Here is a 57,671-nt window from a genome sequence, read left to right as displayed (position 1 = left end):
TAATCAAAGGTGTATAAGAGGGAATCACTATCATAATACTAAGGCTGAAAAAATATGTGTTGTAAAGGGAAGAGCATTGATAAAATTAAAAAATATAGATACAGACGAAGTGGTAGAGTATTATTTATCTGGTCAACAATTTGAGGTAGTAGACATACCTGTAGGGTACATTCACAGTATAGAAAATTTATTATATGATGAGTTAATACTGCTTATTTGGGATAGTCAAATATATGATGATAAAAAACCAGATACTTATTATTGTGAGGTATAAAAATGAGCGAAGAAGGTGGTTTTAATGCCACCTTCTTTGTGTTTTATAGAGTGTAATTAGATGAAGTGTAAATATTATAACTCCAGATAAAGTGAATCCATATATAAATCCATATATGTTTATAGAACTAACAGGTAGTAAGAAGTATATGCAAAGTAGTTGAACTGATAATCCGATTATATTATTGATTGTGGCATTGTATTCTTTTTCAATAGAATGTAGTATTCCTGATAGAGTGTGATTTAGTACCATAAAGAAAGTGCTTATAGAAATCGCTTTTAAGTATATTCCAGCAAGTTCGCTATTGAATACTAACATACATATTTTTTCACCAAAGAAAAAATATATTAGACTTGAAGAAAATCCTATGCATGAAGTTAAGAATATAGCAAAAAATATTTTTTTATTTATTATGCTGTAGTTTTTATGTGGCATTTCTTGAGAAATACTTGGAATCAAGTTTACAACCAATGCCGATGTTAAAGTAAACGGTAAAAATAAAAACGGAAATACCATACCGGTAATAGTACCATAAAGTGATAGAGATTGCATATGAGATAGACCACTTAGTTCTAGTCTGCTAGGTATTAATATAGAACTAATAGATTGAATCGCTACTGTAAAAACTCTATTAAATGTTATAGGAACAGCCATTTTAGTTATTTTGTTAATGCTATTTTTAAAGTCACTGAGTGTTATAGAGTAACTATTGGATAAAGTAGGCTCAAAAAACAAGTTTATAATTATAAATAATATATTTACTATTTCTCCAACTGATATACCGATCAATGCTATTATAGGATATATAGATTTATTTTTTATAAATGAAAATAGTATAACTACAAATAGTATTCTTCCTAGTTGTTCCAATATTTGACCTATTGCTGGAATTTGAACTTTTTTTATACCGTAATAATAGTTTCTTAGTATATTTGATACTGTAATTAATGATATTGCTGGTATTATACAGATTATCAACATTTGAGAATCTGCAGAATGTAATAATTTAAATCCGATAAATTTTGAATTAAAAAATACTATCAATGTTATTAATATAGAGATAAAAAAAGATATATACAGTGTAGAAATAAAAAGTGAATTCATATTGTGGTTATTATTCATTTTCTTTTCTTTTGAAATAAGACTATTTAGTGCAACTGGTATACCTGTTGTTGTTAAGCATACACAAAGCATTAAAAAATGAAAAATCATATGAAAAATACCCAAACCATTTGCACCTATTTGTTTTGATAAAAAGATTTTATATAAAAAGCCTATTATTCTAACGATAAAGTTTGATATAAAAAGTATAGTTGTTGAATATATGAGATTCGGAACTTTCAATTTATCACCTCCTCTTCAAATATATTCTTGATATTAAAGTTTTATAACCATTTTATTTTAGAATAGATCAGTTTTATTTGATATTAGTTGCTACATAGTGAATAGAATCTAATTGAAAATTAGATATTAGGATAAAAATGAAAGTACTATTTTAGAATAATTCTTAAATTCATAAAAAACATAAAAAATAGAATGGAAAATGAAATATAAAAATTGCAAGATTCAATTGACAAACAATTAAAAAAATGATAAGATATAATTGCAAAGATATAGAAGGGGGTATTTTGAATGGAGAATATGAATATGGTTGAATCTAAAATAAATGAAATAGATAATAAATATGAAATTAATATGAAAAAGTGTAGAGTAATAACATGCATTCACTGTGTAGGAGATGTGTGCGCAAATGAAACTTGTGAAATTTATGAAAGATCATTTATTCAAGAGGGATAATAAAAAAAGCTATGTTTTTTATAGAAGTAACTTCTTATAAAAAACATAGCTTTTTGTGTTTAAGGAAGGTTATATATAGAAACAATATGATAAAACCGCTCAAATTATTGAGCGGTTTTATCATATTTAACACTTAAATTATTTTTCATCGTGTATTTTGTAATTAAATGCTCCTTTAAATGGAATACCCCTTGGAGGTGGAACTGTAGTAGTTGTTATTGGATTACAACTTGGTCCTGTTATTGTTATTGGTGGATCTTCTGATGGTGGGAAACAATCATTTCCTCCTTTAACATAAACATTTTTTTCTGTTTTATCAAAACACCCTTTTACTATAAAAGAAAATTTTCCTCCACTTGAAAAATAAGATTGAATTTCATCATCAGTAAGGTTATCCCATTTCACTCTGAGTATACCATCTGGAACGCAATTATTATTTCCAGGACCAAATTCAAATGAACCGCCTGGTTGAATATCTCCATCCATTAGATCTGATATATTGAATTCTGGGCAGAGTTCTAATTCCCAATGACTTATATTATAAGGTAGTATAGAGTTAGGATCTTCTTGAACAGTATATACCCATTCTTGAATTAATTCACCACTTTCAAGTCTACAATCATTACTTATAAAAGTTATAATGTATGCACCTACAGTAGCTTGGTCAGGCATCTTATATCCTCCTTACTAAATGTATTTAAATTACAACACTATATTATATTCCTAAAATGTACAGATGTTACAAAATAATTATTGAATAATATTATTAAATAATATATTAATAAAAACATTAATTTTAACATATAAATTAGTATGAAAATTTAGGAGGAATAAAATAAATGAAAGTAGCAATTTTTACTATGTTCAATGGATTAGATAGAACATATTCTCTTGTGAATGTAGTGGGTGAGCATTTACAAATGTTGCTTGATGCTAATATTAAGACTAAATTATTAGTTAGCGAACATTGTCTTGATAGTGATAGAACGGGAATATACTTGGATAAGAGGATAGAGTGGGCTAAAGTTGTAAATACAGTTGATGGGAAAAATATAACGTGGTATGATTACAGTCAACCTAAAGGTGAGGTTCATGAAACTTTTTATAAAGAAGTAGATTTAATAGCTAAAGATTTAGTAAAAAAGTTATTAGATATAGATGTATGTATAATGCATGATATTCATTTTTTAGGTTGGCACTTAGTACATAATCTAGCTATTAGAAAAGCTCAACAAGAATTGCAGAATGTAAAGTTTATTGCATTCACACACTCAGTTCCATTTAGTCCTGAGCCAAATTCAAAATGGCCTTTTTCTGCTCGTTATACTCCTATGCCTAAGACTACGTATGTTTATCCATCTCAATGTGGGATATCTGCTCTTGCAAAACAGTATAATGTATCAGAAAATAATTGTAGTGTAATTAATAATACATTAAACTTATTAGAAGATATGAGTGATGAGGTTAAAGATATATCTAAAAAATTTGACTTATTATCACCAGATATCCTTATTATTTATCCAGCAAGGCTTACACCAGGGAAAAAACAGGAAAAAGTGGTTGCATTAGCTGGCTCTATTAAAAAAGCAACAGAAAAAAGTGTTAAAGTAATTTTTTGTGATTTCCCATCTATGGATATTAAATCTGAATCTTATAAAAATATAATTAGAGAATTAGCATATAGTTTCGGACTAAACACTGAGGATATTGCATTTACAACAGATTTAGGATATCCAAATGGTTTTCCTAGAAAAGGAGTGTTAGAACTCTTTACATTATCAAACCTATTTATTTGTCCTTCTTACTCAGAATCTTTTGGATTAATAGTACTTGAAGCAGCAAGTAGAGGAAACTTCTTAGTACTAAATCAAGCTGTTCCTGCATTAAAAGAAATAGGAGAGGATTTAAATGCTTACTTTATGAGATGGGATGCGAGAAATTTTGGTTTTAATACAAGGGAAACTTATCATTCATCTGAACAGGAATATTATGAAGACCATGGACAAAAAATAGTGAATTTAATTAATAAGAATCCTGTAATAAATTCAAAAACTATAATAAGACAACGCTATAATCCTAAATGGGTTTTTAAAAATCAATTGAAACCATTATTAAAGTAAAAAGTAAAGTTAAAAATAGGGTTTAGTATTGGATTGATTAAATATTACATTTTCACATAAAAAATGGACTCAAATTTGAGTCCATTTTCTATTTTTATATATTTATTCAATACAGTTACAACTACAATTAGAATCATAATCACAATCTGTATGGAATTGTTTTATTACTTCTTTAGGAAATAGTTTAGGAAAATCATCACAATCACATATTAATTGATTTTCTGTTTGAGGATAACATAATCCTGTGGTTAATACACAAAGCTGAATAGGAACTTTGATTTTCTTTTCGCAAATAAAACAGAATGTGAGTGTTCCATCTACTATTAAATTACAGCACTTATCAACTACTAATTTGCATGCTTCAAATTTACACGATGCATTGCAAAGTTCAGATAAAAATGGTTTAGCAGCTGAATCTGATGAAGGCACAAATAAATTTACTACTACTGGAAACTTAATTGAACCCTTTATTGTAGCTTTTGCTTTAAAGTGGCTATCTGTACTTAAATCTTTGCCTTTAAGAAATACTTTAGCTTCAAAATCTGCTTTTATTTTTTCTGTTATATTGCACTCAGTACCTTTTTTATTGCAATCATCATTATATAAATCTAAATCTGATAAATCAAAATCTATTACTCCACCTGGACCTATGATAGGAGGGTAGCATAACTCTTTTCCATTTATAGAAGTATTGATTTTTGTAATTTTGAATTTTTCTAACTTACATTTTTCTTTATAAACTTTTAAACAATCTCCTGGATTAATACATCCGTCTACTTTTATATCAAATTTTTCATCGCATACCTTAAAATCTCTTTGAGTCTTAAAAATTGCAGCATCAAATACTTTATCAACAGATATACATTCGGTCTTTATTTTATCTATACAGTCTGATGTATCACAATCACATTTTTTGTTACAAGGGTCTTTGTGTGAATCACACTTACATTTTTCATGACAAGAGTCTTTAGATTTATCACACTTACATTTTTCGTGAGAAGAATCTTTAGATGAACTACACTTATACTTTTTATCAGATCCCATACTAATATTTCCTCCTTTCGAAATGAGATTTACTCAAAAAAAATCGAATCTCTATTGTAATATATGAAAAATAACTATTAATTGTTACGAACAAGATTATTTTGTAAATCATATATTTTATTAAGAATATTTTTTTAAAGGAGCTAATATTATGAATACAAATGCTCAAAAAGATTGGACTGTTTTAATTTATATAAATGGAAATAATGATATTGAACCTGAGATACGACAAGCTATGCTAGCAATAAAAAACGTTGATATAAACGAAAATGTAAATGTATTAGTTCAAATTGGTAGAGAAGAGTGGGCTTTAGTTAAGATTATAAGACCATTAGATACTTTACCTGAGTCAGATGATAAATGGGTTGGAGTAAGGCGTTATTACTTTGAAAAAACAAAATGTACTTTAATTGAAGATTTAAAAAAAACCAATATGGCAGATCCTATGTGCTTATATGAGTTTATAAAATGGGGGATTAAGAATTATCCATCTGAAAAATATATGCTAATAATAGGAGGACATGGATGTGTATTAAAGGGTGCTCTGGCGGATTATAGTCAAGATAATCCTTATATGATGGGTATACCTGAGATAAATACTGCAATTGATAAAGCGTGTAAAGAAGTAAATAATAAAATAGATATTTTAGTTATAGATATGTGTTATTTTAATTTACTTGAAATAATATATGAGTTTGGGAAAGATAAAGATTATTCTGTACAAAGCATATTAACGTATATAGGAGAAGGACCTATTCAAGGATTACCTTATGATAAAATGATAAATTTATTAGAAGAAAATAATACAGAGTATATAATAAAAAAAATTATTGACAATTTAAATTATAATTTAGTAGCTTTTGAAGTCGATAATAATAAATTTGAAAAAATAAAGAGTCTGTTTAATGAATTAGCTAACTGTTATTTAGATAATAAAAAAGAAGAATTAAAGGCCTATGAATTACTTTCTTATGCAGGTGCTAAACATCCTTGGGGTTCTATTATAAAAAATATAAAAGAAGATATGAACTCTATTGTTATTTATTCTAAAAAAAATAATAATAACTTAGGGTTAATAAATATTATGACTTACTTAACATCTGATTCAAATCAACTATACTCTTATTACAAATTAAGCTTCACTTCAGATAATAAGTGGGCATATTTAGTCAGTGATAAAAGAACTATTGATAATATAAATTTAGAATTAAAGCCTATAAAAATATCACATCAAGCTGTATATGAACTTATTTCAATAATGAATCCATCACTAAATGAATATGATAAAAAAGTAATATTGGATAATTTGATTAAGTATAAAGAGTGGAAATGAGAATAAAAATAGTGCATTTGCTATATGGGAAATGCACTATTTTTATATATTGAAAGGTATAGATTTACAAACTAAGAAAATCTGAGTGGTTTAGGAGAATTCCTCTAGCAGGAGGTCTTATTAATTGAATTGCATCTAATCCTAAATAACTGTCAAGTATTGAATCCAATGCATTAGTAATATTTCCTTCTAAAGTGAAGGTACCAGTAGAAGTAAACACATACTCCCAAAATGTCCATGGAGTTTGACCATAGTCTCCAACAGTGCTAACACTTGCACTAAAAACAGTCGATATTACAGTTGTTCCGGATTTAATAACTACTTTTGATTTATCATCATATGGAAGATAATCGTTTGCTTTAAAAAATGCCCAACCTGAAATTTTATCTCCTTTTTTTGCATAAAATGACTGAGAAACTGTAGTATATGAACCTGGACCATCAGTTTTTAGTAAAGCAAAGAAATTTCCATTTATCGGAGTATAAGTTAAAAAGCTAGAAGGGGTAGTAGCAGTTGCACCCGGTGGAACGACTAGAGTCCAACCTGTAAAACCTTGATCGAAACTACGATTTATAATTTGTGACATAATTTATTCACCTTCTTTTACACCTGATACGGTAGTTGTTGTAAGACATGCACTCATATTATACCTCTTTTCTATTTATTAGATTTAGATGAAGTAACAATAGCTGAATTTGCTTTTACTGCTTTTGACTCATTAATACAATTAGTTTTTAAAACAAACCTTTTCTTATTAGGTGAATTTACAGTTGAATTTTCTGATTGATTTTGTTGTATATCTAATGAGCTAGAAGTAATGATATTTTCTTGTGTAGCACTTTGTGTATTTTGAGTAGTTGTACAAGTATTTTCTGTATCTAGTGAAGATTTATCGCTTTGTTTTATTTCTTCTGTATCTTGAATATTGTCCTTATTTTTAAATAGATTTGTTACGAAAGAGAGAACAGGATGTTTTTCATTATTTTTTAATTCCTCTTGATTCATAGGAATCTCTCCTTTGATATTAATTTGAAATATAGTTTTAAGGCACTACCATAAAGGTAGTGCCATGGATTACTGTTAGGTTGTGTAGGTTATTAACCCTCAGAAGGAGTAGGACAAATAGGACAAGGGTTCGTGGAATCTAAAGTAACATCTGTAACTATAAGACTATCACCTGTTTGTTCTGGTGGGCATAAAGTAACAAACATTTGTACACATTTCTCTATCTTCATTTTTACTTTAATTATAATACATTGATCGAGAGTACAGTCATCATTTAAATCTATATAGGTAGTTGCTTCAATATCTAGAATCTGACATTCAAGATCGTCTAAGTCATCGAAACATCCACCAGCAGGTGTACATTTTTGGAATATAAATGGTACTTCTTCACAAAAACCGTATTCAAGATTAATTATCTGTGGGCTTCCGCCTTGATTACGTATAACTATTTCTTCTTGAGCAAATATGTCGATATAGGCTATGAATTTACCGCTTACAACTTCTACTCTACAGCATTTAGCTGTAACATTAACTGTACTACTGTTTCTATCAATTCTAGCGCTGTCACTTAAAATATAACCAATATCAACACCCTGCTTTGTAATTCTACCGAAAACAGTTTCGTCACATATTACTTTTCTTGTTTTTATTAATTCACAACATGAATTACAACCCATAATAAAAATCCTCCTTTTTATAATAAATATAAATAATATATTTTAAAAAATTAACTTTGTAATTTATCTTTTGTCAATAATATTATATGAATATTATAAAATTTGGGTACATGAAAGGTAAAAAAAACCCCATCTTAACAATCAGATGGGAATCTTGGACATGATAAATCGAAAATTAATTTCTTTTCTTTAATTACCTTAATCTCAAGACATGCTTTAATCTTTTGAGTAAGTGTATTTTTATCTGAATTTAATTTTATATCATTCTCACCTAATATACATACAACTTCACATTTTAAATTAGAAGTATCATTGATTTTACAATCTTTGAATTTAAATCTTTCTACTATTCTAAAGACATATTCAAGAGGTATATCGGGTTCTCCTAATTCACTTATAGTTAGATTTTCTTTTACTATGAATTCAACATCGACTTGAAGGTTCTTACCTTCAGGACAATCTAAAATACAACATTTTAATGGTACAATCTTAGCGTTACCATCAACAATAGCAAAACGTCCAAAAGGAGTACCTATTTTGACATCTTTACTTTCATGTTCAAATTTAAAAGTCTCTTGGCATATTAAATTCTTACTTTTTACTATGTCACATGAACTCACATAAATTTCCTCCTTTCTTTTCTAGCATCATGCTATTATATACACTAATAATATATGATAGCTTTTAAAATTTGCCACACACAATTATAGTATTCAGATATAATAAATTTTGTTATAATAAGATTGGTGATATATATGAAAAAATACGAATTCGACATAATTGCAGATAATATTCCTAAGTATGTTCAGATATATAAGAATATTAAAAATATGATAGAGAGTGAAAAGATTACAAAGAATGAAAAGCTGCCACCTATAAGAAAAATATCAAATTTATTGGGTGTTAATACATCTACTATAGTAAAGGCATATGAACTATTAGAAAATGAAGGATATATATATAAGATAGTAGGAAGTGGAAGCTATGCATCAGAGATTAAGAATTATAAGCAAGTATCTTCAATTATAGATGATAAAATTATAGGATTTGATTCTGGGAATCCATCTACAGATATATTTCCTATTGAGAATTTTAAGAAAGCTATAAATATGGCTCTTCAAAATGAAGGTGCTTCTTTATTTGAATATGACGAAGGTCTTGGATATCCATCTCTTAGGAATTCAATATGTGATTATTTAAAAAGTTTAAATATATATACAGATCCATCTACAATACAAATAATATCTGGTGCACAGCAAGGAATAGATATTATTTGTAAAACACTTATTAACTATGGGGATGTTATATTTTGTGAAGAGCCTACGTATAGTGGAGCTTTAGAAATATTTAAAAACAAGGGTGCGAAAGTAATGCAGGTTCCATTATTAAGTGATGGAATGGATATTGGTATTTTAAAGCTAAAATTAGAAAAAATAAGGCCTAAGCTTTTATATGTTATGCCAAATTATCAAAATCCAACGGGAATATCATATTCTAAACAGAAAAAGAAAAAACTCATAGAACTTGCAAATGAATATGATTTTTATATATTAGAGGATGATTTTTTAAGTGATTTTAAATTTTATTCAGAAGATAATAATACATTAAAATCATATGATGATTCTAATAGAGTTATATATATTAAGAGTTTTTCAAAAATATTAATGCCTGGTCTTAGAGTGGGATTTATGGATATACCTATAGGAATTTTAAATAAGGTAATATGGGCTAAATATTCAAGTGATATAGTTACATCAAGTTTAGTTCAAAAATCACTGTATTATTATATGAAATATTACGATTTTAAAAATCATTTGAAAAATGTAGAACAAACGTATAAAATAAGATTTGATAGTATAACTGACTTAATAGAAACGAGGTTATCTTCTAGAATAGAATTTAATAAGCCAACAGGGGGGATAAACTTCTTTATGTCTCTTCCAAAAGGATACTCTTCAATTGATTTTAGAAATTATTTGATACAATATGGTGTTTCTATTATGCCTGGGAACTATTTTTTTGATAATCCTATAGAAGATAGTTTTTTTAGGATAAATATAGCATCTACAAATTGTGAACAAATACAAAAGGGAATAAGTATAATAGATAAAAATTTAGATGATTTTTTATTAAAGTATAAAAACAATGTTGATTTTAAAAATAGTAGGATGTTTTTTTAGCCTCTAAGGAAATAATATAATTTTTAATTTATTCACAACATTGATAAAAAAACTGAAGTAGCAACTATTTTTGAGCAACGGAGCCCGTTAGGACTCGTTGGCGACATGAGCCATGCGATAGCATGAAGCGAATTTTTTTAATTAAGAAAGAGGTGTTAAAATGTTATCTAAGGAAAAAATAGATAGAATAAATTATTTAGCAAAAAAAGCTAAAGCAGAAGGTTTAAATGACGAAGAAAAAAGAGAACAACAAGATTTAAGAAAAGAATATATAGAAAATTTCAGAAAAGATTTCAGAGAAAAATTAGAGTGTATAGAAGTTGTAGATTAATATACTAGAGGGGGATATTTATGGCTGAAAAAAAATATGTTATTTTCAAACTTAACGATGAAGAGTATGGAGTAGACATAATGAAGGTTAAGGAAGTCAGTGAAGTTAAGGAGATTGTTAAAGTTCCAAATACTCCTAATTTTGTAGATGGAATTATAAACATAAGGGGAGATGTAACTCCTATAATAAATTTAAAAAAGAGATTCCATTTACGTGAAGATATAGAATCTTATGAGGTATCTAGAATTATTGTAGCTAATATAGCGGGTAAAATGATAGGATTTTTAGTAGATGATGCTTCTCATGTAATATCTATGGAGGATACTGATATAGAACCAGCTCCAGAAATAATAGCAGGATCTGAGAAAGAGTATATTGAAGGTATTGGAAAAATTGGTTCTAGAATGATAATAATATTAAATCTTGAAGAAGTTTTAGATGAAAATGAAAAAAATAGTATAAACAGTATTGAGCTTTAGTTCAGAAATGAAAGGTTGCCATATGGCGATCTTTTATTTTTTGTAAATATTATGAGAACGGGTGTCATATTTTTTAAAAATATAGTATAATGGAATGGAATGTCGAAATATGAAAAAAGAGGTAATTTATTGTGAATGGAGAAGAGGTAGTCGTAAATTTTAATGAAATATTCAATAAGGTGATAGACACCATAAAGAATAGCCAAGATGAAGTTATGTCTATGTATGAAAGTGTACATAATGAGTGTGAAAAAATGAGAATAGACTTAGAAAACTTCAGGGCACGAGTTAAGTTTTTGATAGATGAGGTTGAATACTTAGAAAAAGAGGAAAAAAAGAGTAAACAAAGATTAGCATCTATAAGTAAGAATTTCCATAATCAAACAGAAGAGCAAATAAGACAGGCATACGAAGATGCTAAATGTATACAGGTAAAGCTTACATTGAAAAGAGAAGAAGAAAAAAATATAATAAGAAGTAGAAATGATCTTGAAATAAGACTTAAGAAAATGAATGATATACTAGAAAAAGGCGAACTATATATGTCTAAGATGAAATCTGTTGTTGATTTTCTGATGGGAGATTTAGAAAATGTATCTCAGAAGATGACCTCGTTAGAGGGTAAAGCCCAGATTGGAATGGAGATAATAAAATCACAAGAGGAAGAAAGAAGAAGAATAGTTAGAGACATTCACGATGGACCAGCACAGAGCATGGCTTCTTTAGTAATAAAGTCTGAAATAATGAATAGACTTTTAGATAAAGATATAGAATTATCTAGAGATGAACTTAAAAATATAAAGAAAATTCTTAGGACTACACTTAGAGATTTAAGAAGAATTATGTATGATTTAAGTCCAACATCATTAGATGATTTAGGGTTGATACCTACAATAGAAAGAGCTATATCAGATATAGAGTATGAGAATGATGTGAATATAGGTTTGATTGTACTTAACGATACAAAAATAATGCATCCTTTGGTTAGGATAACTACATTTAGAGTTATACAGGAATCTTTAAATAATGTATGTAAGCATTCTAAAGCATCTAATGTTAAAATTAAACTCGATATAAATAATAAAAGAGTAGCCGGTATTGTTGAGGATGATGGTATCGGATTTAATATGGATTGTGATCGTTTAGAAGGATCATTAGGAGTAGGCTTTATGAGGGAAAGAGCATCTTTACTAGATGGCCAATTAAAAATAGATAGTAAAATAGGGGAAGGAACTAAGGTTATATTTGCTTTTCCTAATAAGGAGGTAAATGATGAGAGATAATATAAAAGTTATGATAGTGGATGATCATTCTCTTATGAGAGAAGGTCTTGCAAAAATATTGGAGCTTGAGGATGAGATAACTATTGAAGCTAAGGCTTGTGATGGATATGAAGCTATAGAATACTATAGAAAAAAAGATATAGATGTAGTTTTATTAGACATTAATATGCCTAATATGAATGGTATAGAAACTTTAAGAAAATTAAAGGATATGGATTCATCTAGCAGGGTAATAATGTTGACTATATATGATGAAAGAGAATATCTTATAGAAACTTTGAATCTAGGAGCTAATGGATATATGCTTAAAGATTCAGAATCGTCAAGTTTGGTTTCTGCAATAATAAACGTATATAATGGCGGAAGTTATGTTCATCCAAATCTTGCAGGGGAATTATTAAGAGAAATAAACAAAAGAAAAGATAGAAATGCAGCTAAAGAGGGCTTAGATAGTTTAACTAAGAGAGAATATGAAGTATTATCTCTTATCGCTGATGGTCTTAGCAATAAAGAAATTTCAGAAAAACTTTACATAAGTGAGAAAACTGTAAAAAATCATGTTTCTAGTATATTAAGAAAGCTTGATGTATCAGATAGAACTCAGGCAGCTATATATGCATATAAAAACAATATAAAGAAATTATAAAATCGTATCAATAGATACGATTTTTTATCTACTAATAGGAAATACTAAAAATACATAGAATAATGAATAAAAATACCAAAAATTTGATAAATTGACATTTTTAAAAATTAACTTCTGAAATGTGATATAATAAAAATAATATGTTAAAATAATGCTATACGGAAGGTGGTAAATATGAAATTAACTCATGAATTTAAAAATGCATGGAAAAATTTAAAAGATGGGGATATGGATGCCGTAATGTCTTATTCTAAAGAATATATGGACTTTTTAGATAATGGAAAGACTGAAAGAAGATGTGTAGATGAGATAATTAAGATGGCAAAAGAGCAAGGATATATTTCGTTAGAAGAAGCTTTAGAAGCCAAAAATGTTAAAACAGGCTCTAAGATATATGCAGATAACAAGGGTAAAGGTGTAGCGTTATTTGTAATAGGACAAAAGGAAATAGAAAATGGTATGAAAATAGTTGGATCTCATATAGATTCACCAAGATTAGATTTAAAACCATTTCCACTGTATGAAGATGGTAATTTAGCTCTTTTAAAGACTCATTACTATGGGGGAATTAAAAAGTATCAATGGACATCTATTCCTTTAAGTATGCATGGTGTTGTTTATACTAAGGATGGAAATAAGGTTGATGTTAACATTGGTGACGATGCAAATGATCCTGTAGTATACATAAGTGATCTTTTAATACATTTAGCTAAGGACCAAATGGGTAAAAAACTTTCTGAAGGTATTACAGGTGAAGGGCTTAATGTCTTAATAGGACATATACCTTTAAAGGATGAAGAAAAGGATTCTGTTAAGAAGAGTGTATTAAAATTATTAAATGAAAAATACAATATGACAGAAGAAGATTTCTTAACTGCTGAAATTGAAATAGTTCCTGCTGGAAAGGCAAGAGATGTAGGTCTTGATAGATCTATGATTGCAGCTTATGGACACGATGATAGAGTTTGTACATTTGCAGGACTTAAAGGTATTTTTGAAGTTGAAAATCCTGAGTATACAGCTGTTGGATTATTTGTAGATAAAGAAGAAGTTGGTTCTATGGGTAATACAGGAATGCAATCTAGATTCTTTGAAAATGTAGTTGGAGAAATTATAAATGCTCAAGGCGATTATAATGATTTAAAATTAAGAAGAGCATTATCTAATTCAAAGGTGTTATCTGCAGATGTTACTTGTGGTTTTGATCCAAATTTCCCTGATGTTGTTGATAAGAGAAATGCAGCATTTATAGGCCATGGGGTAGTTGTAGCTAAGTACACAGGAGCTAGAGGAAAATCTGGTTGTAATGATGCAAATGCAGAATTCTTATCTGAAATAAGAAAGACTTTTGATGGAAATGATGTTACATGGCAAGTAGGAGAACTTGGAAAGGTAGACCAAGGTGGAGGCGGAACTATAGCCTACATATTAGCAAATTATGGAGCAGAGGTTGTAGACTGTGGAGTTGCTCTTTTAAGTATGCATGCACCTATGGAACTTGCAAGTAAAGTAGATTGCTATGAAACTTTCAAGGCTTATAGAGGATTTTTAAAGTAGTTTTTAAATAAAATGGCACTCATTTAAATGAGTGCCATTTTCATTATTCAAAAAAATTCTTTATATGATCTATGAATTTTTCTTCTAAAGGTGTGTTTATTCTTTTTTTAGAATATATAAAGTAGAATTTTCTTTGAAGATCTAATTCTTTTATTTTATAAATTTTTAATGATTTAGAGCTAACATCATCTATTATAGACTTATTAGATACAATAGAAAGTCCCATTCCTTTTTTAACCATTTCTTTAGTTGCCTCGTTACTTTCTACATGAGCTATTACATTAAAATAGTCTAGTGGAAGATTATTTTTTTTAAGTTCATTTATTATAACTCTTCTAGTTCCCGAACCTTCTTTTCTCATTATAAAATTTTCTTTTTTAAGTGAAGAAATACTCACATATGAATCAGCAGATGTAATATTATAATCATAAGGGGCTATTAAAACCAGCTCATCCTTTATTAAGTCTATATACTGTATTTGTGAGTTTGGAATTTTTGAACCTACAAATCCAAAGTTTACTTTTTCGTTTAATATTTCATCTATTGCATCGTGTGAATCATGATGAGTTATAGTGAATTTTACATCTGGAAAATCATTTATAAATGATTTTAAAATGTCTGGCAATATATATGTTTCAGGAATAGAACTTGAGGTTATATCTATAATACCTTCTATTTTTCCCTCATACTCCTTCAAATTGAACAATGCTTTTTTTCTCGAATTTAGTATTTCAAGAGCATGAGAATAAAGAATTTCTCCAGGTTCAGTTAAAGATATATTCTTGTTATTTCTATTTATTAAGATTGTACCTAGTTCTTTTTCGAGATTTTGAATATGGGTAGTTATAGTGGGTTGTGTTAAAAACAGTTCTTTTGCAGCTTTTGAGAAGCTTTTGTGTTTTGCTATTTCTATAAATGTTTCGAGTTGTTTAAAATCCATATTATCTTCTCCCTTGTGTTGAATTATAACTAAATTATAACATATAGTTATAATTTAATGTTATATAACATATACATTTTCAAGCCTTAAAAGATTAATATAATCTATAGATTAGCATAAAGTGAATTTTTGGAATATGAGAGGTGATTAGATGGATAAAAATAAGATATCTAACCTTTTAAAAAAGCCTGAGGGTGCAAAGCTTGATTATAAATTGAAGATAAACTTGAATACTCAAGCAGAAAAAAAGGAATTGGCTAAAGATATACTAGCGATTGCTAATACATATGGAGGAAGAGGGCATATAATATTTGGAATTGAGGATAAGACTAAAAAGATAGTAGGTGTTCAAAGGGATTCTTATGCAGAGGAAAAAATACAGCAGATACTATCAAATAGAATAGATCCTCCAGTTAGTATAAAAATGGAATATGAAGAGTATGAGGGAAAATTATTAGGAATACTTACAATATTTAAGAGTAGTCAAAAACCTCATCAATTAAGGCAGAATGGAAGCTTTTATATAAGAAGGGGATCTACTACTGATATAGCGAGAAGACATGAGATTGCAAGTATGTTTGAAGAAAGTGGTATTATAAACACTGAAATGATGCCTGTTACTGCAAGTAATATAAGTGAAATAGATGAAAAAATAGTTCGTATATACTGTAAAAAGATAAATATTAATGAAGATATATCTATAGAACTGCTAGAAAATTTGGGTATATGCATAAAGATAGAAGATGGTAATTATGTACCTACGTTAGGAGGGTTATTGGTATTTGGAAATCATCCTCAAAAATATATAACAAGTTCATCTATAAGAATTATAGAAAATTTAGATGAAGAAAGTAACACAAAAATATTTCATGGAAATATAATGTATATGTTGGATGAGGTTGAACATTATCTTAAAAATATCTTAAAAAATTATAACTATTCTATAGAAGGGCTTTATGAATGTATTAGAAATAGCTTAGTTCATAGAGATTATTATGATTTAACAAGGGAGATAGTTATATATTTAGGAAAAGACAAAGTTGAAGTAAATAATCCAGGTGTACTTATCAGAGGAGATAATATAAGCACTGTAGTAAAAGAAAAAAATCCATCGAGAAGAAATGATTGGATATATCAAAGGTTATTAATATTAGATGATAAGATGAGATTTTTGGGGAGTGGAATGGGTTTTAATAGGATAAAAAATTCTTTTGAAAGAAAAGGTAGCGTTAAATTTATAAATATAACTAAAAGAAATTTATTTAGAGCTATTCTTCCAGGGGTAAAGTAAACCTAAATGGGTATAATCATATCAAAGGAGTTGGTAATATGATAAAAAAAGCTACTTTTGGTATGGGGTGATTCTGGGGACCTGATGCCCAGTTTGGGTTAGTTAATGGAGTTATAAGAACTAGGGTTGGATATAGTGGAGGAAAAAGTGAAAATCCAACTTATAATAATATGATGGATCATACTGAGGTTACTCAAATAGATTATGATGACGAGATTATAACTTATGATGAACTTTTGGATATATTTTGGAAAAATAACATATGCAAGGTGAAATCTTTAAAAGTACAGTATAGATCATTGATACTATATCATGATGAAGAGCAAAGGATAAAGGCTTTGAAGAGTAAAGACGAAAAAGAAAAAAATGAAAATAGTTATGTATACACTGATATAGAGGCTATGAATAAGTTTTATATTGCCGAGAACTATCATCAAAAATACTATCTTCAAAGTGTAAGAGCGATAGCTGATGAAATCAAAAAGTCGTTTGAAAGCTTTAATGCATTCGTAGATTCTAAATTTGCAGCCAGATTAAATGGATATATAAAAGGATATGGTGATATTGATATGTTAAGAAATGACTTAAAAACAGACCTATTATCAGATAAATCAAAGAAGAGACTTATTTCGATAGTAGATGGATATGGTAAATAATAAAAATAAAAAAAGATAGGTATATACCTATCTTTTTTAACTGGTGCCCGAGGCGAGATTCGAACTCGCAAAACCACGATTTTGAGTCGCGTACGTATGCCAATTCCATCACTCGGGCAAAAAATCTTACAAACAAATATTAACATATATTAAAAAAAAATTCAATATATTTTTTAAATCAACGTTATCTACAAGTTAAAATTTATATAATTTCCTTGTGATTAAAATATATAATAATGATATAATAAGGTGAAACTTAATTCAGGTGGAGTTTAACTTCGTCTGAATTATTTATGTTATTTTGAATATGGAGTGTGATAAATTTGAATAAAAGACTTGTTATAATAGATGGAAACTCTTTGATGAATAGAGCATTTTATGCTCTACCAGATCTTATGAATAAAGAAGGATTACATACTAATGCAATATATGGATTTACTACTATGTTGTTTAAGATAATAGACGAATATGAACCAACTCATATGAGTGTTGCATTTGACCTTAAAGCACCTACGTTTAGACATAAGCAGTATGAAAATTATAAGGCTGGAAGAAAAAAGATGCCTGATGAATTAAGAGTTCAGGTTGAGCCGTTAAAAGAACTTTTAGATGCATTTAAGATACATAGGCTTGAAATGGAAGGCTTTGAAGCTGATGATATAATTGGAACAGTATCTAAAATTGCTGAAGAAGATGGTTTTGAGGTGATTGTAGTTACTGGAGATAAGGATGCTATACAACTTGCATCTAATAAGACTAAGATACTTATAACTAAAAAAGGGATAACAGAACTTGAAATCTATGACTATGATGAAGTTCTAAAAAGATATGAGCTAACTCCAAATCAGTTTATAGACCTTAAAGGACTTATGGGAGATAAGTCTGATAATATACCAGGAGTACCTGGAATAGGAGAAAAAACTGGTATTAAGCTTTTAAAAGAGTTTGAAACTATTGAAAATTTAGTTCAAAATACAGACAAGCTAAAGGGAAGCGTAAAAAAGAAAATGGAGGAAAATATAGACACAGCCCTTATGAGTAAACGCCTTGCTACAATAGTAAGAGATATGCCTATTGATATGAATGTGGATGAATTAAAGCTTGAAAATTATGATGAACAAAAGATAATAAAGCTTTTTAACTTATACGGATTTAACAGTTTAATTAAAAAAATAAGTATGGACAAAGAGGTTCAGGATGATACCAATATAGAGTCTATATTAGTAAGTGACGAAAATATAGATACTATTATAGATGAAATAAATGATAAAAAACACATGTTTTTGAAATCGGTTACAAAACAAGGAAATATACTAGATAAAAACATTATATATATGTTCATAAGTTTTGATGGAAGTAAAATATATTATATAAACGAGGAAAAATTCATATTAAGATTAAAAGGTGTATTAGAATCAGAAGATATACAAAAATACGGTTATAAATTGAAAGAAGAGTATATAGCTTTAAGAAGTTACGATATAGATATTAAAAATATGAATTTTGATATTGTAATAGGAGAATACTTAATAGATGCTACAAGTTCTAATTACTTACATGACAACTTGGCAGCAAAGTATATGGGTAAGAAGGTAAAAAGTGAAGAAGAGCTCTTAGGCAAGGGTAAGAAAGCAAAGAAATTTGAAGAATTAGAAGAAGAAGTTTTAATTGGATACTTTAATAGTTTAATTGAGGTTGTTGTAGGGATAAAAAATGAAATGGAGAAAACTATAGATGAGTATGAAATGCATGAACTTTTTTATGATATAGAAATGCCACTTGTTGAAGTTTTAGGATATATGGAGCATGAAGGATTCAAGGTTGATATTGAAAAATTAGAACAGCTTAAGGAAGAATACGGGGGTATTATTCAAAACTTAGAGAAAACTATATACGATATGGCCGGAGAAGAATTTAATATAAATTCACCTAAGCAGTTAGGGGTTATACTATTTGAAAAATTAGAACTTCCTATAATCAAAAAGACTAAAACTGGATATTCAACTAACGCTGAGGTCCTGGAAAAATTAAGATCTGAACATGAAATAATAGATAAGATATCTGAATATAGACAGATTGTTAAGTTACAATCTACTTATGTAGATGGTCTTTTAAATATAATAAATCAAAAGAGTAAGAGGATTCATTCATCTTTTAATCAAACTATAACTACTACAGGAAGAATATCATCTACTGAGCCTAATCTTCAAAATATTCCTGTAAGACTTGAAATGGGAAGAAATTTAAGAAAGGTATTCATACCAACTGAAGGGTATAGTCTTGTTGATGCAGATTACTCTCAAATAGAGCTTAGAGTTCTTGCGCACATAAGTGATGATGAGAACTTGATACATGCATTTGAAAGTGGAGAAGATATTCATACAAGCACTGCGGCAAAGGTATTTGGTGTTGATATAAAAGATGTTGATAGTGAAATGAGAAGTGCTGCAAAGGCTGTTAACTTCGGTATAGTATATGGAATTAGTGATTTTGGATTATCTAAAAATTTAAATATACCTGCTAAAAAAGCTAAAGAGTATATAGATAATTATTTTGATAAATATCCTAATATAAAAAAATATATGGATGATATAGTAGAAAAGGCTAAAGTTGATGGATATGTAAGTACTATTCTTAACAGAAGAAGATATATTCCAGAGATAAATTCTAAGAATTTTATAGTTAGAAACTTAGGAAAAAGATTAGCTATGAATACACCTATACAAGGAAGTGCTGCTGATGTTATAAAGATTGCCATGGTGAATGTATATAAAAAGCTTAAAGAAGAAAATTTAAAGTCAAAGCTTATTTTACAAGTTCACGATGAACTTATAATAGAGGCATATGAAGAGGAAATAGATAAAGTTGAGAAGATTTTGAAAAATGAAATGGAAAATGCTGTGAATATGAAGGTTAGACTTAATGTAGACCTTAATACAGGGAAATCATGGTATGAAACAAAGTAGGTGAGAATATGATAGTAATAGGTCTTACAGGATCAATAGGAAGTGGGAAAAGCACAGTTTCTAATATTTTAAAGAAAAAAAATATAAACATAATAGATGCAGATAAAATTTCAAGAAAAATATTTGATGATAAGAAAGCTCTTGATGAGGTTGTCAAATGTTTTGGAAGTGAAATACTTAATTCTGATAAGATTTTAGATAGAAAAAAATTAGGAAGTATTGTTTTCTCCGATGAAGTTAAGCTTAAAAAACTAAATTCTATAACACATCCTATAATTACAAATAAGATAAAAGTCAGTATAGATAAATTTAAGGAACAAGGCAAAAAGATTGTAGTATTAGATGCACCTCTTTTAATAGAGGCTAATTTATTAGATCTAGTCGATATGGTACTTCTTGTTATTTGTAATGAAAATATACAGATTGAAAGAATCGTAAAAAGAGACAATATAAATAAAGAAGATGCGATATTAAGAATTAGATCTCAGATGAGGGTAGAAGATAAGAAGAAGTATGCTGATTATATAATAGATAATTCTTATAATCAGGATAAGCTTGAGTTAGATGTAGAAAAATTTTGTGACTATGTGGAGGAAACGTGTTTTGATTAAAAAGAAGTATTTTATTATCTGCGCTATTATACTTATTGCGGGTTTAATATTTGGAGTAGATAAGTATTTAAAAATAGTATATCCTAAACATTATGAAGAGTATGTAATGAAATATTCTAAAGAATACGATATAGACCCATATTTGGTATTTTCTATAATGAAAGCCGAAAGCAAATTTTTTCCTTACGCTGAGTCTAACAGGGAGGCTAAAGGCCTTATGCAAATATCAAATATTACTCAGCAGTGGGCTCAAGATGAACTTCAAATGGGTGATATAAATATATTTAATCCAGAGACAAATATTCAAATGGGATGTTGGTATATAAGCAAGCTCTTTAATCAGTTTGATGATAAGGACTTAGTAATAGCCGCATATAATGGTGGATCTGGCAATGTAGAAAAATGGCTAAAAGATCAAAGGTATAGTAATAATGGAATAAACTTACAAAATATACCTTTTAAAGAAACTAGAGATTATGTTGATAAGGTAAATAAATATTATGAAAGATACAAAGCTATTTACGAGAAATGAGGAGAAAGCAAATGAAAAAAATTAAAATTATTTTTCTTTTAGTTATGGCTGTATTTCTCTTTGGATGTAGCAAAAGTGATACTAAGATAAATGAAGATTTGAAAAAAGCTATATTACAAGAGGAAGACTTAACTCCTAAGGAAGGTGGATCAATAAATATTTCTGTTGTTGAATTTAAAACATTAAATCCACTTTTAAATAATGAAAAATCATTAGATCAAGCCCTTAAATTGGTTTATGATAGTCTATTTATAGTAGATGAAAATTATAATATAAAGCCAAAGCTTGTAAAAGATTATACTGTTTCTCAGGATGGAATGAGCTTAAATATAAGTTTAAAGGATAATATACGTTGGCATGATGGAGTTAGCCTAACAAGTCAAGATGTTCAGTTTACAATAAATTTACTAAAAACATTAGATAAAAGCACTTATAAACCTTTGGTTAAGAACGTATCTAGGGTTGATGTTTTATCTGATACTAGTTTTAACATAGTATTTAACAGTGCATATTCTTTTTCTTTAGAAAATTTTATATTTCCAATACTTCCAAAGCATAGACTTTCTGGTTTGAGTATAGATGGCATGAATCTTTATTCGAATAATTTGATAGGATCTGGAATGTATAAAATAGATAAATACGAAAAAAGAAAGTATATAGATTTAGTAAAAAATGAAGAGTACTACGACAAAAAACCTTATATAGATAAGGTAAGGCTAGTTATAGTACCGGATAAAGAAGCACAAGAGAGTATGCTTATATCTCTTGAAACAGATATTTGTAAAATAGATAAGATAATAAGCGGACAGTTTCCTGTTAAAAGATTTGATATTAGAGAATATACAGGAAATGAGTACGAATTCATAGCTTTAAATTTTGATAATCAGTATATACAAGATATAAACTTTAGAAAAGCTTTATTGCATAGTATAGATAGAGAAAAAATACTAAAGGATGTTTATTTGGATAATGGAGATATAGTGGAATTTCCATTGAATAAAAAATCAAAATACTATAATAAAGAATTAGAAGTTATAAAATTCGATATAGATAAGGCAAAAAAACATCTGAGTAATATAAATTTAGAGGGAGTCCAGTTTAAAGCTGTTGTAAATAAACAAAATTTTGAAAGACTAAAAGAAGCTTATTTAATAAAAAATTATCTTGCAGATGTAGGGATTGATATAAAAATAGTAGAGCTTTCTGAAGAAGAACTTACAAATGCTATTAATAACAAGGATTATGATCTAGCTCTTTTAGGATGGACACTTCCTATTGTCCCAGACCCTATGTTTAATTTCTATAATAGTTTTACAAACTACAATGATGATAATGTAAATATATTGATTCAAAAGCTTATAAGCTCTAATAGTGAATCTGAAAAGATACAAAATTATAATGAACTAGAGAAATATGTTAGTAATAACATTCCGTTTATAAGTCTTTTGATTAAGGATAAGAACTTAGTTTTAAATAATAAAATTAAAGGAAAATTAGATTCAAGTGAATTCAATATATATAATGGCTTTGAAAAAATATATATAAGCGAATAAAAGATTTGCTTTAAAAATTATATGATTCCATTAGATATAAAAAGCCGTTAAGAGTAATTAACTTTTAACGGCTTTTAAAAATATATTGACTTATGTATATATAACAATTAAAATATTATTAAAGATTAAATATGCGGATGTGGTGGAATCGGCAGACACGCTATCTTGAGGGGGTAGTGAGCTACGCTCGTATGGGTTCAAGTCCCGTCATCCGCACCAATTATATAAAGACCTGAGGGTCTTTTTTTATTTTATAGAAAATTATAAGATTTTATTTCTGCAGATAATGCTGTTGAAAGAATTAAACTAGCAACTATTTTAAGCAACAGAGCCCGTAGGACCCGTTGGCGACATGAGCTATGCGGTAGCATAAAGCGAATTTTTTATTTTGAAGAGAGATTATTAAATATGATTATTAGGTTAAACTATAATTGAACTGAATTGGATTATTTTGAAAAATAAACTGAACACTAATCAGCTATGAGATTGGAGAACTATATAATGAATAAAGAAGTTATCTCTGATAAACAAGGGATATATTTTATAATTCTATCTATAATAGGAACATCAACAATAATAGTAATGGGATTAGATGCTAAGCAGGATGTATGGATAGCTAATATTTTATCTATATTTATGGCATTTCCGGTAATTATTATATATGCCCGCTTACACTATATTTTCCCACAAAGCGATTTGTTTGACATACTTGATATTTGCTTTGGGAAGTTTATTGGTAAGGTAGTAAGCATATTATATATTTGGTTTGCATTTCATATAGGAGCCCTAATAGCAAGTGATTTTGGTTATTTTATTACTATAGTTTCTATGCGTGAAACTCCTAGAATTATTCCGATACTAGGTATTATAATTCTTGGAATTTGGGGAGTAAAAGAAGGAATTGAAGCATTAGGGAGATGGGTTGAATTTTTTACACCTGTTATTATAGTTTCTATATTTGCAATTATAGTATTATCAATCCCTAATATGAATATCGATAATATCCGTCCTGTTTTATATAATGGAGTAAAACCCATTCTAAAAGGAACATTTTATTCATTTGCATTTCCTTTTGTTGAAACTGTAATATTTACTATGTTTTTCGCTGATTTTGAGACAAAGAAATCTCCTTATAAAGTTTATATGAATGGATTAATGATAGGAGGGATTATTTTAGTTGTATTTAATTTAATGAATATTCTTGTTTTAGATGTAAATATAGCATCAGATTTATACTATCCTTCTTATGTCGTTGCATCAAGAATAGATATTGGAAACTTAGTTCAGAGAGGGGAAATTATAGCAGCGGTTATATTTTTATTAGGAGGATATATAAAAATGAGTATATGCTTATTGGCAGTATGTAAAGGAATTAGTAAAATATCTGGTTATACTGATTATCGTTTCATAGTGACTCCGGTTGCTTTACTAATGGGAATGCTATCCTTTTCTATATATGATAGCGTAATGGATGTTATAAAATTTGCTTCTACGGTATCACCTTATTATAAATTTCCATTTCAAGTAGTTGCTCCTATTATTATATGGATTGCTGCGGAAATAAAAAAGAAAAAACTCCACCTTTAAAGGCGGAGTTTTTTTAGTATTCGTCTTTTTCAAAACTTCCACAGTCTGTACATTCTGGAGAGGTAGCTTGAGACTTATGTTTAACAACTTCTATATGAGTGAGAGTACAGTTGTTTACAGTCTTAGCATGATGTCTACACTCGCTAACAGTACATCCTATATTAAGGTTTCCTTGATCCATTTTAACACCTCCTAAAAGTCTAATAATAGTATTAGCTTTTTTAAGAGATTAATAACAAGAATTATTTACATAAAAAAATATATTTTCCTGGGAAATACAAAAAATTACACAGTTCATGCTCACCTAAGGAAATACAACATATAAGTTGTATTTTTTATCGGATTAATGATTTACAAAGCTCAATAAAGTTTCTTTCAAACAAGTCGTTGTCTGATTTAGTTCTTTTTTTGGCACTTTTAATCCTTTTTTTAGCTTTTCTAGCTTTTTGAGATAAATGTCTTTGAAGAAGTAGCATATCTATGTTGTCATCATTATAAATAAGTCCGTTTTGATTTATAACATGAGCTTTTTTTGCAAGAACCATGGCAGCTAGACCATAGTCTTGAGTAATAATTATATCTCCTTCTTCAACTGAATTTATCAAAGCCATATCAACAGAGTCTTTTCCCTGACCAACCATAATAACTGTTGAATAATCATCATTTAGGACATGACTAGTGTCTATAAACATCATAACTGCTATATTAAGCTGCTTGGCAACTTTAATTATTATATCCTTAACAGGACAAGCATCTGCATCAACAAGAATTCTCATAAATTACTCCTTTGTATATTGTTATAATACATATTATATCGTTTATATAGAGTGATTTATATACTAAATGAAAAATTAAGTAAAATACTCTATAGTACTGTTTTCAAAATTGTCGTATATGAGTTTTGATATATACTCTTTTATTTCGCTGCTTTTTTCTTTAGGGTATACATACTTGAATTTACCATAAGGTCCCCATTTTAGCTGTCTGTTTTCTTCATCTAGGTCAAGTTTGGTATTTGGGAAGCGAGTAAGTATTAATTCTTTGGCAGTGCTTGTAAACCTATGCTGTATAAGTTCAAAAGTTATAGGATTGTTGTAGTCTTTTAGCTCTTCTTTAAGTTTTAATATTAACTCTTTGTATTCATCCTTCCAATTATCATAAATCATAATTGGAGCTATTATAAATCCTAGAGGATAATTACTTGAAGCTATTTTTTTAGATGCGTTTATTCTTTCGTCAAAGCTTGATGTATTATGCTCAAAGTTATCTATAACATATCTTGTATTTATACTGAATCTAAATTTAGTATGATTGCTATGATTTATATTTAAAAAAGAATCTATATTGTCGTATTTAGTTATAACTCTAAGTCTTCCATTTTCCGATTTTGAAAAAAATTCTATGCATTTTTTGAGATTTCCAGTCAAGTGTTCAAGTGCAACAGGGTCTGTTATACTTCCGCATTCAAATGTTGTAATATTTGAATTTTTATCTATATGATCATTAATTACATCTAATATCTCGTCTATATTTACAAATAGCTTCATAAATGGTTTTTCGCCTTGAGTAGTTTGAAGATAACAGTACTCGCAGTGGCCCGGGCATGAGCTTGATAGAGAAAACTGATAGTCTGCAGACGGTTTACAAGGTCTCAGTTTTTTTTGTTTATTAACTGTTATATATATAGTTTTTTTTGATTTTGAGTAGTTTTCTGACGCATTTTTTCCGTCTATTAAAACTTTTCTAGATTGTTCTATAGGAATATTTAATTCTTTTAGATGATTAATAGCAATTTGACCTACATCGTATTTTAGAGCTCTAGGATCTACATATGCTTTATCTGGTATAAAATTTTTCATGTTTTTCACCTCTTCATTAGTGTTTCAAAGTAATATTGAATTTATTCAAATTGAATTGTATATTAAATCAACTCATAAAATATATTTAATAATTTAAAAAAATAAAATTTTAACTAAAATTCAAATTATAAAAATGTTATAATAATATAAAGTGAATTTGTTAATACATACTACTAGAAGAAGGTGATTTTAATGAAGGATTTATATTGTGCAGTTGATTTAGGTGGAACTAAGATTAACATAGGTATTATGACTAAAGAAGGAGAAGTACTTGATAATATTAAGATACCTACAGAGGTTGAAAAAGGACCTGATAATAGTATAAATAATATAAAAAAGACTATATATGAATTGTTAGAAAGATTAAATTTAGCTAAGAATGACTTAAAGGGAATAGGAATAGGTTCTCCTGGACCAATAGATAGTGAAAAAGGAATAATAGTTGAAAGTGGAAATTTAAAAGGTTGGAAAAATGTAAAGCTAGTAGAAAAGCTATCTGATGAATTTGAAGGTATTAATATAAAGCTGCAAAATGATGGTAATGCAGCAGCTCTTGGAGAGTATTTATTTGGATTTGGGAAAGGATGCAAAAACTTTATATATATAACTGTTAGCACAGGAGTTGGCGGTGGAGCTATAATAGATTCTAAGCTTCAAGTAGGAGCTAACTCAAATGGATTCGAAGCTGGTCATATGATAATTAATCTAAATGGTAGAAAATGCAATTGTGGAAATGATGGGTGCTTTGAGGCTTATGCATCTGGAACGGCTATAGAAAAAATTGCCTCTGAGAGAATTACAAACGAAGAAAGTATTATATCAGAACTTTCAAAAGGTGGTAAAGTAAAGGCTGAACATGTATTTGAAGCAGCTAAAAAAGGAGATAAGTTTGCTTTAGAAATAGTAGAAAATGAGGGGTACTACTTAGGCGTTGGTATTTTTAATATTATTGCTATGTACAATCCGGAAAAAATAAGTATAGGAGGAGGAGTATCTAATTGTTTAGATATGTTCTACGACAAGATGATGAATACTATAAACAGCATGTCTTTAAAGCCTAGTACTCAAATTTGCAAAATAGAAAAAGCTAAAAGAGACGATTGTGGACTTATTGGAGCTGGAGCTTTAGCTTTTTATAATGAATAGGAAATTATTATATACTTAAATATGATTTTAAATACAAAAGAACTGACAACCGTTAGGTGTCAGTTCTTTTGTATTTTTAAGCAACGGAGTCCGTTAGGACTCGTTGGCGGCATGAACCATGCGATATAATGAAGCGAATTTTGTGTTGATAAATATATGTTAAGATGGTATAGTGTACATACAGGTGTATATACACCTGTATGTACTGAAAGAAGGTTTAAAATTTATATAGAGGTGAATAAAATGAATTCTATAGTTGAAAAAATAAAAAAATTAAAAATAGAAAAAAATGCTATTATTTTGGCTCATTATTATCAGAACTCTGAAATTCAAGATATAGCAGATTATGTTGGTGATTCTTATTATTTGAGTAAAGTAGGCTTTGATAGTAATGCTGATGTAATAGTTTTCTGTGGTGTTAAATTTATGGCTGAGAGTGCAAAAATATTATCTCCTAGCAAGACAGTGTTACTACCTAATGAAGAAGCACTATGTGGTATGGCAGTTATGGCTAGAGCTGATGAGATTGAAAAAATGAAGAAAGAGTACCCAAATGCTAAGGTGTTGTGTTATGTAAATTCAAGCACAGAAGTAAAGGCTATTTCTGATGTATGTTGTACTTCATCAAGTGCTATGAAAATATGTAAAAATATTGATAGCGATGAAATAATATTTGTTCCAGATAAAAATTTAGGATCATATATTCAAGAAAAAGTGCCAGAAAAAAGAATAATACTTTGGGATGGATTCTGTTGTATTCATAATAATATAAGATCTGAAGATGTTATAGAAGCGAAAGAAAAGTATGGTGAAGATGTAGAAGTTTTAATTCATCCAGAATGTACGAAAGAAGTTAGAAAACTTGGTGATTTTGTAGGAAGTACAGGACAGATAATAGAGTATGCGTCTAATAGTAATAAGCAAGAATTTATAGTTGTCACTGATGTGGGGATATTACATGAACTTAGAAAAAGAAATCCTAATAAGAGATTTTACCCATTAAATATGGTCTGTAAGAACATGAAAATTACAACTATAAAAGATGTGTATAATTGTCTTGAAGATTTATCAAATGAAATTCATGTTGACGAAGAGGTGAGGGTTAAGGCTGAAAATGCTTTAAGAAAAATGCATGAATTAGGATAATTAAATTTGGAGGCGTATAAAATGAAAGTTTATGCAGATGTACTTATTGTGGGTACTGGTATTGCAGGCTTATACAGTGCACTTCACTTAAAGAATAATATTAAGGTGGTAATGGTTACTAAGGAAAAGGTAGATGATTGCAACTCATATTTAGCTCAGGGTGGTATAGCTACAGCACGAGATAAGTATGATATTGAAAGTTATGTACAGGATACTTTAAAAGCAGGTCAATATAAAAATAATGAAGAAGCAGTTAGAATTTTAGCAGAAGAATCTATTGATAATATTAATAGCCTTATTAAATTAGGAGTTAAGTTTGATAGTGCAGATGGAAATCTTAAATATACCAGAGAAGCTGCTCATTGCAAAAAAAGAATAGTTCATTGTAAGGACAGAACGGGTAAAGAAGTATTTGATGTATTATTAAAAAGAGTTAAAGAAAAAAATAATATAGAAATAATAGAAGAGAGCTGCTTAATTGATATTATTGAGAAAAATAATACATGCTTTGGGGGAATAGCTGTAAAGGGTAATAAAGTAATAAACATTCATTCTAAGATAACCATATTAGCTTGTGGTGGTATTGGAGGATTATTTAAAAATTCAACTAATGTAAAAACACTTACTGGTGACGGTATTTCTATAGCCTGTAAGCATAAAATCAATCTTAAGGATATAAATTATATACAATTCCATCCAACTTCTTTATATGAAAAAGGAGATAATAGAAGGTTCCTTATTTCAGAAGCAGTAAGAGGAGAAGGCGCATATCTATTAAACAGCAGAGGTATGAGATTTATTGATGAACTATTGCCAAGAGATGTGGTTTCAAAAGCTATCTTCACTGAAGAATTACAATCAAATTCAGAATATGTTTTTTTAGATATAACTCATAAAAATAGTCAGTATATAGTAGACAGATTCCCAAATATATATGAAGCTTGTATAAATAAGGGAATAGATATGACGAAGGATAGAATACCTGTTACTCCTGCTCAGCATTATTTTATGGGTGGGATTACTGTGGACACATATTCAAGAACATCAATGAACAGATTATTTGCCTGTGGAGAAGTTAGTTGTACAGGTGTCCATGGAGTAAATAGATTGGCAAGTAATTCACTTCAGGAAGCGTTAGTATTTTCTAGAAGAGCATCCATAATTATAAATGATTATATAGACGATATAGAACTTAATAAGCTAACATTTAATGAAAGATATAATTGTATAAATGCATCAAATGTAAAACAAGAGAACGTGAGAATAGCATTAAACGAGCTTGTTAAAGTGAGGGGAGATCTAAAAAATGAATTGGTTAATTATTGATGAGATTATCAAGAACGCATTAATAGAAGACAGCGTTTATGGAGATATTTCAACAAATTCAATATTAAGTGAACATAGTCTATGCTCAGTACAACTCATAGTAAAGGAAAATGGAGTTATTGCAGGTTTGCATGTTTTTAAAAGGGTATTTGATTTAATAGGCAATGTTCAAGTTGAATTTAAGGTTAGAGATGGTGAAAAAGTTGAGAATAAGCAGATTATAGGAATTATAAAAGGGAATACAAGAAATGTGCTTACAGGAGAAAGAATAGCTCTAAATCTTTTACAAAGAATGAGTGGTATAGCAACAATAACGAATAAAATGGTGCAAAAAATAGATGGAAGCAAAGCAAAACTTTTAGATACAAGGAAGACAACTCCGAATTTAAGGATTCTTGAAAAGTATTCAGTCAAAGTCGGAGGAGGGTGCAATCATAGATTTAGTTTATCTGATGGTGTTATGCTTAAAGATAATCATATACAAGCAGCTGGAGGTATAACAAATGCTGTAAGGCTTGCAAAAGAAAATACATCATTTGTTAGAAAGGTTGAAGTTGAAGTTGAGAGTATAGAAGAAGTTAAAGAAGCTCTAGAAGCAGGGGCAGACATAATAATGTTGGATAATATGAGTATAGAAAATATGAAAGAGGCTGTTAAAATAATTGATAAAAAAGCTATAACAGAGGCTTCAGGTAATGTTTCAATAGATAAAATTAGAAGTATAGCAGAAACTGGTGTAGACTATATATCATGTGGTGCTCTTACGCATTCAGTGAAGGCATTGGATATAAGTATGAAAAATTTAATAATAGAAAATTGAGACTTCTAAAATTTAGAGGTCTTATTTTTTGCATATAAACAAACTCTTCATAATAAACATATACCATATGGATATTAGTATATGGAGGGATATTGTGGTATATAACAAATGTAGAAAAAAAAGAAGAATCAAAATTGAAGCTTCTATGAATGACTTGATTTCTATACATAATATACTGCACGAAAAAATATATAGACTAAAAGAAATTGTAGACTTTAATGATATAAAAAAAATTCTAGAGATGGATTTGAGTGAAATAAATATTGAAAATATACTATTAAACACTGAAAAAAATATATGTCCACTTAAATGTATCAACTTTAAAAAAGGAAAATGTAAATCATGCATAGATGAAGCTATTAAAAGGCATGATTATTTAAAGGAGAAAATTCAAACTGATATAAGTAAATATAATCAATATATAAATACATTTAAGGATATATTTTATTTGAAAAATGAATACAATATAGAGGATTTATTTATTAAGTTTGGATTTGATAAAAATTACGATTTAGTATGTTTAGTTTGCGATAATATGAACTATTACAATAACGATGAAAAAGGAAATGTATATATTGTCTATGGAAATTTGAACAAGACTAAGAGTGAGTATAAAAGCTCTTTAAAAATGGAATTTAAATATAAAGATGATTATATATATATAGACAAAATAAATGCATCTACTGATAAATTAAGATGTGGGCATGCTACATTTGCACTTTCTAATTTGAAAACATTGATAAGAAATATGAAACTTCCTAGACCAGTAGACTATATAAAAGGTTATGTGAATGAAAATAAGAAATACATAAAAAGAAAGGATCTAATTAAGTTTTATAAGAAAAATGGATTTTTTGTATACCAAGATTTAGCCTTTGAAAAAAACATATAAAAAATTCGTCTAGTTGCTACGCACTGACTCATGTCGCCAACGATCCCTACTGGCTCCGTTGCTTAAAATAGTTGCAAATGTAGATTTTTAATTAAAGTTATCTACAAATTGAAAATTATATGTTTAATACTAATTTTATAGGGTAAATAATAAATACAAATAAGAACTTAATAAATATAAAATATATGGAGGAATAGGAAATGAAAAAGTATGTATGTGTAGTATGTGGTTATGTATATGATCCAACAGAGGGAGATCCAGATAACGGAGTAGCAGCAGGAACTAAGTGGGAAGATGTGCCAGAGGATTGGTTATGTCCTTTATGTGCAGTAGGTAAAGATCAATTTGAAGAAGAAGCTTAAAAAAATATGTTTTAAATTAAATATAAAGGGTAAATAATAAATACAAATAAGAACTTAATAATTTTAAATATAAATGATATGGAGGAATAGAAAATGAAAAAATATGTATGTGTAGTATGTGGTTATGTATATGATCCAACAGAGGGAGATCCAGATAACGGAGTAGCAGCAGGAACTAAGTGGGAAGATGTACCAGAGGATTGGTTATGTCCTTTATGCTCAGTAGGTAAAGATCAATTTGAAGAAGAAGTTTAAAAAATATGTTTTAAATTAAATATAAAGGGTAGATATTAGATATAAATAAGAATATAATAATTTTAAATATAAATAATATGGAGGAATAGAAAATGAAAAAATATGTATGTGTAGTATGTGGTTATGTATATGATCCAACAGAGGGAGATCCAGATAACGGAGTAGCAGCAGGAACTAAGTGGGAAGATGTACCAGAGGATTGGTTATGTCCTTTATGTGGAGTAGGTAAAGATCAATTTGAAGAAGAAGCTTAAAATATAAACAAAAGCCATGGACTTTATTAAGTCCATGGCTTTTTTACAATTTCTTATACTGAACTCTATCATCTGATTCTCTGTAAATTGCTACATTTTTATATTTACCATGTTCAACTTCTGATTTAAATCTTCTACCATCTATTCCATGAGAATCTTTTGGAAAATCATCACTTACAACGTCTCTGTACTCAAATGGGTGATTTGATGGAACTTTGTTTAACTTATCTAAATCTATATGACTTCTATTTAACATATTAAAACCTCCTTAACAAAATATAATATTAGTATTTACATATTACAAAAAACTATGTTTATTCACCAAAAATAAAATTCGTTTTATGCTATTTTCATATAAAACTAGATGTATTAGGCTGGATATGTTAGAATTGGAATAAATTGAAAGTAACATGATAAGATGATTATATTATATTTAGGAGGGATAAGTATGAATAGAGAAAAAGCTATTGAGCTAATCAACACGCATATAACAACACCTCATATTATAAAGCACAGCTATGCTGTTGAAAGTGTAATGAGAGCTCTTGCGAGAAAATTAGAACCTAAAAGTGAAGAAATGTGGGGATTGGCTGGTCTTTTACATGATCTTGATAATGATACTGTAGATTGGAAAAGTGATATGTCTCTTCATGGTCCAAAAACTGTTGAAATACTTAAGGATGAGAGTTTTGGGAATGAAGAGATGTATCATGCTATATGTGCTCATAACCCATGTAATGGAACTAAAATAGAAAACAAATTTGATAGAGCACTTTATGCAGCAGATCCTATAACTGGCTTCATAACTGCTATAGCCCTTGTCTATCCTGATAAAAAGATAAGTAGTGTAAAAGTAAAATCTATAACAAAAAGAATGAAAGAAACTAGGTTTGCAGCTGGAGCAAATAGAGAAGCTATGAGATCTATAGAAAAACTAGGAATAGAATTTGCTGATTTTGCAAAGATGTCTCTTGATGCCATGGTTGAAATAGCTGATATTCTAGAATTATAAAAAATTTATTAAATATTTTTTATGTGATTTTTTGAAATTTACAGCTTAAATCACAAAAAATGCAATAAAAAGGTAATAAATTATACAAATATTGAAAAAATAGTTTATATTTAGTATAATAATAAGACACTAGTATGTAAATAAAAGAATGAAGGGAGATTTAGTTAAAATGAGAAAACGTTTTACAGCTTTTATAGTTTCATTTTTAATGGCTTTAACTATGTTTGGACAAGTTCCAGTAGCTAAGGCTGCAGAAAAAGTAAACATAGATATTTTACAAATTAATGATTTTCACGGTTCGCTTAATGAAAATGGAAAGAATGTAGGTGCAGCAAAATTAGCAAATGAATTAAAAAAAGCGAAACAAAATAATCCAAATACAATAATATTATCTGCAGGAGATAACTACAATGGTTCACCAGAATCAAACCTTTTATATGGAGAGCCTGTTGCTAAATTCATGAAAGAAGCTGGAATAATGTATTCAGCAGTTGGTAATCATGAATTCGATTGGGGAATGGATAAGATAAGTAAGTGGGAAGAAATTTCAGGAGTACCATTTTTAGCAGCTAATATTTACGACAAAAAAACTAATAAGACAGTTGAGTGGGCTGATCCTTATAAGATAGTTGAATTAGATGGAATAAAAGTAGGAATTATAGGTCTTACAACTCAAGAAACAGCTTATAAAACAAATCCTGCAAATGTTGCTGATATAGAGTTTAAAAATCCAGCAGAAGTTGCAAAAGAAATGGTTCCAAAGGTTAAAGAAGATGGAGCAGACATAGTTATAATACTTGCTCATATAGGAGCATTCCAAGATTCAAAAACAAAAGAAATAAAAATTGAAGTTCCAGAGCTTGCTGATGTAGAAAATGTTGATGGAATTATATTAGGACATTCTCATCAAAGAGTTTCAGGACTAGTAAATGATATACCTGTAGTTCAAGGATACAAGCAAGGTAGAGCTTTAGGAAAAATATCATTCGCAGTAGATAAAGATACAAAGAAAATAGTTAAAAAAGAAGCTTCAATAGATTTATTATACTCAAGACCAGATACTTTAGCAGAAGATGTTTCTGTAAAAGAAATGGTAGCTAAAGACAGAGAAGAAATAGCACCTATATTAGATGAAGTTATAGGTAAAACAGTGAATGAATTAGATCATGACCGTAATGACTTTACAACTAGTACTTTAGGACAATGGACTACAGATGTTATGAAAAAATTAGCGGGTGCAGATATTGCAATGACTAATGGTGGTGGACTTAGAGTTAATGTTCCAGCTGGAGATATAACTGTTGGAAAAATGTATGAAGTAATGCCTTTTGACAATGTATTAGCATCTTTTGAAATGACAGGAGCTCAAATAAAAGAGGCTTTCGAAAATGGAATTGAAAATCAAGAAATAGGATCGATTCAGTTCTCAGGAGTTACAGTTGAGTACATAAAAGGTGCTAAAAAAGGAAATAAAGTAGTAAAAATGACTTTAGATAATGGAGAAGAAGTTGACTTAAACAAGACATACAAAGTTGTAACTAATGACTTTATGGCAGCTGGTGGAGATGGTTATATATCATTCAAAGATGCTAAAGCATTAGGTGAAACTGTAGCTATAAGAGATGCTTTAATTGATGAAATTAAAAATGTTAAATCTATAGACTACAAAAAACAAGATAGACTAGTAGTAAAAGAATCAGAAGTTAAGCCTGAAGTTAAACCAGAAGTTAAGCCTGAAGTTAAACCAGAAGTTAAGCCTGAAGCTGTAACTTATGTAGTTATAAAGGGAGATGCTCTTTATAAAATAGGAAAGAAATATAATGTTGACTGGAAAACAATAGCTGAGCTTAATTCATTAAAAAATCCAAACTTAATATATCCTGGACAAAAACTGTCTATTCCAGTTAAGTAGTAAAAAAGAGGACTTTGGTCCTCTTTTTTTTTGTATACTATAAAGTTATAATACTTTTAATAAATATTTCCATATACAATATATACATTATAGTAAAAATATGGTAATATTTATAGTGGAAATATTGCTTTGAAGGGGTGATATTTATGTTGAAAATATATTATTTTTTGTTTTGGGTTGGAGTTTTATATAGTTTAGCAAGCTTTATGCTAGGTAGTATAATGGATATGGACTTTGATGCAGATATAGATTTTGGGTATTTTAATATAATACCAATTAAACCGGCTGTTATAGCTATGTTTATAACTGTATTTGGTGGAATGGGAATTATACAAATTAGAGATGGTCAACAATCTTTGTATGCATTTGGAATTTCTTTAGTTGTAGCATTTATAACTTCATATTTAATAAATAGATATATATTCTGTTTTTTAAAAAAAGCTGAAAATACATCCGCTGAATCTCAAAAGAAACTAATAGGGCAATATGCTAAAGTTATAGCTACTATTGTTGAAGATGGGTTTGGACAGATAAAATATAACATGAACGGCAATACATATAACTCACCAGCCAAGCATATAGAAGGTAAAAGAGTTGAATTTAATAGTAAGGTTGTAATAGTACTCATAGAAAACGATGTATTTTATGTGGATACTATATAATAAAATTAATTAAAAATTAAGGGGGAGTACTAAATGGCATTAGAAACATTAATCTATCCAGTGATAATAGTACTAGTCATACTTATTCTTGTTGGTGGCTTTTTATCTATGTGGAAGAAAGTTCCTCAAGATAAGGCTAGAGTTGTAACTGGACTTAAAAAGAGGGTTATATCTGGTGGAGGGGGACTTGTGATACCTCTACTTGAAAGAACTGATATTATTTCCTTGGAAAATATGAAAATTGAACTTAGAACAGATGGAGCTCTTACAGAAGAAGGTGTTGAATTAACTGTAGATGGAGTTACTGTTGTTAAGGTGAAATCAGATGAAGAATCTATATATTCTGCTATGGAGCAATTCAATACTGGCAAGGAAGCAGATACAATAGATAGAATAAAGGAAACTTCTAAAGATGTTCTTGAAGGAAAATTACGTGAGATTATATCTACAATGACAGTAGAAGAAATATATAAGAATAGAGAAAAATTTGCATCTCAAGTTCAAGAAGTTGCTGCAGTTGATCTTGCTCAAATGGGTCTTGAAATAAAGGCGTTTACAATAAGGGATATATCTGATGAGAATGGATACTTAAAAGCTCTAGGTAAAAAGAGAATATCTGAAGTTAAGAGAGATGCTGAAATAGCTGAAGCTAAAGCAAAATCAGAAACTGAAATTAAAAAATCAGAAGCTCAAAGAGATTCTAAGATTCAAACTGCAATAGCTTATAAAGAAGGAGAAAGAGCAAGACTTGAATCTGAAACTGAAATCTCAGAATTTAATAAAAATAAGGAATTAAAAGTTCAAGCATACAGACAAGAACAACAAGTTCAAACAGCACAAGCTGACCTTGCTTATGAAATCGAGCAGAATAAGGTTAAAAAAGAAGTTGTAGAAACTGAGATGCAGGTTAAGTTACTAGAACAAGACAAACAGATTGAGATTGCTGAAAAAGAAGCTGTAAGAGTAGAAAAAGATCTTGATGCAAAGGTTAAAAAGCAAGCAGATGCTAACAAATATGAAGCAGAAAAACGTGCAGATGCAGAAAAATACAAACAAATACAAGATGCTGAAGCAAGAGCCCAATCTATAAAGCTTGAAGGTCAGGCAAGAGCTGAAGCTAGAAGGCTTGAAGGACTTGCAGAGGTTGATATCATAAAAGAAAGAGGTAAGGCAGAAGCTGAAGCTATGCAAGCTAAAGCAGAGGCGTTCAAGCAATATAATGAAGCCGCTATTACTCAAATGCTAGTTGAAAAACTACCAGATATAGCAAAATCAATAGCAGAACCTCTAACAAAAACTGAAAAAATAGTTATAATAGATAATGGAAATACTGAAGGTAAAGGTGGAGCATCAAAGGTTACAGGATATGTAACTGATATAATGAGCCAGCTCCCAGAATCGGTAGAGGCTCTAACAGGTGTTAATATAATGGATATTGTAAAAAGTAAATTTGTACCTGAAGATATAAACAAAATAGAAGTATCAGATGCTGTTGAGATTAATGAAGTAGATGAAAATAAATAGATAAAAGTAGCTATCTCGAAATAGGAAATATTTTCTAAAGAGATAGCTGTTTCTTTAAAAACCTAAATTTGGAATGAATCAAAGTTTTATTTATGATATTATTATATTGATAAATTAATAAATAGAGGAGGACCAAAATGAAGTTTACATTCAATCACAATAACTTTAATGTATTAGATCTTGAAAAAAGTATAAAATTTTATGAAGAAGCTCTAGGACTTGTAGAAACTAGAAGAAAAGTAGCTAGTGATGGAAGTTTTATACTAGTATTCTTAGGTGATGGAGAAAACAATCATAAGCTTGAACTTACTTGGCTTAGAGATAGAAAAGAGAGTTATAATTTAGGTGAAAATGAATTCCATTTAGCATTTGAAACCGATGATTTTGAAAAAGCATATGAACATCATAAAAATATAGAATGCATATGCTATGAAAATAAAGAAATGGGAATATACTTCATCGCAGATCCAGATAATTATTGGATAGAGATAATTCCTCCTAAGAATAAATAATAAAAAAGTCCTTATTATAAGGACTTTTTTATTATTTTAAAACGAATTTATATAATGTATAATTTAAAATATACATTATATAAATTATAATTTTTTAAGTTTTTGGGGGAGGTACCTATGAATGATATTGTAGATTTTTCAAATAGTCACAATATAAAAGCATACACTATAGAGGCTAAAGATATTATAGTTGAGGAAAGGGTTTACTTAAAATGTGCTTATGGATGTAAGGATTTTGGAAAAAGACTAAACTGTCCACCTAACTGCATTAGTATAGATAAGTTTAAGAAAATATTGAGTGAATATGATAAGGCTCTTATACTTTTAGAAGAATATAAGACTTCTTCAAAAGAAAATATGATAGATGAATGGGAGGATGCAAGGCGAGAATCTTTTAGAAAAATGATTGAAATAGAAAAATTTGCTTTTAATAGTGGATATACTTTTGCACATCTTTTGAGACCTGGATCTTGCAATGAATGTCAAATATGTAAAGAAAAGTGTTCAAAACCAAGCCTTAGAAGGTTTTCTCCTGAAGCTGTAGGTGTAAATTTAGATAAAACTCTAAAAAATGTAAATATAAAAATAGATTATTCCGGCTATAGTATAATTAATTTAATTGGAATTTTACTAGTAGAATAAAAAAATAAAAAAAAATAGAGGGAAATTTAAAATAATGTCGAATACAGTAAAAGGGAACATTATATAACTAAGGAGGAAATATATGGCAAATATGAAAAAAATAGTAGCGCCTGCACTAGCTATGATTATATCACTAACTTTTAATATATCTAAACCATCAGCAAGCACATATGAAGAAGCACAAATAAATGCTAATAATTTGAATGTAAGAAGCGAAAATAATCTAAATGCTAATATTATAACTAAGGTAAACTCAGGTCAAAGATACTTAATTCTTGAAGAACAAGAAGGTTGGTATAAAATCAAATTAAACTCTTCTCAAGAAGGATGGGTTAGTTCTCAATATTCCACTAAAAAACAAGCCGTAGGAGTTGTGAATGGAAATAATGTAAATGTAAGAAGTTCAAATACAACTGCAAGTGACTCTATAGCTATTCTAAATACTGGAAATGAAGTGACAATATTAGATAAAAATGAAGATTGGTACAAGGTTCAAATAAATGAGGAACAAACAGGATACATATATCATTCTTTAATAGACATCAAAAGAGATAATATGAATGTAACAAGAGGATCTAGTGACAAATTGACTAAATTATATGAGGTAGCTCAGAGTAAATTAGGAAGCAAGTATGTGTGGGCATCTAGTGGTCCTAATACTTTTGATTGCTCAGGATTTACTATGTATGTTTATAAAAATGGAGCAGGAATTGACCTTCCACATAGTTCTAAAGCTCAAAGTAGTGTAGGAACAGCAGTTTCAAAAGATCAATTAAGATTAGGTGATCTAGTATTTTTTGATACTAGTAGAAATTCTAGTATAGGACATGTTGGTATGTACATAGGAAATGGTAATTTTATCCATGCATCTTCTGCTAAAGCTAATGTTATGATATCTAGCTTAAGTGAAGGATATTACCAAAAGACATATGTTACGGCAAGAAGAGTAATAAACTAAAATTCGCTTTATGCTAACGCATAGCTCATGTCGCCAACGAGTCCTCCGGGCTCCGTTGCTTAAAAATAGATGCAAATTTAGAGCTTTAATCAATGTTATATATAGATTCAAAATTACATAATTTCTTTATATAAAAAAAGGTGGCCTATAGACCACCTTTTTTAGTTTCATTTTTTAGTTTATTGTATGTATTCATAACCTTATTAACATAACCTTGAGTTTCTTTAAATGGTGGTATACCATTATATTTATCTACATTTCCTGGGCCAGCATTATAAGAAGCTACAGCTAAGGGTACACTGTTATATTTATCTAAAAGAGAATCAAGGTATTTTGTACCACCTAGTACATTTTCTTTTACATCATATGGATTTTGTACATTTAGTGATTTTGCAGTATTAGGCATTAACTGCATAAGTCCCATAGCTCCTTTGTGTGAAGTAGCATTTGGATTAAAGTTTGATTCAGCTTGTATAACAGATCTTATTAAATTTTCATCGATGTTATACTTTGAAGAAGCTTCTTTTATTGCAATTTCAATAGAGGATGAATTTATATTTGCAGATTTTTCATTTAATACTTCTTTAAAATTATTTATATTTTTATTAGGGATTATTTTTACAGGTATTCTACTCTGGATTTCGTTAAGTTTATTTAAAAAAATCTGATTTATTAAATTATTCATATATACTACTCCTTATTTAGTAATATTTTATATAAGAATATTATATAAATAATATATAGAATAGTAAATAGGGAGGAATAACTAATGAATAAAAGGTATAAAAAACAAAAAAAATCTTTGCTTATATTTTTCTTAATCATACCACTTATAGCATCTTGGGCTACATCAAAGTATGTTTTTAGCAAAATATCTAATAAAAAAACAATAAAGGCTGTAAAAATAGAAGTAAAAGACGATAACAAAGAAGGATCAGAAGGTTTTAAAAAAGAAGTAGAAGGTTTTGAAATATATTCTGTACAAGTAGGATCTTTAAATGATTATAAAGAAGTGGAAAGTATAGTAAACAATCTTGAAAGTGCTAATATACCTAATTATGTACATAAAGAAGAAAATTCTTATAAAGTATATACATATACATCTCTAGAAGAGCCTAATGTAAGAAGGTATTTAGAAGGTATAAAATCTAGTTATTCAGATGCTTTTATATCTAAAATAAAAATAGGATCTATAAATCTAGAGTATACAAAGAAATATGAATATATGAATGATGTATGTAAGGATTTAGAACTTCTTATTGAAAACATGAAACAAGAGTCGCAGTTTTGGAATGAATATAAATTGGGAACATCAAATTATGATGATTATATAAAAATAGTTAACGATAAAAGTAAAATAGTAGATTCATTAACAAAGAATTTGAAGGAATCTAAAGAAAAGTATACAGAAAATTTCGAAAAAATAATGTCGAAATTCTGCGAATTAGATAAAAAAAATATAAAATCTATAAATAAAAATCTGGGAAATGGAGATATGAAATCCTGTGAAAAGCTTTTTATATCAAGCTTATTCCAGTATAATGAATTTATAAATGAGATTAAAAATATATAGATTTATTTAAAAGCAGGTGATTATCACCTGCTTTTGTTCTGTAAATTAATACAAAATACGGTATTTAAAGTATGTTAAAAAAAAGATTTATAGGACTTTATAAAAAAAATATAGTATACTATATGTTGAAATGTTTTTCAGAGAACATAAATACTTATACTTGGTAACTTCAAGTTGATTTATAATTTATTGTAAGGAGGTAATATGAATGAAGCTCTTAAGTTTTAGAGGTGGTGTTCATCCGCCACACAGAAAGAAAAGTACTGAGAGTATAAAGGTAGAAAGAGCTAAAGATCCAGCTACTTTATATATACCTCTTCAACAACATATAGGGGCACCATCTAAGGCTATTGTTAATGTTGGAGACACGGTTAAAGTAGGGCAAAAGATAGGAGAGGCACAAGGTTTTGTTTCAGCACCTGTACATTCTTCTGTTTCTGGTAAGGTAAAGGCGATTAAGGAATGTCCGGTACCAGGAGGAAAAGGATTATGTGTAGTTATTGAAAACGATTTCGCGAATGAAATCCATGAAAGCGTTGTTTCTAAAGGGAGTATAGAATCTCTAACAGGAGAGGAAATATTAGAAATAATAAAAGAAGCTGGTATAGTTGGTATGGGTGGAGCAACATTCCCAACTCATGTAAAGCTATCACCGCCAAAAGACAAAAAAATAGATACAGTTATATTAAATGGAGCAGAGTGTGAGCCATATCTTACAGCGGACCATAGACTTATGCTTGAAAATCCAGAGTCTGTAGTTTATGGACTTAAAGCTATAATGAAGGTTTTAAATGTTGAAAAAGGATATATAGGAATAGAAGATAACAAGCCTGATGCAATAGAGGCTATGATTAAAGCTGCTGAAAAAGAAAGCAATATAGAGGTTGTAGGACTTAGAACTAAATATCCTCAGGGAGCCGAAAAGCAACTTATATATGCTTGTACAAATAAAGAGGTACCATCGGGTGGACTACCTATGGATGCTGGAGTTGTAGTAAATAATGTTGCAACAGCAGCTCAAGTATACGAAACTATAACAACAGGTATGCCACTTGTAGAAAGAATAACTACTGTTACAGGTAGCGCAATAGCAAATCCTACTAACCTACTTATTAGGATAGGAACTACATTTGAGGAAATAATAAATCAATGTGGCGGATTTAAAGAAGAAGCAGGCAAGGTTATAATGGGAGGACCTATGATGGGACTTACTCAATATACACTTGAAGTACCTGTTACTAAAGGTGGATCTGGTATACTGTGTCTTAATAGAGAAGAAGCTACTTTACCAAATCCAAGCAATTGTATAAGATGTGGTAAATGTGTAGATATATGTCCTGCATTTTTACAACCACTTTTCATAAGTGCTCATTCATTAAAATACAATTTTGATAGAGCGGAAGATTATAGAGCTCTTGACTGTATAGAATGTGGATCATGTTCATTTATATGTCCATCAAAGAGACCTCTTCTTCAGTCAATAAGAGTTGCAAAAAGAGAAATAATAGCACAAAAAAGAAAACAAAGTAAGTAAAAGGAGGTAAAAGAATGGATAATAAGCTTATAATATCTTCTTCTCCTCATTTAAGATCAAAAGAAGATACTTCTACTATAATGAGGGATGTTGTAATAGCATTAGTTCCAGCAACTATAGCTGCTGTTTATTATTTTGGAATGGGAGCATTAGGTGTAATTATATCTGCATTAATAGGTGCGGTTGCATCAGAAGCATTATGTCAAAAACTTATGAGAAAACCAATAACTATAAACGATTGGTCTGCAATAGTTACAGGATTATTAGTAGCATTTAATATACCTGCTAGTGCTCCTTTATGGATACCTTTTGTAGGATCAGTATTTGCAATTGTTATAGTAAAGCAATTATTTGGAGGAATAGGACACAACTTTATGAACCCTGCTCTTGCAGCTCGTGCTATGTTACTTGCTTCTTGGCCGGTTGAAATGACAAGCTGGGTAACTCCAGGACCAGATGCTGTATCTACAGCTACTCCTCTTGCAATAATTAAAGGTGCAGAGGCAATAGATATGGCTAAACCAAGTTTCTTCGATCTTTTAGTGGGTAATATAGGAGGATGTATTGGAGAAACATCTGCGATTCTTTTAATATTAGGTGGAGTATATCTTCTATATAGAGGAGTGATTACTTATATAATACCTACTTATTATATAGGAACAGTATTTGTATTAACATTCTTATTTGGTGGATTTGATATAGCAAATTCAATGTATCACTTATTTGCTGGTGGATTAATGATTGGTGCATTCTATATGGCAACAGATTATTCTTCATCACCTATGACTCAAAAAGGTCAAATAATATATGCAATTGGATGTGGAGCATTAACTACTATAATAAGATTATGGGGAGGATATCCAGAAGGGGTTTCTTACTCAATATTATTAATGAACGTAGCAGCACCACTTATAGATAAGTATGTAAACCCTAAAGTATTTGGGGAGGTGGCTAAGTAATGAAAGAAATATTAAAACTGGGAGTAATACTTTTAATAATAACATCTATATCAGCTGTTGTTTTAGGATTTACTAACGATGTTACATTACCTGCAATACAAGAACAAAATGAAAAGGCTAATGTTGAGGCGCGTACAGCAGTTTTAGCAGAAGCTAAAGAATTTAAACCTGTTGAAAAAGAAGTAGAATCAGCTATGGTTAAAGAAATATATCAAGGATTAGATGGATCTGATTTAGTAGGATATACTATAAAAACTGCTCCTAAAGGATATGCAGGAGAGGTTGAAGTTATGGTAGGAATAGGTACAGATGGAACTATTCACGGTATTTCTATAGGAAATCATGCAGAAACTCCAGGACTAGGAGCAAAGGCTGCTGATGAACCATTTAAGAGCCAATACAATGGAAAAGGCATAGATAAAAACATTGAAGTTATTAAAAATCCAGGACCAAAGGAAAATGAAATTGTTGCAATAGCTGGAGCAACTATAACTTCAAAAGCAGTAACTGCTGGTGTTAATGAAGCGATAAGAGTATATAATGAAGTTTTAAAATAGGTTGGAGGTGAAATTATGAAATTAGGTAAATTATTTAAAAATGGTATTATAAATGAAAACCCGGTATTTGTACAAGTTTTAGGTATGTGTCCAACTCTTGGAGTTACAACTTCTGCTGAAAATGGATTAGGTATGGGTCTTGCAACAACTGCGGTTCTTATATGTGCAAACTTAGTTATATCTCTTCTTAGAAAGCTTATACCTTCTAAGATAAGAATACCTGCATTCATAGTAGTAATAGCTACATTCGTTACATTAGTAGGAATGGTTTTAAAAGCTTATGTTCCAGCACTTGACAAAAAACTTGGATTATTTATTCCTCTTATAGTTGTTAACTGCTTAATATTAGCGAGAGCGGAAAGTTTTGCATCTAAAAATGGACCAGTAGCATCTATAGTAGATGGAATTGGAATGGGACTTGGATTCACAGCTTCTTTAACTTTACTTGGTCTTGTTAGAGAACTGTTTGGAAACGGAACTATATTTGGTCATTTAGTGCTAGGTAGTGCATATAAGCCAGCACTTATAATGATATTACCTCCAGGTGCATTTTTAGCGTTAGGTTTACTTCTTGCAACTATTAATAAAATCGCTGATAAAAAAGCTAGTTAGGAGGGGAATTGGATGGAAATATTTTTAATATTAGTAAGTTCTATATTAGTAAATAACTTTGTATTATCTAGATTCTTAGGTATATGTCCGTTCCTTGGAGTTTCTAAAAAAGTTGAAACTGCAGTAGGTATGGGTATGGCTGTTACTTTCGTTATGACTTTAGCATCTATAATAACTTATTTTGTTCAATATTATGTGCTTGAGCCGCTTGGAATACAATTTTTACAAACGATCGCGTTTATACTTGTAATAGCATCTCTTGTTCAGTTCGTTGAGATGGTAATTCAAAAGATGAGTCCTACACTTTATCAAGCATTAGGAGTTTTCTTACCACTTATAACTACAAACTGTGCAGTTTTAGGGGTTGCTATAATAAATATAGACAGTAATTACAATTTAATTGAAACAATAGTAAACGGTATGGGTGCTGCTATTGGATTTACACTTGCAATAGTTTTATTTGCAGGAATTAGAGAAAGACTTGAGCTTGCAGATGTGCCAGAAAGTTTTAAAGGATTCCCTATTGCTTTAATTACAGCAAGTCTTATGGCAATAGCATTCTTAGGATTTACAGGATTAGTTTAGGTAGGGGGTGAAAAATATGTCTTTAATATTAAATTCGGTAATAAGTCTTGGTGCTATGGGACTTTTATTCGGTTCTGGTCTTGCTTATGCTTCTAAAAAATTTGCTGTAGAGGTTGACCCAAGAGTAGAAGCTATAAATGAAGCTTTACCAGGAGCTAACTGTGGAGGTTGTGGTTATCCTGGTTGTGGAGGATTAGCAAATGCAATTGTTGCTGGAGACGCTCCAGTAAATGCATGTCCTGTAGGAGGATCAGATACTACAGCTAAAATAGCAGAAATAATGGGTCAAACTGCACAAGACGGAGAAAAGACAGTAGCAAAGGTTATATGTAAAGGTACATGTAACAATGCTAAGGAAAAAAGTGAATACTATGGAATAAATGACTGTAGAGCAGCAGCCTTAGTATCTGGTGGATCTAAATCATGTCAATATGGATGTTTAGGTCTAGGAACTTGTGTTAATGTATGTCAATTCGGTGCTATTGTAATAAAAGACGGAATAGCTAGCATAGATAGAGATAAATGTGTATCTTGTGGTAAATGTTTAGAAGTTTGTCCAAAATCTGTAATAGACTGGGTTCCTTATTCTCAAGAAGTAGTTGTTGAATGTAACAGTCAAGAATTTGGAAAAGATGTTAAATCTAAGTGTGCAGTTGGATGTATAGGATGTGGAATATGTGCAAAAGCCTGCCCATTTGAAGCTATAACTATGGAAGGTAAATTAGCTAAAATAGATTATTCAAAGTGTACACAATGCATGGTCTGTACACAAAAGTGTCCAACTAAAGCTATATCAGGAGAACTTAGTAAAAGAAAGAAAGCTGTTATAGAAGAAGAAAAATGTGTTGGATGTACTATATGTAAAAAGAAGTGTCCTGTTGAAGCAATCGAAGGAGAGCTTAAGCAAAAACACGTTGTAATAGAAGAAAAGTGTATAGGATGTAGCGAATGTGCTAAAAAATGTCCTAAAGATGCTATAAAAATGAAATAAAAAGGTAAAAATATAAGGTGTGGTTATTTACCACACCTTATTGTTTTTTTTTGACCGAAATGATAAACTATTTAAGGACAATGGATTATGTAGAGGTGATTTTATGAATATTGTATTAGCATCAGCTTCGCCTAGAAGAAAGGAATTACTTTTTAATTTAAATTTGAATTTTGAAATTATGAAAAGTGATATAGACGAGTTTGTAAATGAAAAGGATACGCCTGAATCTGTAGCTATGAGCTTATCATTCCAAAAGGCAATTGATATTGCAAATAAAACATCGAGAAACAGTATAGTAATTGGGGCTGATACAATAGTTGTTTTTGATGGGAAAATATTAGGGAAGCCAAAGGATGAACAGGATGCTTTTAATACATTAAAGCAGCTGTCTGGTAAATACCACAAAGTTATTACAGGTATTTGTACGTTGAGGCTTTCAGACAATAAAAAAATTGTCGATTATGAAGTAACGAAAGTAAAAATGAGAGAATTTAGTGAAGACGAGATTAAAAGGTACATAAAAACAGCAGAACCTATGGATAAAGCAGGTTCATATGGTATACAAGGTTATGGTTCTTTATTGGTAGAAAAAATAGACGGAGATTATTCCAATGTAGTAGGACTTCCTGTTTCAAAATTGGGACAAATTTTATATAGACATTTTGACGTAAATATTATATAAATTAGGAGGAAGGTATATGGGTCATATAAATAAAATATCTATAAAGGATATGGCTAAAAACCAAAGACCCAGAGAAAAAATAATACTAAATGGAGTAAATAGTTTATCCGATGCAGAGCTTTTAGCTATTTTGCTTAGAACAGGAAATAAAAATATGTCGTCTATAGAGCTTGCAAATTGCATAATAAATATGGACAAGTCTTTAGGATTAAAAAAATTAGCGGATACTAATATAGAAGATCTTAAAGAGATAAAAGGAGTAGGAACAGCCAAAGCTTGTCAAATAATGGCGGCAATAGAATTGGGCAGGAGGATTGCTAGATTTATTCCGGATAAAAAACCAAAAATAACAAGTCCAGACGATGTAGTAGATATGTATATGGAAGATATTAGATACCTAAAAAAGGAAGTGTTTAAAGCTATTTTATTAAACACGAAGAATGAGATTATATGTGATGTCGAAATTTCGGTAGGAACTTTGAATTCATCATTAGTACATCCAAGAGAAGTCTTTATTGAAGCTATAAAAAGGAGTACGAATAAAATTATTCTTATGCATAATCATCCTTCCGGTAACCCTGAGCCGAGTAGAGAAGATAAAAACATAACTAATAGGCTGATTGAGGGAGGAAAAATATTAGGTATAGATATAATAGATCATATAATAGTTGGAGATGGAGTGTATTTTAGCTTCAAGGAAAAAGCTTTAATCTAGAGAGGAGAAGTCAAAATGAAAAAGAATAAAACTACAAAAAAGACTAAACAAAAAATGAATCTTTTTAATATGAGATCAAATGATATGGGAATAGATTTAGGAACAGCAAATACATTAGTTTATGTAAGAGGAAATGGAATTATAGTAAGAGAACCATCGGTTGTTGCTATAAGAGATGATAACAAGGAAGTTTTAGCTGTTGGAGAAGATGCTAAGAAAATGATAGGAAGAACTCCTGGAAATATAATAGCTATAAGACCTATGAAAGATGGAGTTATTGCTGATTTTGATGTTACTCAAAGTATGCTTAGATACTTTATAAAAAAAGCATATCCTAAAAAATCACTGTTTAACAGTCCAAGGATTGCAGTATGTGTTCCTTATGGGGTTACAGAAGTAGAAAGAAGAGCAATAGAAGAAGCTGCTATTCAAGCTGGGGCTAAAGATGCTTATTTAATAGAAGAACCTATGGCTGCTGCTATTGGAGCTGGTCTTAAAGTAGAAGAGCCAGATGGAAATATGGTAGTCGATATAGGTGGAGGTACTAGTGAGATAGCTGTTATATCATTAGGAGGTATAGTTACAGCCAAGTCAATCAGAATTGGTGGAGATGAATTTGATGAATCAATAGTAAACTACGTTAAAAAAGAGTACAACCTTATGATTGGAGAAAGAACTGCAGAAGACGTGAAAATGAGGATAGGATCTGCGTTTAAAGAAGAAGAAGAAGAAAACATGGATATAAGAGGAAGAGACTTAGTAACAGGTCTTCCTAAAACTATGAACATAACATCTAATGAGGTAAGAGAAGCGTTAAAAGAGCCTATAACTACTATATTAGAGGGAATAAAGGCTACTCTTGAAAAAACACCACCAGAGCTTGCATCTGATATTATGGAAAATGGTATAATGCTTACAGGTGGAGGAGCTCTTTTAAAGGGACTTGACAAATTAGTTAGAGAAGAGACTCACATGCCTGTACATATAGCAGAGGATCCACTTGATTGTGTTGCAAAAGGGACTGGTAAATCTGTTGAGAATAAAGAAATCTTTGATAAAATTCTTATGTATGGAAGAAAAAGATAAAAGATGGTGATAGCGTGAGAAGCAAAAAGAAAAATAAAAACAAGTTAAATAAAGAAGTGATAGTGATTAGTTTAATTACTATCACTCTACTTGTAATTATAGGAATATCAATAGAGGGAAGGTATAACAACTATCTTCCGAGTGCTGTACTTGACATTATTACTCCTGTACAAAGAGGATTCAATAAGGTTTTTAGTGTAACAAGTAAAAATATTTCAGGTATAATCAATTATAAGAAAAATTTAAATAAGATAGAACAGCTTTCAAAAGAAAACGAGGATTTAAAAAAGAAGGTAATAGAAATAGACTTAAGTAAAGATGAATTAAGTGAACTTCAAAATCTTAAAAAATCTTTAAATTATATACCAGAAGGATATGACCAAAACTATATTAGTGCATCTGTTATAAGTAAAAATGATGGAAATTGGTATGATTCATTTACAATATCTGCTGGTAAAAAAGATGGTGTTATTAAAGATAGTATAGTGGTATCTGGAACAGGTCTTGTTGGAAAAGTATATGATGTATCGGATAATTATTGTAAGGCAATTTCACTTATAAACAGTAAATCTGCTGTTAGTTTTGAGGTTTTAAGAAAAGGAGAATATACGGGTGTTATAAGTCAAAATATATCGATAGATTCTAATGAAAACTTTGCTGGATATCTTAAGGGCTATTTGTTTGATATTAAATACGAAGTTGTGCCAGGTGATATGCTTATAACTTCTGGAATTGGAATATATCCAAAAGGTATACCTCTAGGAGAGGTTGAAAAGGTTATAGAGGATAAAAATAATTTGTTAAAATATGTAAAGGTAAAGCCTTATGTAGATTTTAAGCACATAGATAAAGTATTAATAACAAGACCTAGAATAGTAGAATAAAGAGGTAATAATTATGAAAAATATAATATTAATTTTAGTAGGAATATTCATAATAATTATAGAAAATAGTATTGTGAATTATATAGATATATTTGATATAAGCCTAAATATGTCTATTGTATATATAACTATTATTTCTTTATTTGTTAAAAGAAATGAAGGAGCTTTAATAGGGTTAGTACTTGGCATTTTAAAGGATGCATTAATTGGAAAATTTATAGGGGTTAATGCTCTTGTATTTTTTGTTATAGGATATGTATACGGAATATTAGAAGATAAGATATTCAAACATAATGTTACAACTATATTAATACTAACATTTTTTTCTTCCTTATTTGAGTCTCTTATAAACTGTATTTTATTAAAAAGCTTATTTGCAAGTGAAAAAATACTGTTTTCTTTGATCAAAGGAGTTGTTTTTATACCTACTTTAAACATGCTGTTTGCTTTGGTCATATATAAAGTTTTAATAGATTTTGTAAAAAAAATAGACAATATTTAGTGGTGATTATATGGTAAATAAAAAAATTAAGGATAGATATGATGTTTTAAGAGTTTCTTTTGTTGTCATATTTTCTATTATTATATTAAAACTAGGATATATGACAATTATAAAGGGTGATTACTATTTTGAACAAGCTCAAAACAAGGTATATAAAAAAATACTAGTAGAAGGCCCTAGAGGAGAAATAAGGGATAGGTATGGAAGATTGCTTGCTGGAAATAGAGCATCTTTTACTGTTCAACTCCTTAAAAATGAAATAGAAAAAGCCAATGCAAATGAAGTTGGTCAAAGAGTTATAAATGTTTTAGAGAAAAATGGAGAAAAGTACATAGATGAATTCCCTATAATAAGGCAAAATGGACAGTTTGCATATACTTATGATAAAAACATTCAGGAATGGAAAGATAAGTACGATATTCCTGCTAGCTATAATGCAAAAGAAAGTTTTTACCATATAGTAGATGGATTAGTAGATGAAGGAGTTATTAGAGTAGATAATAATACTACTGAATATGACTTACAGAAAATGTTAAATGAAAATGGATATTATCCTCCTATATACGTTTCAAAATGGGAGTTTGCAGAAAATGTTAAAAAAGCTCAATGGTTGTATAGATATAGAATAAAAGAAGAGAATATAAGTGCAGAAGATGCATTTGGTAAATTGAAGGAATATTTTGATGTTTCTGATGATTTAAATAATGATGAAGCTAGAAAAATACTTTTATTTAGAGATTTGCTGAAGTCTCAGGGATATTTGCAGTACCAGCCTATAAAGCTTGCAATTGATGTTAAAAAAGAGACAGTTGCAGAAATAGAGGAACTTGCAATAGAGCTTCCAGGGGTTAGTATAGAAACTGAGCCTATCAGGTATTATCCAAATGAAAATTTAGCATCTCATATACTTGGACAAATAGGTAAAATATCTCAACAAACAGAAATAGATACTTATACTACAGATAAAGGATATAGTATAAGTGATATGATAGGAAAAACTGGTATTGAAAAAACGTTTGAAGATAAGCTCCATGGAGAAAAAGGATTTAAAAAAGTTGTAGTTGATTCAGCTGGAAGGCTAATAGAGAAGATAGAGATACAGTCTCCTAAAGCTGGAGATACTGTTTACTTAACAATAGACAAGGATTTACAGAAAGTAGCAGAAGATTCTCTTGAAAAATTATTAAAAACAATACAGGTTGGAGGAACATATGAAAGTCCTTGGGGAAATTATAGATTAAACGACGGTAAAAAAATATATAATAAAGCTACTTCAGGTGCTGTTGTTGCACTTGATGTTAAAACTGGAGAGGTTCTAGCTATGGCTAGTTATCCAGATTACGATCCTAATTTATTTGCAACGGGTATAACGACTGAGGATATGAACAGCCTTCTTCCTAAAAATAAAAATAATCCACTAGCAGCTAAACCTCTTTACAATATAGCAACAATGACTTTTGTTCAGCCTGGTTCTGTATTTAAGATGATAACTGGACTTGCTGCTATAGATAATGGTCTAGATCCAAATTATGAAATATATGATAAAGGGCGTATAATGCTTGGAAATAAGTCATTTGGATGTTGGATATGGAATGAAAGAAGAGGAAGTCATGGAGCTACAAATTTATACAAAGCAATAGAGCAGTCTTGCAACTATTATATGTACAGTGTAAGTGTGGGATATGATTATGCTAAAGAAAAACCTCTTCCTGTTAAAATGAATGTAGATGAGATACTTAGATATGCAAGATTATTTGGACTTGATGAAAAAACTGGAATTGAAATAGAAGAAATTCCTGGTAAGGTTCCCAACCCAGAAGATAAATTTGAAACTACTAAAAGATCTCTTAAATATGCTCTTGATAGAAAACTCAAAACTTACTTTGACGATATAACTGGTGAAGATAATCAAGAATATGAAAAAAGAATAGGTAAAATAGTTAGTTGGATGGCCGAAAATCCAGGTAGAGGCACTTTGTTAAAGAGACTAGAAGATTTACACATAAAAGAAGATAAAGTAGCCGAAGTTGCTGATTTAATTAAGTATAGTTATTTTAATCAAGCTAAGTGGACTACAGGAGATACATTTAATATATCTATAGGTCAAGGTGCAAATTCATATACACCACTTCAAATGGCAAATTATATATCTGGACTTGTCAATGGAGGATATAAGAATAAAGTTACTGTAGTTGATAAAATAGAGTCTTATGATAAAATGAATATAGATAAAGTTGATCTTGAAAGAGAAAAAATACCTTTAAATGATAACTCAAACTTGGAAGAAATTAAAAAGGCTATGTTAAGAGTTACTCAGCAGGGAACTGCGAAAAAGGTATTTGGTCAATTTCCTGTTAAGGTTGGGGCAAAAACTGGTACTGCACAAAAAAGTGGTAGAATTCCAACTGCTGATGAAGTTGAATATTTAATTTCTCATATGTCAAGTTATGGGGTTAACACTCAGGAAGCTTTAGCTCTTGCAGATGAGTATGAAAAAGCAGAAGATAGTAAGTACAGCAAGGATTATTATATAAGAAAAGCTTTGTACAAGCTAAATCCACGTCTTACTTATGATGAAATAAATAGATTTAAGGACACTTATGATAACTTTGCTTGGTTTGTGTCGTTTGCACCTTATGATGATCCTGAAATAGCTGTTGTATCACTTATATTCCAAGGTGGACATGGAGGGTATGCAGCTCCGGTAGCTAGGGATATAATGGTTGAGTATTTTGGACTTACAAAGAATGAAGATGATTATGACGTTAAAGAAAAACTAAATATAAAGGAAGAATTAAAACGATAAAAAGAAGGATTTATATAGTTTTTGAAGAATAATAAAAATATATAATCTTTTGGAGGAAATCATATGGCTTTAGGAGATGTAATAGAATTTAAAGGAAATAAAAGAAATTTAAAAAGAGATAATGTAGAATTTAAAGGAAGTAAAAAAGGCTTAGTCATAAATATAAAAAATTGTGATGACTTTGAAACAGTTAAACAAGAAATAATGCAAAAAATTGAATGCGCTGGAAGATTTTTTATAGGAGCAAAAATAGCTTCTGTCAATAGTGATACAATTACAGATCTTCAGCAAATAGAGCTTAAAGAAGTTATAAGTAATAAATTTCAAATAGAATTTGTGGAAGAAGAATCAATATTTGATGGAATAAATGAAGGTCAAACTAAATTTGTTAAAACTACTTTAAGATCTGGAATGAAGATTGAGTTTAAAGGAAATGTAGTTGTTATAGGAGATGTAAATCCAGGAGCTCAAATAGTAGCTTATGGTAATGTCATTATAATGGGATGCTTAAGAGGAGTTGTTCATGCAGGCGCTAATGGAAATAAAGATGCCTTTGTTGTTGCATATGATTTAAATCCTATGCAACTTAGGATTGATAATTTAATATCTATAGCTCCTGATGAAGAATTTCAAAAGCCTAATTATCCTGAAATAGCCTTTATAAAGGATAATTTCATAGTAATAGAGCCATATTTAAATAAAAGATAGTTAATATGCACGAATGGGGGTAGTATTGTGGGTGAAGTTATTGTAATTACATCAGGGAAAGGTGGAGTTGGAAAGACTACGACTAGTGCTAACTTAGGAACAGCTCTTAGCCTTTCTGGTAAAAAAACTGTAGTGGTTGATGCTGATATTGGTCTTAGAAATTTAGATGTTGTAATGGGTCTTGAAAATAGAATTGTTTATGATATTGTAGATGTAGTTGAAGGGACTTGTAGGTTAAAGCAAGCACTTATAAAGGATAAGAGATTTGAAAATTTATATCTTTTACCTGCTGCTCAAACTAGAGATAAAAATGCCATAACTCCAGAACAGATGAAGAAGCTTTGTGATTCATTAAAAGAATCATTTGATTATGCATTAATTGATTGTCCTGCGGGAATTGAGCAAGGATTTAAAAATGCAATAGCTGGAGCAGATAGAGCATTAGTAGTTACAACTCCTGAAGTGTCTGCGGTTAGAGATGCAGATAGAATAATAGGACTTTTAGAGGCTAATGAAATACATGATCCAGAACTAATAATCAACAGAATAAGACTTGAGATGGTTAAGCGCGGAGATATGATGGATATGGAAGATATAATAGATATATTAGCTATAGATTTATTGGGAGTTATACCTGATGATGAAAGTGTTATAATATCTACTAATAAAGGGGAACCTGCTGTTACTGATTCTAAATCATTAGCTGGACAAGCGTATAGAAATGTTTGTCAAAGAATAATGGGTGAACAAGTTCCGTTTTTAAGTATGGAGACACAAGATTCTTTTATGAATAAGTTGAAAAAAATATTTGGCATTGCTAGATAGGGGGGGAAGCTTTGTTAGATTTATTTAAGATGTTTGGAAATGAATCTAAGACTAGCAAGAATGTAGCAAAAGAAAGGCTTAAATTAGTGCTGGTTCATGATAGAGTAGATTGTTCTTCCAAATTTCTAGATATGATAAAAGGAGACATTATAAATGTTATATCTGAATACATAGAAATTGATGAAAGTGGCTTAGAGGTTAGAGTTGCAAAGTCAAGAAATTCAGATGATGATGCTCCTATGTCTGCACTTGTTGCAAACATACCGATAAGAAAAGTAAAAGAAGGAATAAGATAAAAATATTATTGGGGAATCCGTATAGGATTTCCCAATAATATTTTTATGGACAAGAAAATTGTATAATTTTCAAATTATGTATAACATTAGTGAAATAACTACATTTGCAACTATTTTTAAGCAACAGAGTCGGAAGATTTGTTGGCGCCATGAGTCAGCGCGCAGCGACTAGACTAATTTTTTTAAGTAGGTGAAGACATTGAAGATAGAATTAAAAATGTTTAAGGATATTGATTGGATATTAGTTGCCACTGTAATAGCAATATTTTCAATAGGAATGGTTATTATAAGTAGTGCAACACATGTTAATGATTCAGGAAGTTTTAGACAGCTTAAAGTGCAAGCTTTATCATTTGTGATAGGTTTGGTTGTAATATTTGTTATGCTATTGTTTGACTATAATAATATAGGAAAATACCATAAGTATATATATGGGTTCAATATATTTTTGCTATTAGCGGTTTATATTCCCGGTTTAGGGGTGTCTCATGCAGGTGCTACTTCATGGATTAAATTAGGACCAATAGATATTCAAACATCAGAAATAGTTAAGTTAGGGTTTATAATAAGCTTTGCTAAATTTTTGGAAAATAAAAAAAATAAGTTAAACACATTTAAAGATTTGTTACCTATAATCGCATATGCAGCACCTATATTGTTGTTGATTTTAAAACAACCCGATTTAGGAACTGCAATAGTATTTATATCTATAATATTTGGTATGACATTTGTTTCGGGACTTAATTATAAGATAATAGCTTATACGTCCATTACTGCTATAGTATCTATACCTATAGTATATAATTTTTTAAAACCGCATCAAAGAGTTAGAATAGATGCTTTTTTACATCCCGGGGATCCGAAATACCCTGGAAATTATCAGGTTATTCAGTCTATGGTAGCAATAGGATCTGGAAAGATATTTGGAAAAGGTCTTTTTAAAGGAACTCAAAATCAATATAATTTCCTTCCTGTACAGGAAACAGATTTTATATTCGCTGTATTAGGAGAAGAATTAGGCTTAATCGGTGGAGTTGTATTAGCACTGTTGTTTTCCTTGTTTTTAAATAGAATACTTAAAATAGCAAAGAATGCAAAGGATTTTTATGGAACTTTAATAACAATAGGCGTATTATTTATGTTCTTGTATCAAATTATTCAAAATATAGGAATGGCTATAGGACTTATGCCTGTTACTGGAGTTACTCTTCCTTTTGTTAGTTATGGTGGGAGTTCTTTGGTTACTAGTATGATGGCTCTTGGTATAGTATTAAATGTATCTATGAGAAGAAAAAAGATAAACTTTTAAAGGAAGTGTATATATATGAATATAGCTTTAATAGCTCATGACAGGAAAAAAGAAACTATGGTTAATTTTACAATAGCATATAAAGATATATTAGAAAAACACAATTTGTATGCTACTGGAACTACAGGACTTAGAATTCAAGAGGGATCTGGACTTCAAGTAAATAGATTTTTATCTGGGCCATTAGGAGGAGACCAACAAATCGGTGCAAAAATTGCAGAAGAAGATATGGATTTAGTTATATTTTTAAGAGATGCATTAGAGTCTCAGCCTCATGAGCCAGATATACAAGCTTTAATAAGGTTGTGCGATGTACATTATGTTCCAGTAGCTACTAACTTAGCAAGTGCTGAGATATTTATAAAAGCTATTGAAAGAGGAGATTTAGATTGGAGAAGTGTAAGAAAAACTAACATGTTCAAATAATTAAGCAAAAATATGCTATCTAGATTCTAGATAGCATATTTTTTTTGCATATAAATAGATATTTAATCATATTTATTAGTGTAAAGGAAAAACTTAATTATTTGCATGAATAGAGGCCGCAGGAAAAAGGGTAATTTTTAATTTTAAGGAGAAGAACCTCTGATATTAAAGATGAATGGTTTTCTTGCCGAAAGAATTTGTTTGTTCTTAAATGAGTTCTTGGGTACAAAGTGCATAGCTTTGTAACTGTCATTTATATTATGATGTGCTATTTATGTGGTGGGAATAAAGATTTTCATTGCGTAAATTAGCACTATTTTAAAGCGTTGAAAATAATTATTTTCAACGCTTTTTATCGCTAAGTAAATTATAAAGAAAGTAAATTTTTTAAACAAAAAGGGGGATGAATTATGGATGTTTTGATAAGAGTTAGAATGAGCTTACATGATGCACATTATGGAGGAAACTTAGTTGATG

General features: G+C 29.5%; 63 protein-coding genes, 2 tRNA genes, 1 pseudogene and 1 riboswitch (2 of these 67 only partly in view). Of the genes and pseudogenes, 52 read left to right on the top strand and 14 right to left on the bottom strand.

Annotated elements, in window-relative coordinates; all coding sequences use genetic code 11:
- Positions 1-274: the 3' end of a polysaccharide biosynthesis C-terminal domain-containing protein gene (locus M2214_RS12030; protein WP_248478504.1), read on the top strand. The gene continues 833 nt to the left of window position 1, outside the view; the window shows 274 of its 1,107 coding nt (coding positions 834-1,107); the start codon falls outside the window, past its left edge; it ends in the stop codon at positions 272-274.
- A gap of 21 nt (positions 275-295) precedes the next feature.
- Here M2214_RS12030 and M2214_RS12025 read toward each other — a convergent pair whose 3' ends face one another.
- Positions 296-1,618: an oligosaccharide flippase family protein gene (locus tag M2214_RS12025; protein ID WP_248478502.1), complete on the bottom strand. Its 1,323-nt coding sequence runs from the start codon at positions 1,616-1,618 to the stop codon at positions 296-298.
- Positions 1,619-1,906: 288 nt separating this feature from the next.
- Between M2214_RS12025 and M2214_RS12020 the strand changes: the two genes are divergently transcribed.
- Complete coding sequence (locus M2214_RS12020; protein ID WP_248478491.1) at positions 1,907-2,071, top strand: hypothetical protein; 165 nt, start codon at positions 1,907-1,909, stop codon at positions 2,069-2,071.
- A 138-nt stretch (positions 2,072-2,209) separates the two neighbouring features.
- Here M2214_RS12020 and M2214_RS12015 read toward each other — a convergent pair whose 3' ends face one another.
- Entirely contained in the window at positions 2,210-2,743 is a 534-nt protein-coding gene (locus M2214_RS12015; protein ID WP_248478489.1) for a hypothetical protein, read from the bottom strand.
- 167 nt (positions 2,744-2,910) lie between these two features.
- Between M2214_RS12015 and M2214_RS12010 the strand changes: the two genes are divergently transcribed.
- Entirely contained in the window at positions 2,911-4,191 is a 1,281-nt protein-coding gene (locus tag M2214_RS12010) for a glycosyltransferase (protein ID WP_248478481.1), read from the top strand.
- A gap of 102 nt (positions 4,192-4,293) precedes the next feature.
- Here M2214_RS12010 and M2214_RS12005 read toward each other — a convergent pair whose 3' ends face one another.
- A complete protein-coding gene (locus M2214_RS12005) occupies positions 4,294-5,235 on the bottom strand; it encodes a hypothetical protein (protein ID WP_248478479.1) in 942 nt (313 codons plus the stop codon).
- 151 nt (positions 5,236-5,386) lie between these two features.
- On the opposite strand from M2214_RS12005, the gene M2214_RS12000 reads away from it, so the two are divergent.
- Entirely contained in the window at positions 5,387-6,568 is a 1,182-nt protein-coding gene (locus M2214_RS12000; protein ID WP_248478468.1) for a clostripain-related cysteine peptidase, read from the top strand.
- A 64-nt stretch (positions 6,569-6,632) separates the two neighbouring features.
- On the opposite strand, the gene M2214_RS11995 is transcribed toward M2214_RS12000, so the two are convergent.
- The 4 genes from M2214_RS11995 to M2214_RS11980 all read right to left on the bottom strand — a co-directional run bounded on the left by M2214_RS11995 (position 6,633) and on the right by M2214_RS11980 (position 8,870).
- Positions 6,633-7,154 (bottom strand): hypothetical protein, encoded by a 522-nt coding sequence (locus M2214_RS11995; protein WP_248478466.1) that lies wholly within the window; start codon positions 7,152-7,154, stop codon positions 6,633-6,635.
- A gap of 71 nt (positions 7,155-7,225) precedes the next feature.
- Positions 7,226-7,573 carry a hypothetical protein gene (locus M2214_RS11990; RefSeq protein ID WP_248478464.1) on the bottom strand — a complete coding sequence of 116 codons (348 nt, stop codon included), beginning with the start codon at positions 7,571-7,573 and terminating at the stop codon, positions 7,226-7,228.
- 92 nt (positions 7,574-7,665) lie between these two features.
- On the bottom strand, positions 7,666-8,250 hold the full coding sequence (locus tag M2214_RS11985) for a hypothetical protein (RefSeq protein WP_248478462.1): 585 nt from the start codon (positions 8,248-8,250) through the stop codon (positions 7,666-7,668).
- A 134-nt stretch (positions 8,251-8,384) separates the two neighbouring features.
- Positions 8,385-8,870: a hypothetical protein gene (locus M2214_RS11980; protein WP_248478460.1), complete on the bottom strand. Its 486-nt coding sequence runs from the start codon at positions 8,868-8,870 to the stop codon at positions 8,385-8,387.
- 135 nt (positions 8,871-9,005) lie between these two features.
- On the opposite strand from M2214_RS11980, the gene pdxR reads away from it, so the two are divergent.
- The 6 genes from pdxR (at position 9,006) to M2214_RS11950 (ending at position 14,726) form a co-directional block, all read left to right on the top strand.
- Complete coding sequence (gene pdxR / locus M2214_RS11975; protein ID WP_248478458.1) at positions 9,006-10,430, top strand: MocR-like pyridoxine biosynthesis transcription factor PdxR; 1,425 nt, start codon at positions 9,006-9,008, stop codon at positions 10,428-10,430.
- Between the two features lie 160 nt (positions 10,431-10,590).
- Entirely contained in the window at positions 10,591-10,761 is a 171-nt protein-coding gene (locus M2214_RS11970) for a DUF896 domain-containing protein (RefSeq protein WP_248478449.1), read from the top strand.
- A 20-nt stretch (positions 10,762-10,781) separates the two neighbouring features.
- Positions 10,782-11,240, top strand: coding sequence for a chemotaxis protein CheW (locus M2214_RS11965; protein WP_248478447.1), 459 nt, complete (start codon positions 10,782-10,784; stop codon positions 11,238-11,240).
- A gap of 131 nt (positions 11,241-11,371) precedes the next feature.
- Positions 11,372-12,523 (top strand): sensor histidine kinase, encoded by a 1,152-nt coding sequence (locus M2214_RS11960; RefSeq protein WP_248478445.1) that lies wholly within the window; start codon positions 11,372-11,374, stop codon positions 12,521-12,523.
- The gene (locus M2214_RS11955; RefSeq protein WP_330651495.1) at positions 12,513-13,169 is read left to right on the top strand and encodes a response regulator; all 657 of its coding nucleotides are present in this window, start codon (positions 12,513-12,515) and stop codon (positions 13,167-13,169) included. Before M2214_RS11960 ends, M2214_RS11955 begins: the two co-directional genes overlap by 11 nt.
- 174 nt (positions 13,170-13,343) lie before the next feature.
- Positions 13,344-14,726, top strand: coding sequence for an aminopeptidase (locus M2214_RS11950; RefSeq protein ID WP_248478435.1), 1,383 nt, complete (start codon positions 13,344-13,346; stop codon positions 14,724-14,726).
- Between the two features lie 43 nt (positions 14,727-14,769).
- Here M2214_RS11950 and M2214_RS11945 read toward each other — a convergent pair whose 3' ends face one another.
- On the bottom strand, positions 14,770-15,666 hold the full coding sequence (locus M2214_RS11945; protein WP_248478433.1) for a selenium metabolism-associated LysR family transcriptional regulator: 897 nt from the start codon (positions 15,664-15,666) through the stop codon (positions 14,770-14,772).
- Positions 15,667-15,817: 151 nt separating this feature from the next.
- On the opposite strand from M2214_RS11945, the gene M2214_RS11940 reads away from it, so the two are divergent.
- Positions 15,818-16,957, top strand: a complete 1,140-nt coding sequence (locus M2214_RS11940; RefSeq protein ID WP_248478431.1) for an AlbA family DNA-binding domain-containing protein — start codon at positions 15,818-15,820, stop codon at positions 16,955-16,957.
- Between the two features lie 83 nt (positions 16,958-17,040).
- Positions 17,041-17,613, top strand: a pseudogene (locus tag M2214_RS11935) (peptide-methionine (S)-S-oxide reductase MsrA); the annotation flags it as partial.
- Between the two features lie 41 nt (positions 17,614-17,654).
- Here the strand turns inward: M2214_RS11935 and M2214_RS11930 are convergent.
- Positions 17,655-17,731 (bottom strand) — tRNA-Leu (locus tag M2214_RS11930).
- 205 nt (positions 17,732-17,936) lie between these two features.
- On the opposite strand from M2214_RS11930, the gene polA reads away from it, so the two are divergent.
- The 6 genes from polA to M2214_RS11900 all read left to right on the top strand — a co-directional run bounded on the left by polA (position 17,937) and on the right by M2214_RS11900 (position 24,862).
- On the top strand, positions 17,937-20,579 hold the full coding sequence (gene polA / locus M2214_RS11925) for a DNA polymerase I (RefSeq protein WP_248478428.1): 2,643 nt from the start codon (positions 17,937-17,939) through the stop codon (positions 20,577-20,579).
- An 8-nt stretch (positions 20,580-20,587) separates the two neighbouring features.
- A complete protein-coding gene (gene coaE, locus M2214_RS11920) occupies positions 20,588-21,190 on the top strand; it encodes a dephospho-CoA kinase (protein WP_248478420.1) in 603 nt (200 codons plus the stop codon).
- The gene (locus M2214_RS11915) at positions 21,183-21,722 is read left to right on the top strand and encodes a lytic transglycosylase domain-containing protein (protein ID WP_326521597.1); all 540 of its coding nucleotides are present in this window, start codon (positions 21,183-21,185) and stop codon (positions 21,720-21,722) included. Before coaE ends, M2214_RS11915 begins: the two co-directional genes overlap by 8 nt.
- A gap of 11 nt (positions 21,723-21,733) precedes the next feature.
- On the top strand, positions 21,734-23,275 hold the full coding sequence (locus tag M2214_RS11910) for an ABC transporter substrate-binding protein (protein ID WP_248478412.1): 1,542 nt from the start codon (positions 21,734-21,736) through the stop codon (positions 23,273-23,275).
- A gap of 133 nt (positions 23,276-23,408) precedes the next feature.
- Positions 23,409-23,494, top strand: a tRNA-Leu gene (locus M2214_RS11905).
- A 282-nt stretch (positions 23,495-23,776) separates the two neighbouring features.
- Positions 23,777-24,862, top strand: coding sequence for a GerAB/ArcD/ProY family transporter (locus tag M2214_RS11900; RefSeq protein WP_248478410.1), 1,086 nt, complete (start codon positions 23,777-23,779; stop codon positions 24,860-24,862).
- Between the two features lie 13 nt (positions 24,863-24,875).
- Here the strand turns inward: M2214_RS11900 and M2214_RS11895 are convergent, their stop codons facing one another.
- The 3 genes from M2214_RS11895 to splB all read right to left on the bottom strand — a co-directional run bounded on the left by M2214_RS11895 (position 24,876) and on the right by splB (position 26,721).
- Entirely contained in the window at positions 24,876-25,043 is a 168-nt protein-coding gene (locus M2214_RS11895) for a DUF1540 domain-containing protein (RefSeq protein WP_248478408.1), read from the bottom strand.
- Positions 25,044-25,197: 154 nt separating this feature from the next.
- On the bottom strand, positions 25,198-25,638 hold the full coding sequence (locus M2214_RS11890; RefSeq protein ID WP_248478406.1) for a YaiI/YqxD family protein: 441 nt from the start codon (positions 25,636-25,638) through the stop codon (positions 25,198-25,200).
- Positions 25,639-25,713: 75 nt separating this feature from the next.
- Positions 25,714-26,721, bottom strand: a complete 1,008-nt coding sequence (gene splB / locus M2214_RS11885) for a spore photoproduct lyase (RefSeq protein WP_248478403.1) — start codon at positions 26,719-26,721, stop codon at positions 25,714-25,716.
- Between the two features lie 192 nt (positions 26,722-26,913).
- Here splB and M2214_RS11880 point away from each other — a divergent pair, with 192 nt between their 5' ends.
- From M2214_RS11880 to rd (M2214_RS11845), 8 genes are all read left to right on the top strand, one after another.
- Positions 26,914-27,867, top strand: a complete 954-nt coding sequence (locus M2214_RS11880; RefSeq protein WP_248478393.1) for an ROK family protein — start codon at positions 26,914-26,916, stop codon at positions 27,865-27,867.
- Between the two features lie 156 nt (positions 27,868-28,023).
- A complete protein-coding gene (gene nadA, locus M2214_RS11875) occupies positions 28,024-29,013 on the top strand; it encodes a quinolinate synthase NadA (RefSeq protein WP_330651494.1) in 990 nt (329 codons plus the stop codon).
- A gap of 21 nt (positions 29,014-29,034) precedes the next feature.
- Positions 29,035-30,339: an L-aspartate oxidase gene (locus tag M2214_RS11870; protein WP_248478391.1), complete on the top strand. Its 1,305-nt coding sequence runs from the start codon at positions 29,035-29,037 to the stop codon at positions 30,337-30,339.
- Positions 30,320-31,159: a carboxylating nicotinate-nucleotide diphosphorylase gene (gene nadC / locus M2214_RS11865; RefSeq protein WP_248478389.1), complete on the top strand. Its 840-nt coding sequence runs from the start codon at positions 30,320-30,322 to the stop codon at positions 31,157-31,159. The genes M2214_RS11870 and nadC overlap by 20 nt, the downstream gene beginning before the upstream one ends.
- Before the next feature lie 94 nt (positions 31,160-31,253).
- The gene (locus M2214_RS11860) at positions 31,254-32,051 is read left to right on the top strand and encodes a hypothetical protein (protein ID WP_248478380.1); all 798 of its coding nucleotides are present in this window, start codon (positions 31,254-31,256) and stop codon (positions 32,049-32,051) included.
- A 200-nt stretch (positions 32,052-32,251) separates the two neighbouring features.
- Positions 32,252-32,413 (top strand): rubredoxin, encoded by a 162-nt coding sequence (rd, locus tag M2214_RS11855; protein ID WP_099187603.1) that lies wholly within the window; start codon positions 32,252-32,254, stop codon positions 32,411-32,413.
- A 93-nt stretch (positions 32,414-32,506) separates the two neighbouring features.
- Positions 32,507-32,668: a rubredoxin gene (rd, locus tag M2214_RS11850; protein ID WP_248478378.1), complete on the top strand. Its 162-nt coding sequence runs from the start codon at positions 32,507-32,509 to the stop codon at positions 32,666-32,668.
- A 92-nt stretch (positions 32,669-32,760) separates the two neighbouring features.
- The gene (rd, locus tag M2214_RS11845; protein ID WP_248478376.1) at positions 32,761-32,922 is read left to right on the top strand and encodes a rubredoxin; all 162 of its coding nucleotides are present in this window, start codon (positions 32,761-32,763) and stop codon (positions 32,920-32,922) included.
- Positions 32,923-32,965: 43 nt separating this feature from the next.
- On the opposite strand, the gene M2214_RS11840 is transcribed toward rd (M2214_RS11845), so the two are convergent.
- Entirely contained in the window at positions 32,966-33,178 is a 213-nt protein-coding gene (locus M2214_RS11840; RefSeq protein ID WP_248478374.1) for a hypothetical protein, read from the bottom strand.
- A gap of 192 nt (positions 33,179-33,370) precedes the next feature.
- Here M2214_RS11840 and M2214_RS11835 point away from each other — a divergent pair, with 192 nt between their 5' ends.
- From M2214_RS11835 to M2214_RS11805, 7 genes are all read left to right on the top strand, one after another.
- Positions 33,371-33,934: an HD domain-containing protein gene (locus M2214_RS11835; RefSeq protein ID WP_248478365.1), complete on the top strand. Its 564-nt coding sequence runs from the start codon at positions 33,371-33,373 to the stop codon at positions 33,932-33,934.
- Positions 33,935-34,103: 169 nt separating this feature from the next.
- On the top strand, positions 34,104-35,846 hold the full coding sequence (locus M2214_RS11830; RefSeq protein WP_248478363.1) for a 5'-nucleotidase C-terminal domain-containing protein: 1,743 nt from the start codon (positions 34,104-34,106) through the stop codon (positions 35,844-35,846).
- Between the two features lie 146 nt (positions 35,847-35,992).
- A complete protein-coding gene (locus M2214_RS11825) occupies positions 35,993-36,508 on the top strand; it encodes a hypothetical protein (protein ID WP_248478361.1) in 516 nt (171 codons plus the stop codon).
- A gap of 33 nt (positions 36,509-36,541) precedes the next feature.
- A complete protein-coding gene (locus M2214_RS11820; protein ID WP_248478359.1) occupies positions 36,542-38,032 on the top strand; it encodes a flotillin family protein in 1,491 nt (496 codons plus the stop codon).
- A gap of 137 nt (positions 38,033-38,169) precedes the next feature.
- Complete coding sequence (locus tag M2214_RS11815) at positions 38,170-38,544, top strand: VOC family protein (RefSeq protein ID WP_248478357.1); 375 nt, start codon at positions 38,170-38,172, stop codon at positions 38,542-38,544.
- Positions 38,545-38,661: 117 nt separating this feature from the next.
- Positions 38,662-39,186 carry a DUF2284 domain-containing protein gene (locus tag M2214_RS11810; RefSeq protein ID WP_248478349.1) on the top strand — a complete coding sequence of 175 codons (525 nt, stop codon included), beginning with the start codon at positions 38,662-38,664 and terminating at the stop codon, positions 39,184-39,186.
- Positions 39,187-39,268: 82 nt separating this feature from the next.
- The gene (locus M2214_RS11805; RefSeq protein WP_248478347.1) at positions 39,269-40,144 is read left to right on the top strand and encodes a C40 family peptidase; all 876 of its coding nucleotides are present in this window, start codon (positions 39,269-39,271) and stop codon (positions 40,142-40,144) included.
- Positions 40,145-40,289: 145 nt separating this feature from the next.
- Here M2214_RS11805 and M2214_RS18235 read toward each other — a convergent pair whose 3' ends face one another.
- Positions 40,290-40,829, bottom strand: coding sequence for a lytic transglycosylase domain-containing protein (locus tag M2214_RS18235; protein WP_305879798.1), 540 nt, complete (start codon positions 40,827-40,829; stop codon positions 40,290-40,292).
- An 84-nt stretch (positions 40,830-40,913) separates the two neighbouring features.
- On the opposite strand from M2214_RS18235, the gene M2214_RS11795 reads away from it, so the two are divergent.
- From M2214_RS11795 to kal, 19 genes are all read left to right on the top strand, one after another.
- Entirely contained in the window at positions 40,914-41,717 is an 804-nt protein-coding gene (locus M2214_RS11795; RefSeq protein WP_248478345.1) for an SPOR domain-containing protein, read from the top strand.
- A 208-nt stretch (positions 41,718-41,925) separates the two neighbouring features.
- Positions 41,926-43,251 (top strand): electron transport complex subunit RsxC, encoded by a 1,326-nt coding sequence (gene rsxC, locus M2214_RS11790; protein WP_248478336.1) that lies wholly within the window; start codon positions 41,926-41,928, stop codon positions 43,249-43,251.
- A 14-nt stretch (positions 43,252-43,265) separates the two neighbouring features.
- Positions 43,266-44,210: an RnfABCDGE type electron transport complex subunit D gene (locus tag M2214_RS11785; protein WP_248478327.1), complete on the top strand. Its 945-nt coding sequence runs from the start codon at positions 43,266-43,268 to the stop codon at positions 44,208-44,210.
- Positions 44,210-44,767 carry an RnfABCDGE type electron transport complex subunit G gene (locus tag M2214_RS11780; RefSeq protein ID WP_248478324.1) on the top strand — a complete coding sequence of 186 codons (558 nt, stop codon included), beginning with the start codon at positions 44,210-44,212 and terminating at the stop codon, positions 44,765-44,767. The genes M2214_RS11785 and M2214_RS11780 overlap by 1 nt, the downstream gene beginning before the upstream one ends.
- Before the next feature lie 15 nt (positions 44,768-44,782).
- Positions 44,783-45,379: an electron transport complex subunit RsxE gene (rsxE, locus tag M2214_RS11775; protein ID WP_248478322.1), complete on the top strand. Its 597-nt coding sequence runs from the start codon at positions 44,783-44,785 to the stop codon at positions 45,377-45,379.
- 12 nt (positions 45,380-45,391) lie between these two features.
- Positions 45,392-45,964, top strand: coding sequence for an electron transport complex subunit RsxA (gene rsxA / locus M2214_RS11770; protein WP_248478313.1), 573 nt, complete (start codon positions 45,392-45,394; stop codon positions 45,962-45,964).
- A 16-nt stretch (positions 45,965-45,980) separates the two neighbouring features.
- Positions 45,981-46,955, top strand: coding sequence for an RnfABCDGE type electron transport complex subunit B (gene rnfB, locus M2214_RS11765; RefSeq protein WP_248478311.1), 975 nt, complete (start codon positions 45,981-45,983; stop codon positions 46,953-46,955).
- Positions 46,956-47,058: 103 nt separating this feature from the next.
- On the top strand, positions 47,059-47,637 hold the full coding sequence (locus M2214_RS11760) for a Maf family protein (RefSeq protein ID WP_248478309.1): 579 nt from the start codon (positions 47,059-47,061) through the stop codon (positions 47,635-47,637).
- A gap of 16 nt (positions 47,638-47,653) precedes the next feature.
- Positions 47,654-48,352 carry a RadC family protein gene (radC, locus tag M2214_RS11755; RefSeq protein ID WP_248478307.1) on the top strand — a complete coding sequence of 233 codons (699 nt, stop codon included), beginning with the start codon at positions 47,654-47,656 and terminating at the stop codon, positions 48,350-48,352.
- Positions 48,353-48,406: 54 nt separating this feature from the next.
- Entirely contained in the window at positions 48,407-49,438 is a 1,032-nt protein-coding gene (locus tag M2214_RS11750; RefSeq protein ID WP_305879820.1) for a rod shape-determining protein, read from the top strand.
- Positions 49,439-49,452: 14 nt separating this feature from the next.
- Positions 49,453-50,322: a rod shape-determining protein MreC gene (gene mreC / locus M2214_RS11745; RefSeq protein ID WP_248478305.1), complete on the top strand. Its 870-nt coding sequence runs from the start codon at positions 49,453-49,455 to the stop codon at positions 50,320-50,322.
- Between the two features lie 13 nt (positions 50,323-50,335).
- Positions 50,336-50,824 (top strand): rod shape-determining protein MreD, encoded by a 489-nt coding sequence (gene mreD / locus M2214_RS11740; protein ID WP_248478303.1) that lies wholly within the window; start codon positions 50,336-50,338, stop codon positions 50,822-50,824.
- 10 nt (positions 50,825-50,834) lie between these two features.
- A complete protein-coding gene (locus tag M2214_RS11735; protein WP_248478301.1) occupies positions 50,835-53,630 on the top strand; it encodes a penicillin-binding transpeptidase domain-containing protein in 2,796 nt (931 codons plus the stop codon).
- 63 nt (positions 53,631-53,693) lie between these two features.
- Complete coding sequence (gene minC / locus M2214_RS11730; protein WP_248478299.1) at positions 53,694-54,338, top strand: septum site-determining protein MinC; 645 nt, start codon at positions 53,694-53,696, stop codon at positions 54,336-54,338.
- Positions 54,339-54,365: 27 nt separating this feature from the next.
- Entirely contained in the window at positions 54,366-55,163 is a 798-nt protein-coding gene (minD, locus tag M2214_RS11725; protein ID WP_248478297.1) for a septum site-determining protein MinD, read from the top strand.
- 11 nt (positions 55,164-55,174) lie between these two features.
- Complete coding sequence (minE, locus tag M2214_RS11720) at positions 55,175-55,459, top strand: cell division topological specificity factor MinE (protein WP_248478289.1); 285 nt, start codon at positions 55,175-55,177, stop codon at positions 55,457-55,459.
- A 217-nt stretch (positions 55,460-55,676) separates the two neighbouring features.
- Positions 55,677-56,768 (top strand): rod shape-determining protein RodA, encoded by a 1,092-nt coding sequence (gene rodA / locus M2214_RS11715; protein WP_248484846.1) that lies wholly within the window; start codon positions 55,677-55,679, stop codon positions 56,766-56,768.
- Positions 56,769-56,783: 15 nt separating this feature from the next.
- Positions 56,784-57,194 (top strand): methylglyoxal synthase, encoded by a 411-nt coding sequence (gene mgsA / locus M2214_RS11710; protein ID WP_248478287.1) that lies wholly within the window; start codon positions 56,784-56,786, stop codon positions 57,192-57,194.
- A 102-nt stretch (positions 57,195-57,296) separates the two neighbouring features.
- Positions 57,297-57,473, top strand: a riboswitch (Lysine riboswitch).
- 131 nt (positions 57,474-57,604) lie between these two features.
- Positions 57,605-57,671: the 5' end (the start) of a 3-aminobutyryl-CoA ammonia lyase gene (gene kal, locus M2214_RS11705; RefSeq protein ID WP_248478285.1), read on the top strand. 314 nt of this gene lie beyond the right edge of the window; only the first 67 of its 381 coding nucleotides appear in the window; it begins with the start codon at positions 57,605-57,607; the stop codon falls past the right edge of the window.

The organism is Tepidibacter aestuarii (assembly GCF_934924865.1).
Taxonomy (GTDB): Bacteria; Bacillota; Clostridia; order Peptostreptococcales; family Peptostreptococcaceae; genus Tepidibacter_A; species Tepidibacter_A aestuarii.
This window is presented reverse-complemented; position numbering and strand designations above follow the sequence as displayed.

Coding starts and splice junctions, on each gene's coding strand:
- M2214_RS11780 (WP_248478324.1), top strand. CDS start 44,210: ATGAAAGAAATATTAAAACTGGGAGTAATACTTTTAATAATAACATCT.
- M2214_RS12015 (WP_248478489.1), bottom strand. CDS start 2,743: ATGCCTGACCAAGCTACTGTAGGTGCATACATTATAACTTTTATAAGT.
- M2214_RS11805 (WP_248478347.1), top strand. CDS start 39,269: ATGGCAAATATGAAAAAAATAGTAGCGCCTGCACTAGCTATGATTATA.
- M2214_RS11795 (WP_248478345.1), top strand. CDS start 40,914: ATGAATAAAAGGTATAAAAAACAAAAAAAATCTTTGCTTATATTTTTC.
- M2214_RS11840 (WP_248478374.1), bottom strand. CDS start 33,178: ATGTTAAATAGAAGTCATATAGATTTAGATAAGTTAAACAAAGTTCCA.
- M2214_RS11990 (WP_248478464.1), bottom strand. CDS start 7,573: ATGAATCAAGAGGAATTAAAAAATAATGAAAAACATCCTGTTCTCTCT.
- nadC (WP_248478389.1), top strand. CDS start 30,320: ATGAATTGGTTAATTATTGATGAGATTATCAAGAACGCATTAATAGAA.
- M2214_RS11995 (WP_248478466.1), bottom strand. CDS start 7,154: ATGTCACAAATTATAAATCGTAGTTTCGATCAAGGTTTTACAGGTTGG.
- M2214_RS11880 (WP_248478393.1), top strand. CDS start 26,914: ATGAAGGATTTATATTGTGCAGTTGATTTAGGTGGAACTAAGATTAAC.
- M2214_RS11815 (WP_248478357.1), top strand. CDS start 38,170: ATGAAGTTTACATTCAATCACAATAACTTTAATGTATTAGATCTTGAA.
- M2214_RS11810 (WP_248478349.1), top strand. CDS start 38,662: ATGAATGATATTGTAGATTTTTCAAATAGTCACAATATAAAAGCATAC.
- M2214_RS11750 (WP_305879820.1), top strand. CDS start 48,407: ATGAATCTTTTTAATATGAGATCAAATGATATGGGAATAGATTTAGGA.
- M2214_RS12020 (WP_248478491.1), top strand. CDS start 1,907: ATGGAGAATATGAATATGGTTGAATCTAAAATAAATGAAATAGATAAT.
- splB (WP_248478403.1), bottom strand. CDS start 26,721: ATGAAAAATTTTATACCAGATAAAGCATATGTAGATCCTAGAGCTCTA.
- M2214_RS11900 (WP_248478410.1), top strand. CDS start 23,777: ATGAATAAAGAAGTTATCTCTGATAAACAAGGGATATATTTTATAATT.
- pdxR (WP_248478458.1), top strand. CDS start 9,006: ATGAAAAAATACGAATTCGACATAATTGCAGATAATATTCCTAAGTAT.
- M2214_RS11985 (WP_248478462.1), bottom strand. CDS start 8,250: ATGGGTTGTAATTCATGTTGTGAATTAATAAAAACAAGAAAAGTAATA.
- M2214_RS12000 (WP_248478468.1), top strand. CDS start 5,387: ATGAATACAAATGCTCAAAAAGATTGGACTGTTTTAATTTATATAAAT.
- mreD (WP_248478303.1), top strand. CDS start 50,336: ATGAAAAATATAATATTAATTTTAGTAGGAATATTCATAATAATTATA.
- rsxE (WP_248478322.1), top strand. CDS start 44,783: ATGAAATTAGGTAAATTATTTAAAAATGGTATTATAAATGAAAACCCG.
- minC (WP_248478299.1), top strand. CDS start 53,694: ATGGCTTTAGGAGATGTAATAGAATTTAAAGGAAATAAAAGAAATTTA.
- mgsA (WP_248478287.1), top strand. CDS start 56,784: ATGAATATAGCTTTAATAGCTCATGACAGGAAAAAAGAAACTATGGTT.
- rd (WP_099187603.1), top strand. CDS start 32,252: ATGAAAAAGTATGTATGTGTAGTATGTGGTTATGTATATGATCCAACA.
- M2214_RS11820 (WP_248478359.1), top strand. CDS start 36,542: ATGGCATTAGAAACATTAATCTATCCAGTGATAATAGTACTAGTCATA.
- M2214_RS11870 (WP_248478391.1), top strand. CDS start 29,035: ATGAAAGTTTATGCAGATGTACTTATTGTGGGTACTGGTATTGCAGGC.
- M2214_RS11830 (WP_248478363.1), top strand. CDS start 34,104: ATGAGAAAACGTTTTACAGCTTTTATAGTTTCATTTTTAATGGCTTTA.
- rodA (WP_248484846.1), top strand. CDS start 55,677: ATGTTTAAGGATATTGATTGGATATTAGTTGCCACTGTAATAGCAATA.
- M2214_RS11895 (WP_248478408.1), bottom strand. CDS start 25,043: ATGGATCAAGGAAACCTTAATATAGGATGTACTGTTAGCGAGTGTAGA.
- M2214_RS18235 (WP_305879798.1), bottom strand. CDS start 40,829: ATGAATAATTTAATAAATCAGATTTTTTTAAATAAACTTAACGAAATC.
- M2214_RS11825 (WP_248478361.1), top strand. CDS start 35,993: ATGTTGAAAATATATTATTTTTTGTTTTGGGTTGGAGTTTTATATAGT.
- M2214_RS11965 (WP_248478447.1), top strand. CDS start 10,782: ATGGCTGAAAAAAAATATGTTATTTTCAAACTTAACGATGAAGAGTAT.
- radC (WP_248478307.1), top strand. CDS start 47,654: ATGGGTCATATAAATAAAATATCTATAAAGGATATGGCTAAAAACCAA.
- M2214_RS11910 (WP_248478412.1), top strand. CDS start 21,734: ATGAAAAAAATTAAAATTATTTTTCTTTTAGTTATGGCTGTATTTCTC.
- M2214_RS11835 (WP_248478365.1), top strand. CDS start 33,371: ATGAATAGAGAAAAAGCTATTGAGCTAATCAACACGCATATAACAACA.
- rnfB (WP_248478311.1), top strand. CDS start 45,981: ATGTCTTTAATATTAAATTCGGTAATAAGTCTTGGTGCTATGGGACTT.
- rsxC (WP_248478336.1), top strand. CDS start 41,926: ATGAAGCTCTTAAGTTTTAGAGGTGGTGTTCATCCGCCACACAGAAAG.
- M2214_RS11760 (WP_248478309.1), top strand. CDS start 47,059: ATGAATATTGTATTAGCATCAGCTTCGCCTAGAAGAAAGGAATTACTT.
- nadA (WP_330651494.1), top strand. CDS start 28,024: ATGTTAAGATGGTATAGTGTACATACAGGTGTATATACACCTGTATGT.
- rd (WP_248478376.1), top strand. CDS start 32,761: ATGAAAAAATATGTATGTGTAGTATGTGGTTATGTATATGATCCAACA.
- M2214_RS12010 (WP_248478481.1), top strand. CDS start 2,911: ATGAAAGTAGCAATTTTTACTATGTTCAATGGATTAGATAGAACATAT.
- rd (WP_248478378.1), top strand. CDS start 32,507: ATGAAAAAATATGTATGTGTAGTATGTGGTTATGTATATGATCCAACA.
- M2214_RS11785 (WP_248478327.1), top strand. CDS start 43,266: ATGGATAATAAGCTTATAATATCTTCTTCTCCTCATTTAAGATCAAAA.
- rsxA (WP_248478313.1), top strand. CDS start 45,392: ATGGAAATATTTTTAATATTAGTAAGTTCTATATTAGTAAATAACTTT.
- M2214_RS11890 (WP_248478406.1), bottom strand. CDS start 25,638: ATGAGAATTCTTGTTGATGCAGATGCTTGTCCTGTTAAGGATATAATA.
- coaE (WP_248478420.1), top strand. CDS start 20,588: ATGATAGTAATAGGTCTTACAGGATCAATAGGAAGTGGGAAAAGCACA.
- M2214_RS11945 (WP_248478433.1), bottom strand. CDS start 15,666: ATGGATTTTAAACAACTCGAAACATTTATAGAAATAGCAAAACACAAA.
- M2214_RS11970 (WP_248478449.1), top strand. CDS start 10,591: ATGTTATCTAAGGAAAAAATAGATAGAATAAATTATTTAGCAAAAAAA.
- M2214_RS11940 (WP_248478431.1), top strand. CDS start 15,818: ATGGATAAAAATAAGATATCTAACCTTTTAAAAAAGCCTGAGGGTGCA.
- M2214_RS11950 (WP_248478435.1), top strand. CDS start 13,344: ATGAAATTAACTCATGAATTTAAAAATGCATGGAAAAATTTAAAAGAT.
- M2214_RS11955 (WP_330651495.1), top strand. CDS start 12,513: ATGAGAGATAATATAAAAGTTATGATAGTGGATGATCATTCTCTTATG.
- M2214_RS12005 (WP_248478479.1), bottom strand. CDS start 5,235: ATGGGATCTGATAAAAAGTATAAGTGTAGTTCATCTAAAGATTCTTCT.
- M2214_RS11735 (WP_248478301.1), top strand. CDS start 50,835: ATGGTAAATAAAAAAATTAAGGATAGATATGATGTTTTAAGAGTTTCT.